The 57671-nt window shown below is 70.0% G+C and carries 46 protein-coding genes, 1 tRNA gene, 1 other RNA gene and 2 pseudogenes (1 of these 50 cut by a window edge); 39 read left to right on the forward strand and 11 right to left on the reverse strand.

What is annotated here, in order from left to right:
• From ACTIE9_RS02420 to rplL, 4 genes are all read left to right on the forward strand, one after another.
• The coding region (locus ACTIE9_RS02420; protein ID WP_439563982.1) for a sensor histidine kinase at window positions 1-353 on the forward strand (353 nt) is incomplete at its 5' end.
• A 9-nt stretch (window positions 354-362) separates the two neighbouring features.
• The gene (locus ACTIE9_RS02425) at window positions 363-1208 is read left to right on the forward strand and encodes an NAD-dependent epimerase/dehydratase family protein (RefSeq protein WP_439563983.1); all 846 of its coding nucleotides are present in this window, start codon (window positions 363-365) and stop codon (window positions 1206-1208) included.
• Between the two features lie 310 nt (window positions 1209-1518).
• On the forward strand, window positions 1519-2034 hold the full coding sequence (gene rplJ, locus ACTIE9_RS02430) for a 50S ribosomal protein L10 (protein WP_439563984.1): 516 nt from the start codon (window positions 1519-1521) through the stop codon (window positions 2032-2034).
• 47 nt (window positions 2035-2081) lie between these two features.
• The gene (gene rplL, locus ACTIE9_RS02435; protein WP_439563985.1) at window positions 2082-2468 is read left to right on the forward strand and encodes a 50S ribosomal protein L7/L12; all 387 of its coding nucleotides are present in this window, start codon (window positions 2082-2084) and stop codon (window positions 2466-2468) included.
• Window positions 2469-2543: 75 nt separating this feature from the next.
• On the opposite strand, the gene ACTIE9_RS02440 is transcribed toward rplL, so the two are convergent.
• On the reverse strand, window positions 2544-3566 hold the full coding sequence (locus ACTIE9_RS02440) for a LacI family DNA-binding transcriptional regulator (RefSeq protein WP_439563986.1): 1023 nt from the start codon (window positions 3564-3566) through the stop codon (window positions 2544-2546).
• Between the two features lie 398 nt (window positions 3567-3964).
• Between ACTIE9_RS02440 and ACTIE9_RS02445 the strand changes: the two genes are divergently transcribed.
• From ACTIE9_RS02445 to ACTIE9_RS02460, 4 genes are all read left to right on the forward strand, one after another.
• Window positions 3965-5317 (forward strand): ABC transporter substrate-binding protein, encoded by a 1353-nt coding sequence (locus ACTIE9_RS02445; RefSeq protein ID WP_439563987.1) that lies wholly within the window; start codon window positions 3965-3967, stop codon window positions 5315-5317.
• Window positions 5318-5427: 110 nt separating this feature from the next.
• Window positions 5428-6420 (forward strand): carbohydrate ABC transporter permease, encoded by a 993-nt coding sequence (locus tag ACTIE9_RS02450; protein WP_439563988.1) that lies wholly within the window; start codon window positions 5428-5430, stop codon window positions 6418-6420.
• Window positions 6417-7364, forward strand: a complete 948-nt coding sequence (locus tag ACTIE9_RS02455; protein WP_439563989.1) for a carbohydrate ABC transporter permease — start codon at window positions 6417-6419, stop codon at window positions 7362-7364. The genes ACTIE9_RS02450 and ACTIE9_RS02455 overlap by 4 nt, the downstream gene beginning before the upstream one ends.
• A 58-nt stretch (window positions 7365-7422) precedes the next feature.
• Entirely contained in the window at window positions 7423-9309 is a 1887-nt protein-coding gene (locus ACTIE9_RS02460) for an ABC transporter ATP-binding protein (RefSeq protein ID WP_439564099.1), read from the forward strand.
• Here ACTIE9_RS02460 and ACTIE9_RS02465 read toward each other — a convergent pair.
• Complete coding sequence (locus ACTIE9_RS02465) at window positions 9276-9959, reverse strand: DUF305 domain-containing protein (protein WP_439563990.1); 684 nt, start codon at window positions 9957-9959, stop codon at window positions 9276-9278. The genes ACTIE9_RS02460 and ACTIE9_RS02465 overlap by 34 nt on opposite strands.
• A 2-nt stretch (window positions 9960-9961) precedes the next feature.
• On the reverse strand, window positions 9962-10630 hold the full coding sequence (locus tag ACTIE9_RS02470; RefSeq protein ID WP_439563991.1) for a DUF3105 domain-containing protein: 669 nt from the start codon (window positions 10628-10630) through the stop codon (window positions 9962-9964).
• 188 nt (window positions 10631-10818) lie between these two features.
• Between ACTIE9_RS02470 and ACTIE9_RS02475 the strand changes: the two genes are divergently transcribed.
• From ACTIE9_RS02475 to ACTIE9_RS02490, 4 genes are all read left to right on the forward strand, one after another.
• Window positions 10819-12987: an adenylate/guanylate cyclase domain-containing protein gene (locus ACTIE9_RS02475; protein ID WP_439563992.1), complete on the forward strand. Its 2169-nt coding sequence runs from the start codon at window positions 10819-10821 to the stop codon at window positions 12985-12987.
• Window positions 12984-14420: a mechanosensitive ion channel domain-containing protein gene (locus tag ACTIE9_RS02480; RefSeq protein ID WP_439563993.1), complete on the forward strand. Its 1437-nt coding sequence runs from the start codon at window positions 12984-12986 to the stop codon at window positions 14418-14420. The genes ACTIE9_RS02475 and ACTIE9_RS02480 overlap by 4 nt, the downstream gene beginning before the upstream one ends.
• A 61-nt stretch (window positions 14421-14481) precedes the next feature.
• The gene (locus tag ACTIE9_RS02485) at window positions 14482-15876 is read left to right on the forward strand and encodes a cystathionine beta-synthase (RefSeq protein ID WP_439563994.1); all 1395 of its coding nucleotides are present in this window, start codon (window positions 14482-14484) and stop codon (window positions 15874-15876) included.
• Entirely contained in the window at window positions 15873-17048 is a 1176-nt protein-coding gene (locus ACTIE9_RS02490) for a cystathionine gamma-synthase (RefSeq protein ID WP_439563995.1), read from the forward strand. Before ACTIE9_RS02485 ends, ACTIE9_RS02490 begins: the two co-directional genes overlap by 4 nt.
• A gap of 45 nt (window positions 17049-17093) precedes the next feature.
• Here the strand turns inward: ACTIE9_RS02490 and ACTIE9_RS02495 are convergent, their stop codons facing one another.
• Window positions 17094-18206 carry a baeRF11 domain-containing protein gene (locus tag ACTIE9_RS02495; RefSeq protein WP_439563996.1) on the reverse strand — a complete coding sequence of 371 codons (1113 nt, stop codon included), beginning with the start codon at window positions 18204-18206 and terminating at the stop codon, window positions 17094-17096.
• A gap of 147 nt (window positions 18207-18353) precedes the next feature.
• Here ACTIE9_RS02495 and ACTIE9_RS02500 point away from each other — a divergent pair, with 147 nt between their 5' ends.
• The 10 genes and pseudogenes from ACTIE9_RS02500 to ACTIE9_RS02545 all read left to right on the forward strand — a co-directional run bounded on the left by ACTIE9_RS02500 (window position 18354) and on the right by ACTIE9_RS02545 (window position 31118).
• A complete protein-coding gene (locus tag ACTIE9_RS02500) occupies window positions 18354-19388 on the forward strand; it encodes a LacI family DNA-binding transcriptional regulator (protein WP_439563997.1) in 1035 nt (344 codons plus the stop codon).
• Between the two features lie 199 nt (window positions 19389-19587).
• Window positions 19588-20295, forward strand: a complete 708-nt coding sequence (locus tag ACTIE9_RS02505) for an L-ribulose-5-phosphate 4-epimerase (RefSeq protein ID WP_439563998.1) — start codon at window positions 19588-19590, stop codon at window positions 20293-20295.
• On the forward strand, window positions 20292-21920 hold the full coding sequence (locus tag ACTIE9_RS02510; RefSeq protein ID WP_439563999.1) for a xylulokinase: 1629 nt from the start codon (window positions 20292-20294) through the stop codon (window positions 21918-21920). Before ACTIE9_RS02505 ends, ACTIE9_RS02510 begins: the two co-directional genes overlap by 4 nt.
• Window positions 21917-23437, forward strand: coding sequence for an L-arabinose isomerase (araA, locus tag ACTIE9_RS02515; protein WP_439564000.1), 1521 nt, complete (start codon window positions 21917-21919; stop codon window positions 23435-23437). The genes ACTIE9_RS02510 and araA overlap by 4 nt, the downstream gene beginning before the upstream one ends.
• Before the next feature lie 136 nt (window positions 23438-23573).
• Complete coding sequence (locus ACTIE9_RS02520; RefSeq protein WP_439564001.1) at window positions 23574-24194, forward strand: substrate-binding domain-containing protein; 621 nt, start codon at window positions 23574-23576, stop codon at window positions 24192-24194.
• A gap of 62 nt (window positions 24195-24256) precedes the next feature.
• Window positions 24257-25787, forward strand: a pseudogene (gene mmsA, locus ACTIE9_RS02525) (multiple monosaccharide ABC transporter ATP-binding protein).
• A gap of 69 nt (window positions 25788-25856) precedes the next feature.
• Window positions 25857-26852, forward strand: a pseudogene (locus ACTIE9_RS02530) (ABC transporter permease subunit); the annotation flags it as partial.
• A gap of 51 nt (window positions 26853-26903) precedes the next feature.
• Window positions 26904-28133 (forward strand): multidrug effflux MFS transporter, encoded by a 1230-nt coding sequence (locus tag ACTIE9_RS02535; RefSeq protein WP_439564002.1) that lies wholly within the window; start codon window positions 26904-26906, stop codon window positions 28131-28133.
• 78 nt (window positions 28134-28211) lie between these two features.
• Window positions 28212-29489: a saccharopine dehydrogenase family protein gene (locus tag ACTIE9_RS02540; protein WP_439564100.1), complete on the forward strand. Its 1278-nt coding sequence runs from the start codon at window positions 28212-28214 to the stop codon at window positions 29487-29489.
• Between the two features lie 9 nt (window positions 29490-29498).
• On the forward strand, window positions 29499-31118 hold the full coding sequence (locus ACTIE9_RS02545) for a helicase HerA-like domain-containing protein (protein ID WP_439564102.1): 1620 nt from the start codon (window positions 29499-29501) through the stop codon (window positions 31116-31118).
• Window positions 31119-31137: 19 nt separating this feature from the next.
• Here ACTIE9_RS02545 and ACTIE9_RS02550 read toward each other — a convergent pair whose 3' ends face one another.
• A complete protein-coding gene (locus ACTIE9_RS02550) occupies window positions 31138-32952 on the reverse strand; it encodes an SLC13 family permease (RefSeq protein ID WP_439564003.1) in 1815 nt (604 codons plus the stop codon).
• A gap of 93 nt (window positions 32953-33045) precedes the next feature.
• Here ACTIE9_RS02550 and ACTIE9_RS02555 point away from each other — a divergent pair, with 93 nt between their 5' ends.
• Window positions 33046-33435, forward strand: a complete 390-nt coding sequence (locus ACTIE9_RS02555) for an SHOCT domain-containing protein (RefSeq protein WP_439564004.1) — start codon at window positions 33046-33048, stop codon at window positions 33433-33435.
• Window positions 33436-33444: 9 nt separating this feature from the next.
• Here ACTIE9_RS02555 and cls read toward each other — a convergent pair whose 3' ends face one another.
• Both cls and ACTIE9_RS02565 read right to left on the reverse strand, forming a co-directional pair.
• Window positions 33445-34905 carry a cardiolipin synthase gene (gene cls, locus ACTIE9_RS02560; RefSeq protein WP_439564005.1) on the reverse strand — a complete coding sequence of 487 codons (1461 nt, stop codon included), beginning with the start codon at window positions 34903-34905 and terminating at the stop codon, window positions 33445-33447.
• Window positions 34906-34911: 6 nt separating this feature from the next.
• On the reverse strand, window positions 34912-36021 hold the full coding sequence (locus tag ACTIE9_RS02565; protein WP_439564006.1) for an AI-2E family transporter: 1110 nt from the start codon (window positions 36019-36021) through the stop codon (window positions 34912-34914).
• A 152-nt stretch (window positions 36022-36173) separates the two neighbouring features.
• Here ACTIE9_RS02565 and ACTIE9_RS02570 point away from each other — a divergent pair, with 152 nt between their 5' ends.
• Entirely contained in the window at window positions 36174-37640 is a 1467-nt protein-coding gene (locus ACTIE9_RS02570) for a leucyl aminopeptidase (protein WP_439564007.1), read from the forward strand.
• 68 nt (window positions 37641-37708) lie between these two features.
• On the opposite strand, the gene ACTIE9_RS02575 is transcribed toward ACTIE9_RS02570, so the two are convergent.
• Window positions 37709-39337 carry an MFS transporter gene (locus ACTIE9_RS02575; RefSeq protein WP_439564008.1) on the reverse strand — a complete coding sequence of 543 codons (1629 nt, stop codon included), beginning with the start codon at window positions 39335-39337 and terminating at the stop codon, window positions 37709-37711.
• Between the two features lie 132 nt (window positions 39338-39469).
• Here ACTIE9_RS02575 and ACTIE9_RS02580 point away from each other — a divergent pair, with 132 nt between their 5' ends.
• The gene (locus ACTIE9_RS02580; RefSeq protein ID WP_439564009.1) at window positions 39470-41008 is read left to right on the forward strand and encodes a trypsin-like serine peptidase; all 1539 of its coding nucleotides are present in this window, start codon (window positions 39470-39472) and stop codon (window positions 41006-41008) included.
• 19 nt (window positions 41009-41027) lie between these two features.
• Here the strand turns inward: ACTIE9_RS02580 and ACTIE9_RS02585 are convergent.
• Window positions 41028-41115: transfer RNA gene (locus tag ACTIE9_RS02585), tRNA-Ser, on the reverse strand.
• Between the two features lie 54 nt (window positions 41116-41169).
• Here ACTIE9_RS02585 and ffs point away from each other — a divergent pair.
• The 9 genes from ffs (at window position 41170) to ACTIE9_RS02630 (ending at window position 51551) form a co-directional block, all read left to right on the forward strand.
• An RNA gene (gene ffs / locus ACTIE9_RS02590) (signal recognition particle sRNA small type) lies at window positions 41170-41266 on the forward strand.
• A gap of 80 nt (window positions 41267-41346) precedes the next feature.
• Window positions 41347-43500, forward strand: coding sequence for a phosphate acetyltransferase (gene pta / locus ACTIE9_RS02595; protein WP_439564010.1), 2154 nt, complete (start codon window positions 41347-41349; stop codon window positions 43498-43500).
• A 2-nt stretch (window positions 43501-43502) separates the two neighbouring features.
• Window positions 43503-44624, forward strand: a complete 1122-nt coding sequence (locus ACTIE9_RS02600) for an acetate/propionate family kinase (protein ID WP_439564011.1) — start codon at window positions 43503-43505, stop codon at window positions 44622-44624.
• 160 nt (window positions 44625-44784) lie between these two features.
• Complete coding sequence (locus ACTIE9_RS02605) at window positions 44785-46926, forward strand: DNA polymerase III subunit gamma and tau (RefSeq protein WP_439564012.1); 2142 nt, start codon at window positions 44785-44787, stop codon at window positions 46924-46926.
• 28 nt (window positions 46927-46954) lie between these two features.
• Window positions 46955-47554 carry a recombination mediator RecR gene (gene recR, locus ACTIE9_RS02610; protein ID WP_409647372.1) on the forward strand — a complete coding sequence of 200 codons (600 nt, stop codon included), beginning with the start codon at window positions 46955-46957 and terminating at the stop codon, window positions 47552-47554.
• A 149-nt stretch (window positions 47555-47703) separates the two neighbouring features.
• Window positions 47704-48969 (forward strand): aspartate kinase, encoded by a 1266-nt coding sequence (locus ACTIE9_RS02615; RefSeq protein WP_439564013.1) that lies wholly within the window; start codon window positions 47704-47706, stop codon window positions 48967-48969.
• 2 nt (window positions 48970-48971) lie between these two features.
• Entirely contained in the window at window positions 48972-50036 is a 1065-nt protein-coding gene (locus ACTIE9_RS02620; RefSeq protein ID WP_439564014.1) for an aspartate-semialdehyde dehydrogenase, read from the forward strand.
• An 8-nt stretch (window positions 50037-50044) separates the two neighbouring features.
• On the forward strand, window positions 50045-50806 hold the full coding sequence (locus ACTIE9_RS02625; RefSeq protein ID WP_439564015.1) for an SGNH/GDSL hydrolase family protein: 762 nt from the start codon (window positions 50045-50047) through the stop codon (window positions 50804-50806).
• Between the two features lie 70 nt (window positions 50807-50876).
• A complete protein-coding gene (locus tag ACTIE9_RS02630; RefSeq protein WP_439564016.1) occupies window positions 50877-51551 on the forward strand; it encodes an SGNH/GDSL hydrolase family protein in 675 nt (224 codons plus the stop codon).
• Between the two features lie 13 nt (window positions 51552-51564).
• On the opposite strand, the gene ACTIE9_RS02635 is transcribed toward ACTIE9_RS02630, so the two are convergent.
• Window positions 51565-52401, reverse strand: a complete 837-nt coding sequence (locus tag ACTIE9_RS02635) for a fumarylacetoacetate hydrolase family protein (protein ID WP_439564017.1) — start codon at window positions 52399-52401, stop codon at window positions 51565-51567.
• 103 nt (window positions 52402-52504) lie between these two features.
• On the opposite strand from ACTIE9_RS02635, the gene ACTIE9_RS02640 reads away from it, so the two are divergent.
• Genes ACTIE9_RS02640 through ACTIE9_RS02655 form a run of 4 tightly spaced genes read left to right on the forward strand, consistent with a single transcriptional unit; the run spans window position 52505 to window position 56193 of the window.
• Complete coding sequence (locus tag ACTIE9_RS02640) at window positions 52505-53200, forward strand: FadR/GntR family transcriptional regulator (protein WP_439564018.1); 696 nt, start codon at window positions 52505-52507, stop codon at window positions 53198-53200.
• Entirely contained in the window at window positions 53197-54384 is a 1188-nt protein-coding gene (locus tag ACTIE9_RS02645; protein ID WP_439564019.1) for a CaiB/BaiF CoA transferase family protein, read from the forward strand. The genes ACTIE9_RS02640 and ACTIE9_RS02645 overlap by 4 nt, the downstream gene beginning before the upstream one ends.
• On the forward strand, window positions 54371-55372 hold the full coding sequence (locus ACTIE9_RS02650; RefSeq protein ID WP_439564020.1) for an amidohydrolase family protein: 1002 nt from the start codon (window positions 54371-54373) through the stop codon (window positions 55370-55372). Before ACTIE9_RS02645 ends, ACTIE9_RS02650 begins: the two co-directional genes overlap by 14 nt.
• On the forward strand, window positions 55369-56193 hold the full coding sequence (locus ACTIE9_RS02655; RefSeq protein WP_439564021.1) for a polysaccharide deacetylase family protein: 825 nt from the start codon (window positions 55369-55371) through the stop codon (window positions 56191-56193). The genes ACTIE9_RS02650 and ACTIE9_RS02655 overlap by 4 nt, the downstream gene beginning before the upstream one ends.
• Window positions 56194-56218: 25 nt before the next feature.
• Here ACTIE9_RS02655 and ACTIE9_RS02660 read toward each other — a convergent pair whose 3' ends face one another.
• The gene (locus ACTIE9_RS02660) at window positions 56219-57013 is read right to left on the reverse strand and encodes an IclR family transcriptional regulator (protein WP_439564022.1); all 795 of its coding nucleotides are present in this window, start codon (window positions 57011-57013) and stop codon (window positions 56219-56221) included.
• Window positions 57014-57174: 161 nt separating this feature from the next.
• Here ACTIE9_RS02660 and ACTIE9_RS02665 point away from each other — a divergent pair, with 161 nt between their 5' ends.
• Window positions 57175-57671, forward strand: the start of a protein-coding gene (locus ACTIE9_RS02665) for a thiamine pyrophosphate-binding protein (RefSeq protein WP_439564023.1). The gene runs 1195 nt beyond the window's last position; 497 of the gene's 1692 nt are visible here — the first part of the coding sequence; it begins with the start codon at window positions 57175-57177; its stop codon lies off the right edge, out of view.

The raw sequence follows: 57671 nt of genomic DNA on the forward strand, positions 1-57671 counted from the left end.
AGCACCGCCTGCACCAGGTCGTCGCCAACCTGCTCGCCAACGCCCGCGTGCACACCCCCGAGGGCACGCGGGTCACCGCCGCGCTCGGCACCCTCGAGGGCCGGGCGATCGTCACGGTGACCGACACCGGGCCGGGGATCCCCGCCGAGGTGCAGCCCGTGCTCTTCGAGCGGTTCGCCCGCGCTGACACCTCGCGCTCGCGCGCGACAGGGTCGACGGGGCTCGGCCTCGCGATCGTCGCGGCCGTCGTGCAGGCGCACGGCGGCGAGGTCGCGGCGTCGTCGCGGCCCGGCGAGACCGTGTTCCGGGTGAGCCTGCCGCTCGCGCCGACGGGAGCCGCGGCCAGCGCCTAGGCTCGCAGCATGCGCATCGCCGTCACCGGATCATCGGGCAAGCTCGGGCAGGCCGTCGTCTCGCACCTGGTCGAGACCGGGCACTCCGTGACCGGGCTCGACGCCGTCGGCGCCCCCGGAGAGGGGTTCGTGCGGGTCGACCTCAGCGACACCGGGCAGGTGCTCGACGCCCTCGCCGGAGTCGAGGAGCGCCACGACGGACTGGACGCCGTCGTGCACCTCGCCGCGAGCCCGGCGCCGGGCATCCGCCCCGATACGGTGCTGCTGCAAGACAACCTGTCGATGACGATCGCGGTGTTCCAGGCCGCCCGCCGCGCGGGCATCGCGCGCATCGTGCACGCCTCGAGCGAGACGCTGCTCGGCCTTCCGCTCGACGAGGCGCCGCCCGCGGCCCCGATCGATGAGAGCCAGCCGACGCGCCCCAACTTCATGTACGCGATCGGCAAGCACCTCGAAGAGGAGCTCGGACGCACGCTCTGCCGCCTCGACCCCGATCTCTCGATCACGGGCCTGCGGTTCAGCAACGTCATGGCGCCCGACGACTACGCCGAATTCGAGTCGTGGCAGGACGACCCCGCCGTGCGCCGCTGGAACCTCTGGGGCTACATCGACCGCCGTGACGGCGCGCACGCGGTCGAGCGCGCGCTCGCCACCCGCGGGCCGGGCTACGCGACGTACATCATCGCCGCGGCCGACACCGTCATGCGCCGCGACTCGGCCGACCTCATGGCCGCCGAATTCCCGGATGTCCCGCTCACGCGCCCCCTCGACGGGCGGGAGACCCTGCTCTCGATCGATGCCGCACGTCGCGACCTGGGCTACGACCCGCGTCACTCCTGGCTCGACGGTCGATAGCGCGGGCCGTCGCTTTTGCGGCGGGTGCTCCGGTCACGTATGCTGGCCTCTTGCCATAGACCGCCGGTTATCGCCGTGCTCGTGCGCAGACCCCGTCTGCTCGCTGGTCACGACGATCGAAGGCTCGCACGCTCCTCACGGAGCGGACGACGGCCCGCGCAGGTGTACCGAACTGAAACCGTGCATGCCTCTCTCGTGAGGGTGCGCGCCGAGGCTCGTGCGCATGCGCACGGGCCTTTCGTCATGTGTGCCGGGGCTCAGCCCCACCCGGTGGTCGTGGTGAGACCAACGACAAACATTGAGGAGCACCATGGCGAACAAGGAAGCAACGGTCGCCGAGCTGAAGGAACTGTTCTCCAGCTCGACCGCCGTTCTGCTCACCGAGTACCGCGGTCTCACGGTGGCGCAGCTGAAGACGCTGCGCAGCAACATCCGTGCTGACGCGTCGTACGCCGTGGTGAAGAACACGCTGACCAAGATCGCGGCCAACGAGGCAGGCATCGACTCGCTCGATGACATGCTCGCCGGCCCGTCCGCTCTCGCCTTCGTGCACGGTGACCCCGTGACCGTGGCGAAGGCGCTGCGTGACTTCGCCAAGGCGAACCCCAACCTCGTGGTGAAGGGCGGCTACTTCGACGGTCGCCCGCTCGACGCCTCCGAGGTCATGAAGCTCGCCGAGCTCGAGAGCCGTGAGGTGGTGCTGGCCAAGCTGGCCGGTGCCGTCAAGGCCTCGCTGTTCGGTGCCGCGTACATGTTCAACGCGCCGCTGGCGCAGGCCGCTCGCGCCGTTGACGCGCTGCGGCAGAAGCAGGAGTCCGGCAACTGATTCTCAGTTGACCGGTTCACGACATCACCCCACTAGAAGGAGAAATCATGGCCAAGCTCACGACTGACCAGCTCATCGAGGCGTTCAAGGAGCTCTCGCTCATCGAGCTCAGCGAGTTCGTCAAGAAGTTCGAAGAGGTCTTCGAGGTCACCGCCGCTGCGCCCGTCGCCGTGGCCGCCGCGCCCGCCGCCGGTGCCGCCGCTGCCGAGGAGGTCGAGGAGAAGTCGTCGTTCGACGTCGTTCTCGAGGCCGCTGGCGACAAGAAGATCCAGGTCATCAAGGAGGTCCGCGCGCTCACGAGCCTCGGCCTCGGCGAGGCGAAGGCCGTCGTCGACGGCGCCCCCGGCGTCGTCCTCGAGGGCGTCAACAAGGAGACCGCCGACAAGGCCAAGGCCCAGCTCGAAGAGGCCGGCGCCACCGTCACCCTCAAGTAGTCACCCGCTGAACCCCGAGAGCCCCGCCCGACGCGAGTCGGTGCGGGGCTCTCGTGCGTTCGGGCTGACCGCCGGTCAGGCGCTCTGGTCGCGCCGCGCCGCGGTGCTCGTCCGCACCGTCAGCGCTGTGGGCAGCAGCAGGTGCTCATCGGGAGGTGCCGCATCGGCGTGCTCGAGCTGGCTCAGCAGCAGTTCGACGGCGCGCGCCCCCTGCGCGCCGGGCTGCTGCGCGAGCGTGGTGAGGCCGAACATCTCGGCGAGCGGATGGCCGTCGATGCCGATGATCGACAGTTCGCCCGGGATGCTGATGCCGAGCTGCCGCGCCGCGACCATGATGCCGATGGCGATCTCGTCGCAGCCTGCGAAGACCGCTGTGGGCCGCGTGCGCGGGTCGCCGAGCACGGCGAGGCCGACGGTGTAGCCGCCCTCGATCGAGAAGTCCGCTTCGCGGAAGTCGTCGTCGACGGTCGCTCCGGCGTCACGCAGCGCCTGTGCGAAGCCCGTGTACCGCTGCGAGTGCACGCGGAAGTCCATCTGCTCGTTCTGGTCGCCACCGACGTGCATGATGCGGCGGTGCCCGAGGCTGAGCAGATGCTCGGTCGCCAGGCGCGCGGTCTCGACGTCGTCGATCGAGAGCGAGGGGATGCCGTCGATGCGCCCGCCGATGCCCACGAGGGGCTTGCCGAGGGCCTGCAGCATCTGCACTTCGTGCGGGCTCAGGTCGATGGCGACGGAGATCACGGCGTCGACCCTCTTGCGCACGAGGAAGTAGTCGAACACGCGCCGCCGCAGGTCGCGGTCGGTGCTGAGCCGGTAGAGGGTCAGGTCGTAGCCGGCGCGGATCAACGCGGCCTCGATGCCCTCGAGCACTTCGGCGAAGTACCAGCGGTTGATGTAGGGGATGACCACGCCGACGTTGCGCGTGCGCCCCGTCACGAGGCTCGCGGCCGTGGAGGAGACCACGTAGCCGAGCTCGGCAGCGGCATCCTCGACCCGGCGCCGCGTGTCGTCCGAGACGTACCCCCGACCGCTGAGCGCGCGCGAGGCCGTCGATTTCGAGACGCCAGCGATGCGGGCGACATCGGCGAGGATGCTCATGGCCCCGTGCCCTCCGTTGGACGTTGGCGGTCGATGCTCGAGCAATTGATGCTCAGGCGGTGGATGCTCGGCCCGCGCCGATCGTCAGACCGCGGTGCGCCGTGGCGTCAGTGTAACCCGAATCACCCGCGTGTGGAACCGATGCCATGTGAGAGCGGTTCCGCACTGGTGCCGAGCGATGCTCCGCACCTGAGGGGCGCCGGGGAGTTCGACAACGGATCGGTAACGTCGTGGTCACACCGGGTTGCGGCCGAGCGAGCCGTGACGTACGGTGACACCTGGAACCGGTTCCCGACGGAGTGTCCTACGGCCCTCCTGACGCCGAATTCCACCTCTTGCACCACCACAACCACGCGCGTCGATCGGCGCGCTGACCGACCTCAATGAGGAGGAAACACATGAGTTCCACTCTCCGACGCAGGCTCATTGCGCCTGCTGCGGCCATCGGAGCCCTGAGCCTCGTGCTCGCGGGTTGCGCGGCGGCCGAGACCGATCCCGGCGCCGGCGGCGACACCGACTGCGCGGCCTACGAGGCCTACGGCACCTTCGAGGGCGAGAGCGTCGAGCTCTACGCGACCATCATCGACACCGAGGCTGACGCCCTGGTCGAGAGCATGGCCGACTTCGAGGCCTGCACGGGCATCACCGTCGAGTACAACGGCACGCAGGAGGCGGAGACGCAGATCAACGTGCGCGCCGCTGCCGGTGACGCCCCCGACCTGATGATCATCCCGCAGCCCGGTCTGCTGCAGCGCCTCATCGCCGACGGCTACGTCGTGCCCGCGCCCGACGCGGTCGAGGCGAACGTGGACGAGTTCTGGAGCGAGTCCTGGAAGGGCTACGGCACCGTCGATGGCGAGTTCTACGCCGCGCCGCTGCTCGCGAGCGTCAAGGGCTACATCTGGTACTCGCCGACCGACTTCGAGGAGAACGGCTACGAGATCCCGACGACCTACCAGGGTCTGCTCGACCTCTCGCAGCAGATGACCGAGCGCAACGACGGCCCGTACCGTCCGTGGTGCGTGGGCTTCGGCTCGGGCGACGCGACCGGCTGGGTCGGCACCGACTGGGTGGAGGACCTCGTCCTCCGCAACTCGGGCCCCGAGGCGTACGACGCCTGGGTCGCCGGTGAGCTGAAGTTCGACTCGCCCGAGATCACCGAGGCGTTCGACCTCGTCGGTGAGGTCCTCCTCAACGACCAGCTCGTCAACGGCGGCTTCGGCGGCGTGCAGTCGATCGTGACCACCACCTTCCAGGATGGCGGCCTCTCGATCCTCGACGGCACCTGCTCGCTGCACCACCAGGCGTCGTTCTACGAGGCGCAGTGGGGCGAGGGCGTGACGGTTGCTCCTGACGGCGACGTCTGGGCCTTCATCACCCCGCCGATCGCCGAGGGCGACCCCAACGCCGTCACCGGTGGTGGCGAGTTCGTGGCCGCGTTCAACGACAACGAGGCGACCGCTGCTCTCCAGGCGTACCTCTCGAGCGACACCTTTGCCAACGAGCGCGTCTCGCGCGGCGGTGTCATCTCGGCGAACAAGGGTCTCGACCCGTCGCTCGCCGGTTCTGACCTCGCCCGCCAGTCGGTCGAGATCCTGCAGGGCGACGACACGATCTTCCGTTTCGACGCCTCCGACCTCATGCCCGCCGCTGTCGGTACCAGCTCGTTCTGGACCGGCATGGTCGACTGGGTCAACGGCACGCCGACGTCTGATGTCCTCAAGGCCATCGACGCGACGTTCCCGCAGTAACCAGCACTACCTGAATCACTGACGACCGGCCCACCAGACAGACATTGTCTGGTGGGCCGGTCTGTCGGGTAACGTGACTGAAAAGCAAACCAATGGAGGTTTGATGCCGCATGAGTGATTTCTGGACTGATCTCATCGGGAAGTTCGGCTTGATGTTCCTCGGCCTCGCGGTCTTCGCGGCTGTCGTCGGACTCGTGCTCTTCCTCGCCGACCGCGCCCCGAAGCGCGGTCGCGACTACTGGCAGCTCGCGGCATTCGTCGGCCCCGCGATCATCCTGCTCGCGGTCGGCCTGGTCTACCCGGCGATCCGCACGACGGTGCTCGCCTTCTTCAGCCGCCAGACGGCGAACGGCTCCGAGTTCGTCGGCATCGACAACTTCGTCTGGATGTTCACGCAGCCCGAGATCGTGGTCGTCATCGTCAACACCCTCATCTGGGTGGCCCTCGTGCCGACGCTGTCGACGATCTTCGGGCTCGCCTACGCCGTCTTCATCGACAAGTCGCACGGCGAGAAGGTGCTCAAGTCGCTCGTCTTCATGCCCATGGCGATCTCTTTCGTCGGTGCCGGCATCATCTGGCGCTTCATGTACGAGTACCGCGAGGTGGGCTTCAGCGAGCAGATCGGTCTGCTCAACCAGATCCTCGTGTGGATCGGCCAGGACCCGCAGCCCTTCCTCGTCAACTCTCCGTGGAACACCCTCTTCCTCATCAACGTGATGGTCTGGATCCAGACCGGATTCGCCATGGTGCTGCTCTCGGCGGCCATCAAGGGCGTTCCCGTCGAGATCATCGAGGCCGCCCGTCTCGACGGCGCCAACGCGTGGCAGTCGTTCTGGAACGTCACCGTCCCGGGCATCCGCGGAACGCTCGTGGTCGTGATCACCACGATCTCGATCGCGACCCTGAAGGTCTTCGACATCGTGCGCGCCATGACCGGCGGCAACTTCGACACCTCGGTCGTGGCCAACGAGATGTACACGCAGGCGTTCAACCGCGGCGAGACCGGGTACGGTTCGGCACTCGCCGTCGTGCTCTTCTTCATGGTGCTGCCGATCGTCGTCTACAACGTGCGCGTGATGCGCAAGCAGAAGGAGATCCGATGACCACCGACGTCACCGCCGCTGCTGACGCTCCGGAGCAGCCGACCACCCGCGCGATCGCCACGGCCGCGGGCGGTGGCAAGGCCCGCCGCGTGAAGGAGCGCCTCACCTCGCCCTGGGCGACCTTCGCGGCGATCCTGATCGCCACGCTGTGGACGATCCCCACCTTCGGTCTGCTCGTCTCGTCGTTCCGCACGCCGGAGGAGATCCGCTCGAACGGCTGGTGGAACATCTTCGTCAGCCCGAGCTTCACGCTCGAGAACTACGCCGACGTGCTCACGGTGCAGGGCGCGTCGTCGGCGAACCTCGGCTCGTACTTCGTGAACTCGCTCGTCATCGCGATCCCGGCCGCGCTGTTCCCGATCATCATCGCGACGATGGCCGCGTACGCGTTCGCCTGGATCAAGTTCCGCGGCTCGGGTGCGATCTTCGTGCTGATCTTCGCGCTGCAGATCGTGCCGCTGCAGATGGCGCTCATCCCGCTGCTGCAGATCTTCAGCGAGGTGCTCGGCATCAGCGGCACCTTCCCCGCCGTCTGGATCGCGCACACGATCTTCGGTCTGCCCCTGTGCATCTTCCTGCTGCACAACTTCATCAGCGAGATCCCCGGCGAGGTGATCGAGGCGGCGCGGGTCGACGGCGCGAACCACACGCAGATCTTCTTCCGGATCGTCATCCCGCTGTCGCTGCCGGCCCTGGCCTCGATCGGCATCTTCCAGTTCCTCTGGGTCTGGAACGACCTGCTCGTCGCCCTCGTGTTCTCGGGCGGCACGGCCGATGTCGCACCGCTGACGCAGCGCCTGGCCGAGCTCGTGGGCAACTTCGGGCGCAACCAGGAGCGACTGCCGGCCGCGGCGTTCATCTCGCTCGTCGTGCCGCTCATCGTGTTCTTCAGCCTGCAGCGCTACTTCGTGCGCGGCCTGCTCGCGGGCTCGACGAAGGGCTGATCAGCACCGACCTCACACCGGGATCCCCGGTGGTCGCGCCTAGGCTCGCGCTATGAGCATGGGTGGTGGCCGCCGGGGATCACGGGTGTCGAGCGGCGATGTCGTCGCGCAGCGGGCGGCCAACGCCGAGGCGCCGCGCATCCCGGATCTGCTGCCCCGCATCGCCGAGCTCTTCCGGCCGCACCGCACCCCGCTCACCATCACGATCGCTCTCGTGCTGGTCTCGGCGGCGCTCAGCGTGGTGCCTCCGCTGCTGACGCAGCAGGCCTTCGACCGCGGCCTCTTCCCCCCCGAGGGCACCCCGAACGTGCCGGTGCTGCTGCAGCTCGTGAGCGCGATGCTCGTGCTCTGGCTGGTCTCGGCGGGCATCGGCATCGGGCAGACCTATCTCACGGCCACCGTCGGCAACAGCGTCATGGCCGAGCTGCGCGTGAAGCTCTTCGCGCACCTGCAGGCGATGGAGCTCGGCTTCTTCACCCGCACCAAGACGGGCGTCATCCAATCGCGCCTGCAGAACGATGTCGGCGGCGTCGCGGGCGTGCTGAGCAACACCGTCTCGAGTGTCATCGGCAACACCGTCACGGTGATCGCCGCGTTCGTCGCGATGCTCATCCTCAGCTGGCAGCTCACGATCGTCGCCGTCGTTCTACTGCCGTTGCTGGTCGTCGCCCAGCGCCGGGTGGGGCAGGTGCGTGCGCGCATCGCGACGAAGACGCAGGAGTCGCTGAGCGACATGACGGCGATCACGCAAGAGGCGCTGAGCGTCTCGGGGATCCTACTCGCCAAGAGCTTCTTCCGGCAGCAGAGCGAGGTCGAGCGCTATCGGGCCGAGAACGACACCCAGCGCGGCCTCCAGGTGCAGCTCTCGATGAGCGGCCAGTGGTTCTTCGCGACCGTGAATGTGTTCCTGTCCGTCATCCCCGCCGTCATCTACCTCGTTGCCGCCTGGCTCATCGAGCAGGATGTCGCGGTCACCGCGGGCACGATCGTCGCCTTCACGACGGTGCAGGCCCGCCTGACCTACCCGCTCATGGGCCTCATGCGCGTGGCGCTCGACCTGCAGACGAGCGGGGCCCTCTTCGCGCGCATCTTCGAGTACCTCGACCTCCGGCCGCGCATCACCGAAGCGGCCGACGCCCGCGATCCCGATGCCGAGCACCTCGGGCGCATCCGTTTCGACGACGTCGTCTTCCGCTACCCCGATGCGCCCTTCGACAGTGCGCCGACGCTCGATCACGTGACGTTCGATGTCGAACCCGGGCAGTTCGTCGCCTTCGTCGGGCCCTCAGGCGCCGGCAAGACGACGATCTCGTACCTCGTGCCGCGGCTGCACGATGTCACGAGCGGAACGGTCGAGGTGGGTGGCGTCGACGTGCGGCTGCTCCGGCAGCAGAGCCTCATCGAGAGCATCGGCATCGTGAGTCAAGAGACCTACCTGTTTCACGCGACGATCGCCGAGAATCTGCGGTACGCCAAGCCCGAGGCAACGGATGCCGAGCTCGAGGCGGCGTGCCGTGCGGCGAGCATCCATGACACGATCGAGAGCTTCCCCGACCGGTACGACACGGTCGTGGGCGAGCGCGGCTACCGGCTCTCGGGCGGCGAGAAGCAACGCATCGCGATCGCGCGCGTGCTGCTGAAAGACCCGCCCGTGCTCATCCTCGACGAGGCGACGAGCGCGCTCGACTCCGTCTCGGAGCGCGTCGTGCAGGCGGCGCTCGACGCCGCCAGTCGAGGCCGCACGACCATCGCCATCGCGCACCGGCTCTCGACCGTGAGCGCCGCCGACGTCATCCACGTCGTCGACCGCGGCCGCATCGTCGAGAGCGGCCGGCATGCAGATCTCGTCGCGCGCGGCGGGGTCTACGCCCGCCTCGTCGAGCAGCAGTCGGCCGAGTACGGCCGTGCCGGTCAGGAGCGGGCGGCCAGCAGTTCTGACATGTAGTCGATCTCCTTCGACTGCAGCATCACCATGCCCTCGGCGAGCCCGGTGACCTGAGGCTGGGCGCTGCGGGCGATGACCGCCTCCGCCATCTCGACCCCGCCCTGATGATGCGCGATCATGAGCTCGAGGAAGATGCGTTCGGCCTCAACGCCGGTGGCACCCTGCAGCGCCTGCATCTGCTCGAAGGTCGCGACCCCCGGCATCGGCTCGCCGGGGGTGTGTCCGCCGTGACCCTCGTGGCCGGCCGAGCCGTCGATGACGGGGCGCGAGAGCCAGTCCATCTCGGGCGCGACCGAGGTCTGCGGCAGCCCCCAGAGAGCGAGCCACGCGAACATCTGGCCCTGCTGCTGGGTCTGCGCCGTAGCGATGTCGAGGGCGAGCAGACGGATCTCGGGGTCGTCGGTGCGGTCGCGCACGAGCAGGGCCATCTCGACCGCCTGGCCGTGGTGCACCTGCATGTCGCGCGCGAAACCCGCCTCGGCGCTGCCCTCGCCCGGCATGGGCGCGACGGCCGAGGCGGTGACGCGGCCGATGAGCACGCCGATGACGACCGCGACGAGCACGAGCAGGGCGCCGACCACGAGCAGCCGCGCGCGGCTGAGCCCGGTGGGGGCTTCGACCGCGGCGGAGGTGGCCGGTGCCGTGTTCATGGTCAGGAGATCTTGCCGGGGCCGTCGAGGGCCTGGCTGCAGAGCGCACCCGGCTCCGGAGCATCCGGCGACTGCCGGTACTTGATGATGAATTCGCTCAGCCGCGGGTCATCGACGCCGTCGAGGGCGACCTGCACTCCCCAGGCGCTCGCCACGACAGGGGCGTCGAGACCCGGGAACGGCGAGAGGATCATGTACGAGCGCGGCATCGCGCTGCGCAGGGCATCCAGGTCGGCCCCGGCCACCTGCTCGGGGTCGTAGGTGACCCAGACCGCGCCGTGCTCGAGCGAGTGCACCGCGTACTCGGCGGGCACCTCTTCCTCGTAGATGCCGCAGTTGAGCCACGACGGGTTGTGCGGGCCGCCGGCGGGAGGCGTCATCGCGTACTCGACCGCGGACTGCACGTGCAACGACTCGACGTCGGCGAATGTCTCGAGGCCGTCGATCTCGATGGTGTCGGGGTCGACGGGGGGAGTGGCCGAGGTCACGACGACGCCCACGAGGATCGCGACGACGGCGACACCGCCGACGACGGCCCCGAGGATGCCGAAGCGCTGGTTGCGCTTCTCCTTCGCCTGCTTCGCCTTGAGTGCGGCGACCTTCTCGGCGCGGCGCTTCTCGCGCTGCTGCTTGATCGTCAGGTCGTCGGAGGAGAGGGTGTCGTCGGCCACGTGCGGGCTCCTGTCGGGTGCTGCGGGCAGGGAGTCGGGCGGAGCGCCCCACGGCCATCATTCCAGATGACGCACAGGAGAGGCTGTGAGCGGTGCTCGCGGACCCCTCCCGAAATCGGCATCCGATCGCTACTGTGAACCCACCAGGGGCGATCGCCCGCCTCCGGACACCGACTGCCGAGGAAGCCATGTCGCACGCAGACGACGAGCGGGTACGCCCGACCGGCTCTCGAAGCGCGCCGGCCCATCGCCGGCGGTCGGGGCTCAGCATCCAGTCGACGGTGCTCGTCATGCTTCTCGCGGTCAGCGTCACTTCGAACGTGCTCGTGGGCGTGATCGGCTACGTCAACGCGACCGACTCGCTGCGCGATGCCGCCTTCCAACGACTCATCGAGGTGCGCGATTCGCGCACGCGCGAGGTCGAGCGCCTGTTCTCGACCATCGAGCGCACGGTCGTCGTGCACTCGCGGGGGCAGAGCGTCGTCGACGCGACGAGCGCCTTCAGTGATGCCATGGCGCTGCTCGAGGAGGTCGAGCTCGACGAGGCGCAGACGGAGTCGTTGAATCGCTACTACGACGAGGTGTTCGGCCCCGCACTGGGCGCCGCGACCGGGTCGCCCGCCGACGCCGACAGCTTCGTGCCGACCGACCCCGCCGCACGCTACCTGCAGGTGCACTACACGGCCCCGCACAGCGATTTCGCGTCGGCGATCGCGGTCGACGATGCCGGCGACGGCAGCGAGTGGTCGGCGGTGCACGCCCAGTACCACGACTACTTCCGCTCGATGACCGAGCTGCTCGACTATGAAGACGTGCTGCTGATCGATGCCCGCGGCGTCGTCGTCTACAGCGCTTACAAGGGCGTCGATCTCGGCACCGACGTGCTCGCCGGGCCGTACCGCCTCTCGAACCTCGCCGCCGCGTACGCCGAGGCGGTCGCCGGCAACGTGCTGGGCGAGGTGACCATCACCGACTTCGGGGCGTACCCGCCCTCGCTCACCGTTCCCGCCGGCTGGGCCGTGACCCCGATCGGCCGCGACGGCGCGATCATCGGGGCGATGGCGGTCGAGCTGCCGATCGAGCGCGTGAGCGCCGTCATGACCGCGGGCGGCGACTGGAGCCAGGGCGGCCTCGGCAGCACGGGTGAGGCGTACCTCGTCGGCATCGACAGCCTCATGCGCTCGCCATCTCGGCAGCTGATCGAGAACCCGGAGGGCTTCACGACCGCTGCGCTCGCCGCGGGCACCCCGTCGGAGGTGGTCGAGCTCGCGGTGGCGCGCAGCACCACGCTCGGCCTGCAGCCCGTGCGCACGGCCGCGGCCGACGCGGCCCTGGAGGGCCGCTCCGGCACGATCATCGCCGACAACTACCTGGGCCGCGAGACCCTCGCCGCGTACGGCCCCGTCGATGTCGCCGGCGTCGACTGGGTCGTCGTCGCCGAGATCGACAGCGCCGAGGCCTTCGCGCCCGTCACCGAGTTCACCCGCAACCTCGTCGTGTCGTCGGCCGTGCTCGCGCTCGTCGTCTCGGTGCTCTCCCTGCTGCTCGCGCGCATCTTCGTCAGCCCGTTGCGACGACTCGCCCACGCGGCCCAGCGCATCGCCGCGGGCGAGACGGGCGTGACCGTCGATGCGGGCTCGAACGACGAGCTGCGCCAGGTGTCGGCCGCTTTCAACGACATGAGCCGCAGCCTGCAGGTCAAGGCCGAGCTGCTCGACGAGCAGCGGGCCGAGAGCGAGCGCCTGCTGCGGGCCCTCATGCCCGAGCCGGTCATCCAGCGCTACCGCGATGGCGACCAGACGATCGCCGAGGACCACGCCGATATCTCCGTCATGTACGCCGACATCGTCGGCTTCGAGGCCTTCAGCCGCGACCGCGGCTCGGAAGCGACCCTCGAGACGCTCAACGAGCTCGTGCGCCAGTTCGACGAGGCGGGAGCACCGTTCGGCGTCGAGCACGTGCGCACGACGACGAAAGGCTACCTCGCGAGCTGCGGGCTCACGGTGCCCCGCATCGACAACGCGCGCCGGATGGTCGACTACGCCGTCGAGCTCACCCGCATCGTCGACCGCTTCAGCGCCCAGTGGGGGGTCGCGCTCTCGCTCCGCGCCGGTCTCGATCTCGGCGAGGCGAGCAGCGGGCTCGTCGGCCGGGCGCACATGGTCTACGACCTGTGGGGCGACGCCGTCAATCTCGCCTTCCGCCTACAGGCCGAGCGCACCGAGTCGGGCATCTTCCTGACCGACCGCGTCGCGGCCGGCCTGCCGGCCACGGTGCACCTGCTCGACGCGGGCGTGGTCGCGACGGCGCAGGGCGAGCAGCGGGTCTGGCGCGTCGACACGGATCGCTCGACGTGACCGAGGTCTGGCTCGAGAGCTGGTTCTGGCCGTCGATCGCGGTGATCGTCGGCCTCCCGATCGTGCTCCTCGTGCTCGGCGAGCTGCAGGAGTCGCTCGCCCAGAGGGGAAGCCCCGCGACGCGTGTCGTGCGACTGCTGCGCAACTACGTCGCCCCGGTCGCCGCGCTGCTCGTGCTCGTCGCGCAGGCTGAGGGCGCTCAGGTCGATGCCTCCTGGAGCCGCATCGTCGCGACCGTGCTCGGGTTCCTCGTCATCATCGTGCTCATCAACGGGCTGAACGTCGCGCTCTTCACGACCGCGCGCAAGGGCAGCTGGCGCGAGCGCCTCCCCTCGATCTTCGTCGACGTCGGGCGCTTCCTGCTCATCACCGTCTCGATCGCGATCCTGTTCTCGTGGGTCTGGGGTGCCGACATCGGCGGCCTGTTCACGGCCCTCGGCATCGGATCGATCGTCATCGGTCTCGCCCTGCAGAATGCGGTCGGATCGGTGCTCTCGGGGCTGCTGCTGCTCTTCGAGCAGCCCTTCGAGCTCGGCGACCACCTCCAGATGGGTGATGTGCGCGGCCGGGTGATCGAAGTCAACTGGCGATCCGTGCACATCCGCACCATCGGCGGCGTCGTCATCGTGCCGAACTCCGAGCTCGCCGGCGCCTCGTTCGCCAACCTCTCCCGCAAGGAGGGGCCGTACTCGGCGTGCGCGATGGTGCAGTTCGCCACAGAGGATCCGCCCGAGTCGGTCATCCGCGTCATGACGCAGGTCGCCGCCGACCTCCCGATGATCGTCGAGGGCGCGCAGCCCAGTGCCGACGCCTTCGCCGCCGGGCAGTACGAGATCACCATCCCCGTGGCGTCGCCGAGCGAGGAGTACGGCGCACTCTCCGAGTTCCGCCGCCGGCTCTGGTACGCGGCACGGCGCGCCGGGCTCAAGCTCGACCGCGACTACTACGTCGACTACGACACGGTCGAGCGCCGTCGCGCGATGCTCGTGCGGTTCTGCGCGGCCCTCTACTGCGCCCCCGACGAGCTGCAGCAGTACGTCGACCGCGTGCGCATCGAACGCTATGTCGCGGGAGAGAAGCTGCAGCACATCGGGGAGGTTCCCGACGGCATCCGGCTCATCGATGCGGGGGTCGCCCACATGGTCGTCGAGGCGGCGGGTGGTGCGCGGGTGCCCGTCACCGAGTTGACGCGCGACGAGATCGTCGGGCTGACATCGCTCACTCGGCAGGGCATCAACGCCGCGGTGCACGCGGTCACCGAGATGACGGTGCTCGCGGTGCCCGTCGACGTGCTCGATCGCCTCGTCGCGAGCCGCCCCGAGCTCGCCCGCGACTTCGGGCGCGAGATCGACAACCGCCGCCGCCTCGTGCGCGAGGCGTTCATCAAGGCGGGCCTCGAGGTGCCGCCGGGTCAGCGCACGATCGCATACTGACGGCGGGCATCCCCGCGGACCCGCCCCGCACGGTGTGCGCGGCCGCTGATAGATTCGGCGCATGAAGTACGCCGACACGATCGTCGATCTCATCGGCGGCACCCCTCTCGTGCGCCTGAACCGCGTGACGGAGGGCATTTCCGCGACGGTGCTCGCCAAGGTCGAGTACCTCAACCCCGGCGGCTCGTCGAAAGACCGCATCGCCACGCGCATCATCGACGCGGCCGAGCGCGAGGGCCTGCTGAAGCCCGGCGGCACGATCGTCGAGCCGACCAGCGGCAACACCGGCGTCGGGCTCGCCCTCGTCGCCCAGCAGCGCGGCTACCGCTGCGTCTTCGTGCTGCCCGACAAGGTGGGGGAGGACAAGCGCAACGTGCTCACCGCCTACGGCGCCGAGATCGTCGTGACGCCGACCGCCGTCGCACCGGAGGACCCGGAGTCGTACTACAGCGTCTCCGATCGCCTGGCGCGCGAGATCCCGGGCGCGTTCAAGCCCAACCAGTACGCGAACCCGAACGGCCCCCGCAGCCACTACGAGTCGACCGGCCCCGAGATCTGGAGCGACACCGACGGGCGCCTCACGCACTTCGTCGCGGGTGTCGGCACGGGCGGCACGATCACCGGCACGGGCCGCTACCTGCGCGAGGTCAGCGCCGACCGCGCCACCGGCCGGGTGCAGATCGTCGGCGTCGACCCCGTCGGCAGCGTCTACTCGGGCGGCACGGGTCGTCCCTACCTCGTCGAGGGGGTCGGAGAAGACTTCTGGCCCGCGGCCTACGACCCCGCCGTCGTCGACCGCATCGTCGCGTCGAGCGACCAGCAGTCGTTCGACATGACGCTGCGCCTCGCGCGCGAGGAGGGCCTGCTCGTCGGCGGCTCGTGCGGCATGGCCGTCGTCGGCGCCCTCGAGGTCGCGCGCGACCTCGGCCCCGACGACCTCGTCGTCGTGCTGCTGCCCGACGGCGGCCGCGGCTACCTCGGCAAGATCTTCAACGAGGAATGGATGCGCCGCCACGGCTTCACGCGCGCGGCCGGCTCGCCCACCGTGGCCGACCTGCTCGGCACTCCGCCACGCCCCCTCGCCCACCTGCGCCGCGAGCACACCGTGGCGGATGCCGTTGCGATGCTCGAGGCCCACCCGGGTGCTCTGCCGGTCGTCGCGGCCGAGCCGCCCGTCGTGCTGGGCGAAGTGATCGGCTCGGTCGACGCCCGCACCCTGCTGCGCGCCCTCGCCACGGGTGCGGTGACCCCGGCCGATCCGATCACCGCGGCGATGGGGCCGAGCCTGCCCGTCGTCGGCGCGCACGAGAGCCTCGAGGCCGCGGGGGAGCGCTTCGGCGATCGCCGGGCGGGGGGCCAGCATCCCGAGACCCTGCTCGTGCTCGACGGCGGCAACCCGATCGGGCTGCTGAACCGCACCGACCTGATCACCGCTCTCGCGGGAGGCCACGCATGACCGACCACGACCCGCACCTCCTGCACGGCTTCGCGACGCGCGCCATTCACGCGGGGCAGGAGTTCGACCCGACGACGGGCGCCGTCACCCCGCCCGTCTACCTCACCTCGACCTTCGTGCAGCGGTCGATCGGCGACCTGCGCGGCGGCTACGAGTACGCGCGCGGCGGCAACCCGACGCGCGATGCCCTGCAGGTTCAGCTCGCCTCGCTCGAGGCGGGCACGCGCGCGTTCAGCTTCGCGTCGGGCCTTGCCGCGGAAGACGCCCTGCTGCGCGCCGTGCTCAGCCCCGGCGACCACGTGCTCATGGGCAACGATGTCTACGGCGGCACGCACCGCCTCGTGCGGCGCATCTTCGGGCGCTGGCAGGTCGGTCTCACGACCGTCGAGCTGAGCGACCTCGAGGCCACGCGGCAGGCGCTCGAGACGCTGACGCCGCGCGTGCTGTGGCTCGAGACGCCGAGCAATCCGCTCATGAAGATCACCGACATCACGGCGCTCGCCGAGATCGCCCACGCGGTCGGCGCTCTCGTGGTCGTCGACAACACCTTCGCGACGCCCTACCTTCAACAGCCACTCGTTCTCGGTGCCGACGTCGTCGTGCACTCGACGACGAAGTACCTCGGCGGCCATTCCGACGTGCTCGGCGGCGCCGTCGTGACGAACGATCTCGAGCTGGCCGAGCAGGTGCAGTTCCATCAGTTCGCGGCGGGAGCCGTGTCCGGCCCGATGGATGCGTGGCTCACGACCCGCGGCATCAAGACGCTCGCCGTGCGCATGGACCGCCACTCGGCCAACGCGCAGGCCATCGCCGAGGCCGTCGTCGGCCACGCGGCCGTCGCGCGGGTGTACTACCCGGGTCTGCCCGAGCATCCCGGGCACGCTCTCGCCGCACGCCAGATGCGGGGCTTCGGCGGGATGCTCTCGCTCGAGCTCGCCGGAGGCGCCGCGGCCGCGCGCGCCTTCGCCGAGGGCCTGCGCGTCTTCAGCCTCGCGGAGTCGCTCGGCGGCGTCGAGTCGCTCGTCAACTACCCGAGCGAGATGACGCACGCCTCGGTGCGCGGCACCGAGCTCGAGGTGAGCGACGCGATCATCCGGCTCTCGGTCGGCATCGAAGACGTCGACGACCTGGTCGCCGATGTGCGGCAGTCGCTCGCCGCGCTGCGCGGCTAGGGTCGGTCCGCTCGCGCCACCGGCCGCGGCCGGGAGGGTCGGGGTTCAGACCGCGAAGCGCATGACGCCCGCGGCCGCCGAGCCGTCGGGCATCTCGTCGGCGCGCACCGCGACGACCCTCGCACCCGTCAGCAGCGCGCGTCGGGCGATCTCGTCGACGACGCCGTAGTCGATGGCATCGTCGCTCGCGGAGAGGGTGATCGCCCCCGACTGCTCGTCGACGAAGCCGGAGATCGTGCGGTCCATGTCGACCATGAGCAGACTGAGGGCACCGTAGGTGGCGGCCCGAGCCAGGTCGCTCAGATCGGACGCGCCGCGGCCCGTGCCGATCGCCTCGCGAAGCCGGTCGCCCAGCGCGGCGATCTCGTCGGCGTAGAGCCGATCGAGGATCGGTCGGGCCTCGGCCGCCAGCTCGTTCGCGCTCATGGTCTCGGCGTTGCCCCGGATCATCTCGGCGGCGAGGCCGGGGTACCGCATCGTCGTGGGCAGGATGCTCGCGAGCGGCTCGGCCGCGGCGATGATGAGCGGCACTTGCAGGCCGTTCAGCGTCGGACGGATGGCGTCATCGATCTGCCGTGCGTAGTGCCCGAGCAGCACCTTGTCGCCCTCGGCGCCGATGAGGCGTGCCGAGCCATTGTTGCCCCGTGTCGCGAAGACACGGGAGGAGTCGGCGGGGAGATCGGCGAGGGCGACCTCGTCGGCCGAGCCCTCGATGGTCACTTCGATGAGGCGCACCGCGTTCTGCGACGCCGCGAGCACGAACGCCGCCTGCGGGAAGCTCAGGGCACGCAGCAGGGGCTTGAGGTGGAAGCGGTCGGAGACCTGCGCATTCGCCTCCACCCGGTTGGGGATGCGGTAGGTCTGCAGCCGGTCGGGGGTGGCGAAGATGACGAGGCTGGTCGACTGGTACGTCCAGAAGAACGGGTCGTCCATGAGGTCAGTGACGGCGTCGCGGATGCCCGCGATGTCGGCCGCGTCGGCTCCGACCGCGTCGAGCTGGTCCACCACGGTGCCGAGGAGAGTGCCGAGCTCGAGCCGCGCCTGCTCGGCGTCGGCGGCGAGCGTGCCGCTCGGGAGCGAGATCGAGACGCAGTGCAGCGATCGTGCGATCGCCAGGGCCCGCAGCTCGGCGTCGGTGGGGATGTCGGTGTGCAGCATTGGGCACCTACTCATCTCGGGGAGTCGCGCAGGAACGATCAGAGGATGGCTCAGTCTAGCCACGGCTCCCCCGGCGGTCTACGGCTGGTCCTGTGCATAATGGAGGCGCGGATGTGAACGTACACATCGCGACTCGAACGGACGACGATGACGACGGAGACCGACCGCCCGGCTGAGCCGGAGCGGGTACGCGCGCCGAACATCCGCGATGTCGCTCGCGTCGCCGGGGTGTCATACCAGACGGTCTCGCGCGTGCTCAACGACAGCCCGAGCATCCGGCCCGAGACGCTGCAGCGCGTGCGCGCCGCGATCGACGCGCTCGGCTACCGCCCCAACCAGGCGGCGCGCGCCCTCGTGACGAGCCGCTCGCGCACGATCGGCGTGCTCACGGCGGAGACGGTGCACTACGGTCCGCAGACGAGCATCCAGGCCATCGAGACCGCCGCGCGCGAGGCCGGCTACCGGCTCTCGATCACGAACATCAGCTCGACCGAGTACGCCTCGATCAAGAGCGGGCTCGACTACCTCATGAGCCAGTCGATCGAGGCGCTCATCGTGCTCGCCCCGCAGGTTCGCGTGTTCGAGGCGATCAACGACCTCCAGGTGGGCGTGCCCTTCGTGACCCTCGAGGCGACGGGCCTCAACACCTCGCACTCGCTCTGGGTCGACCAGGTCATGGGGGCGCGCATGGCCACGAAGCATCTCATCGACCTCGGCCACACCGAGATCATGCACATCTCGGGCCCGCAGGACTGGATCGAGGCGGAGGCGCGGATGCAGGGGTTCCTGCGCGAGCTCGGTGACGCCGACTTGCGCACACGCGCGCCGATCCTCGGCGACTGGACCGCCTCGTTCGGCTACTACGCGGGGCTCGAGCTACTGCGCTACCGCGACTTCACGGCGGTGTTCGTGGGCAATGACCAGATGGCGCTGGGCTTCATGCACGCGTGTCGCGAGTCGGGAATCAGCGTGCCCGACGACATCTCGATCGTGGGGTTCGACGACATCCCCGAATCGGCGCACTTCGCGCCGCCGCTGACGACGGTGCGGCAGAACTTCGCCGAGATCGGCCGACGAGCCGTGGCGCTGTTGCTCGGCGAGCTGCGGGGTGAGACCGAGATGGACCACGACCCCGTCAAGCCCGAGCTCATCGTTCGGCAGTCGACGGCCCGTCGGTTCTGACCCGCGCGCTCTGTTCGCGCCGACTGGGCGCCGTCGTTATCGACTTGTGACCGTTTCGCCTGCTCGCCCGGTTGACAGATGTGACCGTTTCGCCGTTAGATTGCGAGCACGCGATGTGAACGGTCACAAACGTTCGCCTCTCACCCCTTGAACCACCCCGGCGCCGGGTCCACCGTCGCCGCCGCGACGATGGAGTCCCGTGAGCACGCTGAGCCCCGAGGTGCAGGTCGCCATCGCGCGCGTGCGCGACGAGGTCGCCGCTCTGCACGCCGAGCTCGTGCGCTACGGCCTCGTGGTCTGGACGGGCGGCAACGTCTCCGGCCGCGTGCCGGGCGCCGACCTCTTCGTCATCAAGCCCAGCGGCGTCGGCTACGACGACCTCGACCCCTCGAGCATGATCCTCTGCACGCTCGACGGCGAGGTCGTGCCCGACACGCCCGGCAGCGACCGCAGCCCCTCGAGCGACACGGCCGCGCACGCCTACGTGTACCGCACCATGCCCGAGGTCGGCGGCGTCGTGCATACGCACTCGACCTACGCGACCGCGTGGGCCGCCCGCGCCGAGGCGATCCCCTGCGTGATCACGGCGATGGCTGACGAGTTCGGCGGCGAGATCCCCGTCGGCCCCTTCGCGATCATCGGCGACGACTCGATCGGGCGCGGCATCGTCGAGACCCTGCAGGGTCACCGCTCGCGCGCCGTGCTCATGCGCAACCACGGCCCGTTCACGATCGGGCGCGACGCCCGTGACGCGGTCAAGGCCGCCGTCATGCTCGAGGACGTCGCGCGCACGGTGCACATCGCGCGCCAGGGCGGCGCGCTCGTGCCGATCGCCCCCGAGGCCATCGACGCCCTCTTCGAGCGCTACCAGAACGTCTACGGCCAGTCGACCGGAGAGTCGCGATGAGCGCCGCCGTCATCACCGAGGGGCGCGCCGTGCTCGGTATCGAGCTCGGCTCCACCCGCATCAAGGCCTGCCTTGTCGGGGATGACCCTGCCGAGGTGCTCGCGACCGGGTCGCACGAGTGGCAGAACCAGCTCGTCGACGGCGTCTGGACGTACGCGCTCGACGCCGTGCACGAGGGCCTGCAGCAGGCCTACTCCGCGGTCGTCGCCGATGTGCGGTCACGGCACGGCGTCGACCTCACGACCCTCGCGGCCATCGGCGTCTCGGCGATGATGCACGGCTACCTCACCTTCGACGAGAACGACGAGCTGCTCGTGCCCTTCCGCACGTGGCGCAACACGAGCACGGGTCAGGCCGCCATCGAGCTCACCGAACTGTTCGGTGTCACCATCCCGTTGCGCTGGTCGATCGCCCACCTGCACCAGGCGGTGCTGAGCGGCGAGCCGCACGTCGCGCGCGTGCGCTTCACGACGACGCTCGCGGGCTACGTGCACTGGCGGCTGACGGGGGAGCGCGTGCTCGGCATCGGCGACGCCTCGGGGATGTTCCCCATTGGTGCAGCCCCGATCGACGCCTCCGGGGCGGACTACGACGCCACGATGCTCGCCCAGTACGACGCGGCCACTGCCGACTCGGCCCTCGCGGGGCCGGTACGCGGGATGCTGCCCTCGATTTTCCCCGCCGGGGCCACCGCTGGCACGCTCACCGCCGAGGGTGCAGCGCTGCTCGACCCGACCGGCGCCCTGCAGCCCGGTGCCGTGTTCTGCCCGCCCGAGGGCGACGCCGGAACCGGTATGGTCGCGACGAACGCGGTGGCCCCCGGCACGGGCAACGTGAGTGCCGGCACGAGCATCTTCGCGATGGTCGTGCTCGATCGTCCCCTCGAGCGCATGCACCCCGAGCTCGACATCGTAGCGACCCCGGCCGGGCATCCCGTTGCGATGGTGCATTGCAACAACGGCACGAGCGAGCTCGCAGCGTGGGTCGGCGTCTTCCGCCGCTTCGCCGAGCTGGCCGGCGCCCCGGTCGACGCCGACGAGGCCTACCGCCTGCTGCTCGCCGAAGCCCTCGACGGCGCGGCCGATGCGGGCGGCGTGCTCGCCTACAACCAGATCGCCGGCGAGCCCATCGCGCACCTCACCGAGGGGCGTCCGCTCGTCGTGCGCACGCCGGAGAGCGATCTGACGCTCGCCAACACGATGCGCGCGCACGTCTACGGCGTCTTCGCGACGCTGAGCCTCGGCATGCGCGCCCTGCGCGAGGAGCCGGGTGTCACGATCGACCGCATGCAGGCCCACGGCGGCCTCTTCCGCACCGCAGGCGTCGCGCAGCGCTTCCTCGCCGCGGCTCTCGATGCCCCGGTGGGCGTCGCCGAGAGCGCCGCCGAAGGCGGCGCGTGGGGCATCGCCGTGCTCGCATCCTTCACCGCCTCGGGCGGGGGCGATCTCGCCGCGTTCCTCGAGCGCGACGTCTTCGGGGGCGCCGACCTGAACGTCGTCACGCCCCACCCCGCCGACGTCGCCGGCTTCGCCTCGTACCTCGGCGCCTACGCGTCGGGCCTCGAAATCCAGCGCCGCGCCGTCGATGTCCTCGCCACCACCGCACCCCAAGGAGCCTCCTCGTGACCCGCAGCATCGTGCCCGACCTCTCGACCTACGAGGTCTGGTTCCTCACCGGCAGCCAGAACCTCTACGGTGACGAGACGCTACGCCAGGTCGCCGAGCAGTCGCAGCAGGTCGTCGCGGGCCTGCAGGCCGCGGCGAGCATCCCCGTCACGATCGTGTGGAAGCCGACGCTCGTTGACAGCGCCTCCATCAAGCGGGTCATGCAGGAGGCGAACGCCGCCGAGAACGTGATCGGCGTGATCGCGTGGATGCACACCTTCAGCCCGGCGAAGATGTGGATCGCCGGCCTCGACGCGCTGCAGAAGCCCCTGCTGCACCTGCACACGCAGGCCAACGTCGAGCTGCCGTTCGCCTCGATCGACTTCGACTTCATGAACCTCAACCAGGCCGCGCACGGCGACCGCGAGTTCGGCTACATCGTCTCCCGACTCGGCGTGGCCCGTACGACCGTCGTGGGTCACGTCTCGAACCCCGCCGTGACCGACCGCGTCGCCGTCTGGGCCCGAGCGGCCGCCGGCTGGCACGCCACGCACGACCTGAAGCTCGCGCGCTTCGGCGACAACATGCGCTACGTCGCCGTCACTGAGGGCGACAAGACCGAGGCCGAACTGCGCTTCGGCGTGCAGGTCAACACCTGGGGTGTCACCGAGCTCGCCGCCGCCGTGCACGCGGTCGGCGACGCCGAGATCGACACGCTCCTGGCCGAGTACCTCGACCTCTACGACGTCGCCGCCGAGCTGCACCCCGGTGCCGGGCGGCACGACTCGCTGCGCTACGGCGCCGCGATCGAGCTCGGGTTGCGCGGGTTCCTCGAAGGGGGCGGGTTCTCCGCCTTCACCACTTCCTTCGAGGATCTCGCAGACCTGAAGCAGCTGCCCGGCCTCGCCGTGCAGCGCCTCATGGCCGACGGATACGGATTCGGCGCCGAAGGCGACTGGAAGACCGCAGTGCTCGTGCGCGCGGCCGCCGTCATGGGAGCGGGGCTGCCCGGTGGCGCATCGCTCATGGAGGATTACACGTACCACCTCGAGCCCGGCAACGAGCTCATCCTCGGCGCCCACATGCTCGAAGTGAGCCCCTCGCTGACGACGGCCACGCCACGACTCGAGGTGCATCCGCTCGGCATCGGCGGCAAGGACGACCCCGTTCGGTTGGTGTTCACCGCCGACGCCGGCCCGGCGGTCGTCGTGGCGCTCAGCGACCTGCGCGACCGGTTCCGTCTTGTGGCGAACGTCGTCGAGAACGTCGCCCTGCCCGCGCCGATGCCCCACCTGCCCGTCGGCCACGCGGTGTGGAAGCCCGCGCCCGACTTCGCTACTTCCGCCGCAGCCTGGCTGACGGCGGGGGCCGCCCATCACACGGTCATGACCACGCAAGTGGGTGTCGACGTCTTCCGGGACTTCGCGACCATGGCCGCCGTCGAGCTACTCGTCATCGACGAGAGCACCACGCTCGAGGGGTTCGCGCGCGACGTGCGCGCGAACGCCGCCTACTACCGGTTGGCGCAATCGCTGTGACCGCGTCGACCCCCTAGACGTCCCGGGACCCGCCCCGGGAACGGTTCTCGACTCGCAGTCGAGGCGAGAGCCACAGCACCACCACATCCCCTATGAAAGGACACACACAGGGAAGAAGAGTCTTCTTCTCTCGGCGGTGGCCATCGACGCGATGACCTTCGGTCTCGCGGCCTGCTCGACCCCGGCTGCTGACGGCGGCGAAGCCGGAGGCCTCATCGGCGTCGCCATGCCCACACGCTCGTCGGAGCGCTGGATCGCGGACGGCGACGCACTCGTGGCCGAGCTCGAGGCGGCCGGCTACGCGGTCGACCTGCAGTTCGCCGAGGACGACATTCCCACCCAGGTCTCGCAGGTCGAGAACATGATCACCAAGGGCGCTGAGGCCCTGATCATCGCCGCGATCGACGGCACCACCCTCACCGAGGTGCTGCAGACCGCTGCCGACAGCGACATCCCCGTCTTCGCCTGCGACCGACTGATCCGCGACTCGGAGAACGTCAACCATCACGCGACGTTCGACAACTCCCTCGTGGTCCAGCAGCACGCGTGGACGGTGCTGACCGAGATCGAGCAGGCCGCCACGCTGCGCAGGGACGGCGAAGTCGCCCAGAGTTGCATGGAGGACCTCCTCACGGCGAACTACTCGGACGGCTCGAAGGTCACCGCCGTCCTGTCGCCCTACGACGGTCTGAGCCGTGGAATCATCTCGGCCCTGGTCGACACCGGCTACTGGACCGCTGAGGAGCTCGGCCTCTAACGAGAACAGGTGTTCCCGCACCGCCGGCTCTTTCCCCCAACGACGTAAGGAAGAGGCAGCACGTGACCCAGAACATCCTCGAGATGCGGTCGATCACGAAGGCCTCCCCCGGTGTCAAGGCGCTCTCCGACGTCACCTTCGAGGTGGCGCGCGGCGAGGTGTACGCCATCAGCGGTGAGAACGGCGCCGGCAAGTCAACGCTCATGAAGGCGCTCTCGGGGGTCTACCCGCACGGCACCTAGGAGGGCGACATCGTCTTCGAGAACGAGACGGTCGAGTTCCGCGACATCCGCGACAGAGAGGCCAAGGGCATCGTGATCATCCACCAGGAGCTCGCGCTGAGCCCCTAACCTCTCGATCGCCGAGAACATCTTCCTCAACAACGAGGTGAAGGGTCCGCTGGGCCTGATCGACTGGAACAAGACCAACCAGGAGGCCAAGAAGCTGCTCGCGCGCGTCGGCCTCGATGAAGACCCGGTCACGCGCATCATCGACATCGGCGTCGGCAAGCAGCAGCTCGTCGAGACCGCCAAGGCGCTCTCCGAAGAGGTGAAGCTGCTCATCCTCGACGAGCCGCCCGCCGCGCTCAACGACAGCGATAGCGACCACCTGCTCGACCTGATCCTGCACCTCACAGGGCAGGGCATCGGGTCGATCATCATCAGCCACAAGCTCAACGAGATCAAGAAGATCGCCGACTCGGTCACGGTCATCCGCGACGGCAAGACGATCGAGACCATCCAGCACAAGGACGTGTCGGAAGACCGGATCATCAAGGGCATGGTCGGCCGCGATCTCGAGCACCGGTACCCCGACCACACCCCGCACATCGGTGAGGAGGTGCTGCGGGTCGAGAACTGGACCGCACACCACCCGCAAGACCCGTCTCGCGTCATGGTCGACAATGTCGACCTCTCGGTGCACGCGGGCGAGATCGTCGGCGTCGCGGGCCTCATGGGAGCCGGGCGCACCGAGTTCGCCATGAGCCTGTTCGGCCAGAGCTACGGCAGCCGCATCAGCGGCAAGGTCTACAAGCGGGGCGTCGAGATCAAGACGCGCTCGGTCGATAAGGCGATCCGCAACGGCATCGCGTACGCCACCGAAGACCGCAAGATGTACGGCCTCAACCTCATCGAGGACATCAAGCGCAACATCTCGATGGCGTCGCTGCGCAAGCTCGTGCGCATGGGACTCGTGAACGACAACGAGGGGTACAAGGTCGCGAACGAGTACCGCCAGAGCATGAACATCAAGAGCCCGACGGTGCTGCAGCGCACCGGCCAGCTCTCGGGCGGCAACCAGCAGAAGGTCGTGCTCTCGAAGTGGATCTACAGCGACCCTGACGTGCTGATCCTCGATGAGCCGACGCGCGGCATCGACGTCGGAGTGAAGTACGACATCTCCACGATCATCAACCGCCTCGCGATCGAGGGGAAGGCGATCATCGCTATCTCCTCCGAGCTGCCCGAACTGCTGGGAATCTGCGATCGCATCTACGCCCTCTCCGAGGGCCGGATCACGGGCCAGATGCCCGTGACCGACGCCACCCCCGAAGCCCTCCTCACGCTCATGACCTTGGAGAAGCAGCGCTAATGTCTGACACCGCAGTCAACGACCTCGACCAAGAAGAAGCCAGGCTTCCAGCTTCCGCCCACCTTCGCCCACATCGACTTGTCGGTCGGCTCGATCGCCGCGTTCATCGGTGCGATCTCGGGCGTTTTCATCCAGCAGCTGGGCTTCCCGTGGTGGCTCGCCATCATCGGCGCCCTCGTCATCGGGGCGGTGGTGGGAGCCTGGCAGGGCTTCTGGATCGCCTATGTGGGCATACCCGCGTTCATCGTGACCCTGGCGGGCATGCTCATCTTCCGCGCGCTCGCGCTCATCACGCTCGGCAACTCGAACATCGGATCGTTTCCCGAGGAGTACCGTGCGCTCGGCAACGGCTTCATCTCGTTCGCGGGGCCCGATGCGGCGATCGACTTCTTCACCCTCGCCGTGGGCGCTGTCGCGATCGTCGCGCTCGTCGTGCAGCAGGTGCGCACGCGCAATGGTCGCAAGAAGTACGGCCAGGCCGTCGACCCGACGGTGTGGTTCATCGCGAAGATGGCCTTCGTCGCGATCGGGGTCGGTGCGTTCACCTACGCGCTCGCGTCGTTCAAGGGCATCCCGGTGACGCTCATCGTGCTCGCGGTGCTGGTCATGGTGTACGGCGTGGTCGCCAACCGCACGGTGTTCGGCCGCCACATCTACGCGATCGGCGGTAACCGCCACGCGGCCGAGCTGTCGGGCGGCAAGACGCGCTCGGTCGACTCTTGGCTGTTCGTCAACATGGGAATCCTCGCCGCTCTCGCCGGCCTCGTGTTCACCGCGCGGCTCAACCTCGCCGGCCCGAAGGCGGGTGACGGCCTCGAGCTCGAGGCCATCTCCGCGGCCTTCATCGGCGGCGCGGCGGTGCAAGGCGGCATCGGTACCATCTCGGGCGCCATCATCGGCGGTCTCATCATCGGTGTGCTCAACAACGGCATGTCGATCATGGGCATCGGCATCGAGTGGCAGCAGGCGGTCAAGGGCCTCGTGCTGCTGCTCGCGGTCGCGTTCCCCGGATGCGATCTCGAGCTCGAATCGATTCGACCCTCGCCCGCCGTCGTCCTAGACTGATCCGGGCCGTTCGGCCCCCTCACCCCTGTTCGAGCCTCGGGAGGCTGCTGCGTGTCGACGGTCGTGCATCCCGGAGACTCGCTCACCCGCCGTCAGCGCGCCGTCTACGTGATCGTGCTCGGCGCCCTGACCGCTCTCGGGCCGTTCACGATCGATCTCTACCTCCCGGCCTTCCCGCAGGTCGAGGCCGACCTCGGGGTCCCGACCGCGGCCATCCAGCTCACCCTCACGGCCACCACGATCGGCTTCGCGTTCGGCCAGCTGCTCGTCGGCCCCTGGAGCGACGCGGTCGGCCGGCGCCTGCCGCTCATCCTCGCCACGAGCCTGCACGTGCTCGCGAGCCTCGGCGTCGCGCTCGCCCCCGACATCACCTGGCTCATGGCGTTCCGCGTGCTGCAGGGTTTCGGCGCGGCGGCGGGCGGAGTCGTCGCCATGGCGACGGTGCGCGACCTCTTCGGCGGCTACCCGCTCGTGCGTATGCTCTCGCGCCTCTCGCTCGTCAACGGGCTCGCGCCGATCCTCGCCCCCGTGATCGGCTCGCAACTGCTGCTGATCATGCCCTGGCGCGGGCTCTTCGTCGTGCTCGCCGCCTACGGGGTGATCATTGTCATCGCCGCGAGCCTGCTCATCGTCGAGACCCTGCCGCCCGCGCGGCGCGTCGACAAGGGCCACGCGACCATCCGCGACCGGTACCGCGTGCTGTTCGCCGACCGCATCTTCATCGGCGTCGCCATCATCGGCGGTATGTCGTTCTCGGGCCTCTTCGGCTACCTGTCGGCCTCGCCGTTCCTCTTCCAGGAGGTCTACGGCCTCGACCCGCAGGGGTACGGACTGCTGTTCGCGATGAACTCGATCGGCGTGGTCGCGGGCGTGCAGATCAGCTCGCGGCTCGCGAAGCGCATCCCGCCGCAGTGGATCCTCAGCGTCTCGACCCTCGTGCTGCTCGGCAGCTCGGTGGCGATCATCGTGCTGGACCTCGCCGGTGCGGGCTTCTGGGGCACGGTCGTGCCGCTGTGGTTCTTCATCACCGCGTGCGGCTTCGGGTTCCCCATGGTGCAGGCGCTCGCGCTCGCGAACCACGGCAAGGAGGCCGGCACCGCCGCCTCGCTGCTCGGGGCGATGAACTTCGGGCTCGCCGGGCTGCTCTCGCCGATCGTGGGCCTGTTCGGCATCGCGAACGCCGTGCCCATGGGTGCGGTGATGGCCGCGACCTCGGTCGTGTCGATCGCGAGCCTGTGGCTCATCGTGCGGCCCCGCACGGTTCCGCCGCTCGCGCGCTGACCTCGCGCGAGCGGGAGGAGGGCATCCCGGGGCGATCGACTCTGGCGCGATTGTTGTCCATGTGTATAACATGGGGATATGAGGATCCTCCTGGTCGGCGCCGGAGGCGTCGGAGACGCCATCGCCAAGATCGCCGCACGCCGCTCGTTCTTCGACACGATCATCGTGAGCGACTACGACAAGAGCCGTGCTGAGCGCACGATCGCGTGGATCGAGGCGAAGCACGGCCCGCAGGGCGAGCGCTTCGTCGCCGCGCAGATCGACGCCTCGCAGGCCGAGAGCGTCACCGCGGTCGCGCGCGAGCACGGGGCGACCCACGTCATGAACGCCGTCGAGCCCAAGTTCGTGCCCACGATCTTCGCGGGGGCGCTCGCGGCCGGAGCCGACTACCTCGACATGGCCATGAGCCTCTCGCACCCGCACCCCGACCAGCCCTACGCCCTCACGGGCGTCAAGCTGGGCGACGAGCAGTTCGCCGTCGCGGGCGACTGGGAGGCGGCCGGACGGCTCGCCCTCGTCGGGATGGGCGTCGAGCCCGGGCTGAGCGACGTCTTCGCGCGCTACGCTGCCGACCACCTCTTCAGCGCGATCGACGAGCTCGGCACGCGCGACGGCGCCAACCTCGTCGTGCGCGACGACGAGGGCAACGAGATCTTCGCCCCGTCGTTCTCGATCTGGACCACGATCGAGGAGTGCCTCAACCCTCCCGTCATCTGGGAGAAGGAGAAGGGCTGGTTCACGACGCCGCCGTTCAGCGAGCCCGAGATCTTCGACTTCCCCGAGGGCATCGGCCCCGTCGAGTGCGTCAACGTCGAGCACGAAGAAGTGCTGCTCATGCCGCGCTGGGTCGACGCCAAGCGCGTCACGTTCAAGTACGGGCTGGGTGACGAGTTCATCGGCATCCTCAAGACGCTGCACCAGCTCGGCCTCGACAAGACGGAGCCGCTGCGGGTGCGCTCGGCCGACGGCCCCGTCATGGTGAGCCCGCGCGATGTCGTCGCCGCCGGTCTGCCCGATCCCGCCACGCTGGGCCCCCGGATGACCGGCAAGACCTGCGCCGGGCTCTGGGTGACCGGCACGGGTCGCGACGGCGCGCCCCGCGACGTCTACCTCTATCACGTGGCCGACAACGAGTGGACGATGGCCGAGTACGAGAGCCAGTGCGTCGTGTGGCAGACCGCGCTCAACCCCGTCATCGCGCTCGAGCTGCTCGCCTCGGGTGCCTGGAGCGGTGCGGGCGTGCTCGGCCCTGAGGCCTTCGACGCGCAGCCCTTCCTCGACCTCATGGCGCGCCCCGAGAGCGAAGGCGGCTACGGCCAGGCCTGGGGCCTCCAGGAGCGCACGCCCGTCGCCTAGGCTGACGCCATGACGGATGCCGCGCCCTCGCCGAGACCACTGAGCCCCGACGAGGTCGCGACTATCCGGGCCGGCTACGAGGTCGAGGGCGCTGTGCTCGAGCTCGGTGCTCTCGTCAACGGCGAGGCGCTGCCCGACGTTCGCGTGCGCATCCCCATCGCCATGACGAACCGGCACGGGCTCGTCGCCGGCGCGACGGGCACGGGCAAGACCAAGACCCTGCAGGTGCTCGCCGAGCAGTTGAGCGCCGCGGGTGTGCCCGTCTTCGCGCCCGACATCAAGGGCGACCTCAGCGGCATCGCCGTCGCGGGCGAGAGCAACGACGCGCTGCTCGAGCGCACGGCGGCGATCGGTCAGCAGTGGGCCGGCGCGGCGCACCCCACCGAGTTCTTCAGCCTGGGCGGTGTCGGCCCGGGGATTCCCGTGCGGGCCACGGTCTCGAGCTTCGGCCCGCTGCTGCTCAGCAAGGTGCTCGGGCTCAATGCCACGCAAGAGTCGAGCCTGCACCTCGTGTTCCTCTACGCCGACCAGAACGGCCTGCCGCTCGTGGGGCTCGATGATCTGCGGGCCGTCATCCAATTCTTGACGAGCGATGAGGGCAAAGCCGAGCTCGCCGAGCTCGGCGGCCTCAGCAAAGCGACTGCGGGCGTGATCCTGCGCGAGCTCATCACCTTCGCCGGCGCGGGTGCCGACGTGTTCTTCGGCGAACCCGAGTTCGATACCGCCGACTTCCTGCGCGTGACCGATGACGGTCGCGGCATCGTGAGCCTGCTCGAGGTTCCGGGGGTCGCCGACAAGCCCGCGCTGTTCTCGACCTTCCTCATGTGGTTGCTCGCCGACCTGTTCAACGACCTGCCCGAGGTCGGCGATCTCGAGAAGCCGAAGCTCGTGTTCTTCTTCGACGAGGCGCACCTGCTGTTCCGCGACGCGAGCAAAGACTTCCTCGCCGCCATCACGCAGACGGTGCGGCTCATCCGCTCGAAGGGCGTCGGCATCTTCTTCGTGACGCAGTCGCCCAAAGACGTGCCGGGCGACGTGCTCGCGCAGCTCGGTTCGCGCGTGCAGCACCAGCTGCGCGCCTTCACTCCCGACGACGCCAAGGCGCTCAGGGCTGCCGTCTCGACCTACCCGAACAGCGGGTACGAGCTCGAGGAGGTGCTCACGACGCTCGGCATCGGCGAGGCGATCGTCACCGTCATGAACGAGCGGGGTGCGCCCTCGCCGGTCGCCTGGACGCGGCTGCGTGCGCCCCAGGGGTCGATGGATCCCGCGCCTGCCGACACCGTCGCCGCGGCGATCGCGGCCTCGCCGCTGCAGCCCCGCTACGGGCAGGCCGTCGATCGCGAATCGGCCTACGAGCTGCTCACCGGGCGCATGACCGCGGCGGCCGAGCCCGAGGCGGCGCGCGACGCGGTGGCGAGCACGGATGCGGCGCGCGAGCAGTACGAGAAGGCTCTGCGCGACCTGCAGAAGGGCGAGCGCACACGGACGCGCACACCCACTCGGCGTACGACGGCACCCGCACCCGGCGTGGGCGATGTGCTCGGTGACGTCCTCGGGTCGCGCACCGGCCAGACGATCATCCGCGAGGTCGTGCGCGGCATCTTTGGCACGCTGGGCCGACGCTGAGCCGCGGCCGCGAGAGGGATCAGAACGGGAAGAGCACCGGCACCAGCAGCACGGCCACGGCGAAGAACACGAGCCCGACCGGCAGCCCGAACTTCCAGTAGTCGCCGAACTGCAGCCCCGCCGGCGCCATCACCATGAGGTTCGCCGGCGTGGCCACGGGGGTCAGCACGGCGGCGGCGGCCGTGACCGCGACCGCCATGAGGAACGGCAGGGGAGAAACCCCCATCTCATAGGCGACCGAGATGGCGATCGGCGCGATGATGAGCGCCGTCGCCGTGTTGCTGATGAGCTGGCCGAAGATGAGGGTCACGAGACCGAGCGCCGCCAGCACGACTGCTGGGCCGAACGATCCGACGACGTCCACGATGCCTGTCGCGAGCAGATCGGCCGCCCCGGTCTGGGTGATCGCCGTCGAGACCGGGATCATGCCGCCGACGAGCAGGATGGTCGTCCACTGGATCGAGCGGTGCGCCTTCTCGATCGACACGACGCGCGTGAGCACCATGATCGAGGCGGCGACGAGTCCGGCCACGGCGGGCGGCACGATGCCCGTCGCCAGGGCGATGACCATGAGCACGAGCACACCGAGGGCGAGGTAGGCGCGGCGCCCGAGGGGCGCCGCCTGGCGGCGGATCTGGTCGGGGGCATCCACCACCATGACGGAGGAGTCGCGCAGGTTCGCGTCGAGGGCATCCCACCGGCCCTGCACGAGCAGGATGTCGCCCGCTTCGAGGCTGATGCCGGTCTGGTCGCCGATGTCTTCGCCGCCCCGTTGGATCGCGACGATGATGAGGTCGCCGCTCTCGGTGACCATGCCGGGGAAGACCGCGTCGCCGATCGCCCGCGACCGCGGTGGGATGACGATCTCGGCGACTCCGTAGTCCGCATCCATCGCCGCCCAGGTGCTCGACACCGTGCTCGTGCCGATACCCTCGAGCTTCACGTCGTCGCTGACCGACCGGATGCTCGTGGGCGTGCCCTGCAGGATCAGCACGTCGCCCTCGCGGATGGGCGTCGCGTCGTCGCGCGAGCCGGGCACGCCGGGCGACTGGATCGCGATGAGGGAGACCGGCGACTCGCTCTCGAAGACGATCTGCTCGGCCGTGCGGCCGATGAGCGGCGACCCGGAGAGCACCCGCACGCGGCCGAACGGCTGGGCGCCCCCGAACTGGGCGAGCAGCGTGCGGGCATGGTCGCCCAGGTCGGTCGCGAGGGTCGACGGTGTGCGGGCCGGGATGAGCCGGTTGCCCAGCAGGATGGCGATGAGCACGGTGCCGACCACGATCGGCAGACCGACGAGGCTGAACTCGAAGAAGCCGAAGCCGCGGCCCGTCTCCTCCTCGGCGAGCTCGGACATGATGACGTTCACGGGCGAGCCCGTGAGGGTGAGCAGCGAGCCGGCGTGCGCCCCGAAGGCGAGGGGCAGCAGCAGGCGACCGGCCGGCATCGTCATCTTCGTCGCGATGACGACGACGACGGGCAGCAGCGCGGCGACAGCCCCGTTGACGCTGATGAGCGCGGCGAGCACGGCGACGACGGCCATGATGATGACCGTCATCGTGCGGCTGCTGCTGCCACCGCGCTTGACGAGCTGCTGGCCCGTCCACGCGGTCAGCCCCGAGCCGTCGAGGCCTTCGGCGACGACGAACAGCGCCGCGATGAGCACGACGGCCGGATCGCCGAAGCCCGCGAAGGTCTGACCCAGGTCGAGGATGCCGAAGGCGTAGAGCGCGAGCGAGGCGCCCACGGCGATGAGGCCGACGGGGATGCGGTTCGTCACGAACGCGAGCACCACGACGGCGAGGATCAGCATCGTGATGGTGATATCGCTCACGTGTTGACACTAACCGAGCGGGAGGTTTCTTCGTAGAGTGAATCGAGCGGAGCACGCCCGGCCGCCCTTTGCCTCGTCGAAAGGACCACCACCATGGACGGCCTGTTCAGCAACATCTGGGACCTCGTCTTGCTCTTCTTCATCTCCTTCGCCTTCATCGCCTACTTCATTACGCTCTTCAGCGTCGTCGTCGACCTGTTCCGCGACGAGACGCTCGGCGGCGGCTGGAAGGCCGTCTGGTTGCTGTTCATCTGGTTCGTGCCGTTCCTCACGCTCTTCGTGTATCTGATCGCGCGCGGCGGCGGCATGGCGAAGCGCAGCCAGGCCTCGGCGCAGAAGTCTCGGGATGCCGCGACGGAGTACATCCGCCAGGCGGCAGGCACGAGCCCCGCCGATGAGATCGCGAAAGCCAAGGCCCTGCTCGCCGATGGCACCATCACGCAGGCGGAGTTCGACGCGATCAAGACGAAGGCGCTCTCCTAGCTGGTCGCGCTACTGCAGTGACGACGTGAGGCGAGCGAGGCTGTCGCGCACCTTCTCGCCCCACGGTCGTCGCACCCACTCGTCGAGACGCACCTCGGTGCTCTGCTCGCGGTACGAGGCCTCGATCGCGCGCATGCGCTGCACGAACTCGGCACCGTGCACCATGACCGAGACCTCCATGTTGAGGCTGAACGAGCGGATGTCCATGTTGCTCGACCCCACGATCGCGACGTCGTCGTCGATCGTGAAGTGCTTCGAGTGCAGCACGGTCGGCGCCCGGTAGAGGTAGATGCGCACGCCCGCGCGCAGCAGGTCTTCGTAGTACGACCGCTGCGCGTGATAGACGAAGAACTGGTCGCCGATCTCGCTCACGTAGAGCTCGACGAGCAGGCCGCGCGAGGCCGCTGTGATGATCGCGAGCTGGATCGCCTCGTCGGGCACGAAGTAGGGGCTCGTGATGCTCACCTGCCTCTCGGCCTTGTGGATCAGCGTCGTGTAGAGCTTCAGGTTGTTGTCGTTCTCGAAGCTCGGGCCGCTCGGCAGCACCTGCGCGTCGAGCAGCGCGGGGTCGTCGCCGAGCACGACGGGGCTCGTGTCGAGCGGCAGCAGCTCGTCGGTCTCGCTGTACCAGTCGGTCACGAACACGGCGTCGAGCTCGCGCACGACGGGCCCCTCGAGCCGCACCATCACCTCATGCCAGTGCAGGCCGCGTCGGATCGCCTTCTTCTTGCCGTAGTTCGACGCGATCATGTTCTGCGACCCCGTGTGGCCCACGCGGCCGTCGACGACGACGAGCTTGCGGTGGTTGCGCAGGTCGGGGCGCTGCCACTGGCCCCGCAGCGGGCGGAGGGGGAGCATCCCGTGCCATTCAGCGCCCATGGCGGCCAAGCGGGCGAGTGTGGGTTTCCGCGCCGACGACAGGATGCTCATGAGGTGGTCGCTCAGCACGCGCACCGTGACCCCGCGCGCGGTCGCCCGCTCGAGCGCGGCGAAGAACGGCTCGGTCGTCGCATCGAGCGCGAGGATGAAGAACTCGACGTGCACGTACGACTGCGCCGTATCGATGTCGGCGACGATCGACGCGATCGAGCCCTCGTAGTCGTCGGTCAGCTGCGCGCGCGTGCCGCCCACCATGGGCAGGGCTCCGAGTGTCTCGTTGAGGCGCACCGACGAGCCGAGCCACTCGGGCCACTCGTCGCGGTGGCTCACCCGGTCGAGGCCCTCGGTGCGGGCGAGGATGAGCTCGCTGACCTCGCGCTGCTTCTCGCGGCGGCGCTTCGGCAGGCGGCTGAACCCGACGAGGAAGAACGCGATCGCGCCGACGTAGGGGATGAAGATGATCGTCAGCATCCAGGCGATCGCGGTCGACGGCCGGCGCCGGGCGGAGATAAGGATGACCGCGATCGAGCCGAGCACGACGTGGGCGATGACGAGAAGAGCGGGCACGAGCGCCCCGGAGTCGCTGGGCATGCCGTGCTACTTGAGTCGCTGCCGGGGCACGACGACCTTCTTCAGCACCAGCAGGATGCTCGCGACGACCGGCGAGGCGACGAGCGCACCGAGCAGGCCGAGCAGGGTGCCGCCGATGACGGCGCCGATGAGCACGAGCGAGGCCGGGATGCTGATGGCCTTGCCGATGATGCGCGGCGTGAAGAGGTAGGCCTCGACCTGCATGTAGATGACCATGACGATGGCGACGACGATCGCGGCGGTGGGCGAGGTGAAAAGCGAGACGACGACCATGATCGTCGTGCTGATGAGCGGGCCGATGACGGGGATGAGCGTGATGAAGAGGGCGATGAACGCGAGGATTCCCGCGTAGCGCACCCCCATGATCGTGAGCAGGATGAAGGAGAAGGTCGCGTTCATGGCCGCGATCACGACCTGGCCGCTGAGGTACTTGCCGATCGAGTCGAAGATCTCCTCCGCGATCTCGGAGAACGCCGCACGCTTCGACCCCGGAACGAGGTCGTAGAGCGCCTGCTTCATCGTGTCGAGCGAGGCGACGAAGTAGATCGTGATGACGACGACGAGCAGCGCGCCGAAGGTGCCGTTGATGATGTCGGCACCGATGCGCAGGGCGCCGCCGCCGAGGGTGAGCCATAGGTTCGGGTCGGCCGAGCTCACCCGCACCCACTCGAGCAGGATGACGGGGTACCCGTTGAACTGGCCGTCGAGATCGAGGAACCAGCCCTGGTTCTCGATGTCGGAGAGGTTCTCGGGCAGCGTGCGCGCGAGCTCGGTCGCCTGCTCGATGACGATCGGGATGATGAGCACGAGCAGCACCGCGACGACGGCGAGGAACGCTGCGAGCACGACGCCGATCGAGGCCCCCTTCGAGAGGCCGCGCCGCTGGAGGCGCGTCACGACGGGGTAGAGCCCGAGGCTGATGAACGTCGCGAGGAAGATGAGGGTGATCGTGTAGGCGAGCTGCGAGACCGCGGCACCGAGCAGCAGCGCGAGCAGCACGCCGATCGTGCCGATGAACCCGATCGCGAACGGTCCCGAGCGCAGCCAGCCGATGCGCGCGGTGCGCACGGCATCCGGGTCGGAGTCAGGGGAGGGCGCGGCGGCCTCGGGCGACATGGTGTTCCTCTCCGACTGCTGCCGATCGGCCGACATAATCACCGACACCATATCGCCCGCACACCAAAGGGAATAGCCTGGGCGCGACGATTCGTCATCCGGGAATCGCCCCCAAACGCACGAGAAACGGACCCCGCATGAGCAGCCTGACGGTGACCACCTCACCCGCAGCCCCCGCCTCCCTCGACGTCGACGTCGTCGTCGTCGCCGCCCGCATCGGCACCGACGGCCCCGAGCTCGTCGCCCACCCCTCGCTCGCCGGTCTGCTGGCACCGTTCGCGGCCATCGGGCTCACCGGCAAGGCCGACGAGCTACTGCGCCTGCCGGCCCTCGAGGGCTCGCGCGCGACCGTCGCCGTCGTCGGTCTCGGTGCGACGCTGTCGGCCGACACGGCTCGACGTGCCGCGGGCTCTGCGGTGCGGCAGCTCGCCGGTGCCGGCTCCGTCGCCCTCGCGTTCGGCCTCGACGACGAGGCCCACGTGCACGCGATGATCGAGGGCGCCGCGCTCGCGGCCTACGCCTTCACCGACTACCGCGCCACGACCGCGGCGAAGGTCAAGGCCCCGGTCTCGGCAGTGACCGTCTGCACGACCGGAGCGATCTCAGCTGAGGCGATCGAGCGCATCCGCATCGTCAGCGAGCACATCGCGCTCGTGCGCGACCTGACCAACCGCTCCGGAGGCGACCTCTGCCCCCAGTCGTTCGCCGACGCCGCCATCGCGGCCGCGAAGGGCGCCCCCGTCACGGTCGAGGTGTGGGACGAGAAGAAGCTCGCCGCCGAGGGCTGCGGAGGCATCATCGGCATCGGCCAGGGCTCGTCGCGCCCGCCGCGGCTCGTCAAGGTCTCGTACGCCCCGGCGGGCGCCGAGAAGCATGTCGCCCTCGTCGGCAAGGGCATCACCTATGACACCGGCGGGTACTCGCTCAAGCCCGCCGAGGCGATGAACGGCATGCAGAACGACATGGGCGGCGCAGCCGTCTCGCTCGGTCTCGTGCTGACCGCGGCCCGGCTCGGCCTGCCCGTGCGGCTGACGGCCTTCCTCTGCATGTCGGAGAACCTCGTCTCGTCGACGGCGATCCGCGTCAACGACATCCTCACCATCCGCGGCGGCACGACCGTCGAGGTCATGAACACCGACGCGGAGGGCCGGCTCGTCATGGCCGACGGCCTCGTGCTCGCGAGCGAGGAGAACCCCGACGCGATCATCGACGTCGCGACCCTCACGGGCGCGGCCATCGTCTCGCTCGGCCGCCGCACGGTCGGCGTCATGGGCGACACCGAGCTCGTGCGCGAGATCGTCGCCGCCGGCGAGCAGACCGGCGAGCCGCACTGGCACATGCCCCTGCCGGAAGAGCTGCGCGTGCAGCTCGAATCGCGCTTCGCCGACATGGCCAACCTCAAGGTGGGTAACCGCGACGGCGGCATGCTCGTCGCCGGCATCTTCTTGAAGGAGTTCGTCGGGAAGCGTGCCGACGGCACGCAGATCCCGTGGGCGCACCTCGACATCGCTGGCGCGGCCGTGAACGAGGGGCCGGCCTACGGCTACCTCGCCGAAGGCGCCACGGGCGTCTCGGTACGCACGCTGCTCACGGCGATCGAGCAGCGCTTCACCGCCTAGCGGCGCACCGCGCACGAACGGGCCCCGGCGGAGAGCATCCGCCGGGGCCCGTTCGTGTCGTGCGCTCGCTAGTCCTTCTTCTCGTCCGACTCGGGATACCCCACGTAGAGGTCCTCCTTCTGGAAGCCGGGCATGCGGCGCGCGGGAACGATCGCGAGCGCCGCGAGCCCGCCGAGCACGAGCATCGTCGTGCGCAGGGCGTCGAGGCGCGCCTGTGTGAACTCCTCGACCGCGACAGCGATCTGCTCGTCGGTGGCGTCGGTGTTGGCCGTCAGCACCTGCTCGAGCTGCGCGTTGGTGAAGAAGTTCACGTTGTCGAAGTTGATCTGCTCGATGATCTCGGGCGTGAAGGCCTCCGACTCGTTCGCGGCGGAGTAGGCGCTCGAGGTGAGCAGCCCCACGGCAAAGGCCGAGGCCACCGCGATGCCCGCGCTGCCCGAGAGGTTGTGGGTCAGGCCGCGGATCGCCCCGACGTCGCCCGCGTTCTCCTTCGGCGCCGAGGTCAGCAGCGCGTTGAAGACGAGCGCGACCACGCAGCCCTGCGCGAGGCCGAGCACGACGAGGCCGATGACGACCGACAGTTGCCCCCAGTCGTTCGCGATCGTGAACGACAGCCACACTAGTGCGAGGGTCACGACGGTCATGCTCACGCTCGCGATCGTGCGCGGCGCGAACCGACCGTAGAGCCGCGCGACGAGGGTGTTGGCGATGAAGATCGAGATCGTGTACGGAATCACCGCGAGTGAGACCTCGATGCCCACGAAGCCCTGCACGACCTGCATGTAGAGCGGCATGAGGAATGAGACCGCCGTGCCGACGAAGAGCATGAGCCCCATGACGGTGACGGTCGCGCGCTCGCTGCGCTCGCCGACGATGTCGAGGTTGACGAGCGGCACCCGACGCTCTTCCATGCGCTTGCGGGTGCGGGCCAGGAAGAGCTGCGCGAAGATGACCGCCGCGACGAAGAACAGCGGCACGACCGAGAAGTCACCGAGCGAGATCGGCGCGTTAGAGGTCGCCGTCAGCAGACCCCAGTCGTTCATGACGCTCATGCCGAAGCTGATGAGGATGATCGCGATCGCCGCGAGCGCGCCGCCCGTCCAGTCGACGATGAGGTTCTTCTGCGGCGGCACCGGCTTGAGCAGGAAGCTCGCGGCGAAGTTGAGCAGACCGATCGAGGCGACGAGCACGAACGACCAGCGCCAGCCAATCGTCGAGGCGAACTGACCCGCGATCAGGAGCGAGACGACCTGGGCGAGCGGGATGCTCGCGGCAAAGTATCCGATCGCCGAGGCCTGCTGCTTGCCCTGGAAGCTCGCCGCGATGATGATCGTCAGCGCCGGCAGCGTGATCGCGTTCGATGCGCCCGTGATCGACTGGGCGATGAACAGCACCGAGCCGTCTTGCGCCGTCGCGATGAGGATCGCGGCGAGCGCCGGGATGATGACGCCGATGCGGAAGGCGAGCAGCGGGCCGATCTTCGCCGTGATCTTCGCCCCGAGCAGCAGGAAGGCGGAGACCGCGAAGGTGCTCGCGGTGTTGGCGAGACCGACGGTGGTGGGCGAGATGCCGAGGTCTTCGGTGATGCCGGTGATCGAGACGTTCCAGGCGTTGAACGCCAACTGCACCTGCGCCAGCATGACGACGAACAGCGGCATCCATGAGCTGCGCGTCTCGACGGCGGATCCTGCGGACATGGGGGTGGCCTCCGGTGGTCACGGCTCGCGGATGCAAGCGCTCTCAGCGCAATCATGCACCAGACATGCGCGAATGTGGATACCTCGCGCTTCGGTCTTGAGCAATCGTCTGGCTGCGCTTACGGTGAGCCCATGGTACGAGCACACAGTGTCGGCGGGAGGGCTTTGCTCGGCACCCTCGCCGTCGTCGCGCTTTTCCTGACCGGATGCACGGCCTCGAGTGATGACGCCACCCCTGACCTGCGCGTTCCCGTCGAGATCGTGCCCGCCGCACCGTTGCCGCTCGATCAGCTGGCCGCCTTCAGCGGGGTGGTGTCGCTGAACGCGGGGTCGAACTGCTCGGGAACCCTTATCGATACCGGCGTCGACGCAGGCCCCGCGTACGTGCTCACGAACGGACACTGCACGGGGGATGTTGGACGCCCGGCGCAGGTCACGACGATCGGCATCGACTGGGGCGGCACCGCCGAGTTTCTGCTCGCCGACGGCTATACCTCGGCGTTCTCGGTCGAGGTAGTCGAACTCAGCTACTCGACCATGCGGCACACCGATACCGCCATCGTGCGACTCGACGCGACGCTCGGTGAGCTGACGGAGCGCGGCATTCGTGCCGTGCCGCTGACCGACACCGAGCCGACTCCGGGCTCCGCTGTCGTGAACGTCGGCGTTCCCGTGCAGGATCTCGCTCCGGAGGAGTGGGTGTTGCGGCGAGGTGACTGCACGCTTGGCGAGCAGCGCACCCTCATCGAGTTTCAGTGGCTGTGGTTCGGCGCCTGGCAGAACGATTGCCCCGGCATCATTCAGGGTTCGAGCGGCTCGCCGCTCCTGTCGGTTGATGCCAACGGTGAGCCGACCGCGATCGTGGGGATGATCAACACCACCACGCTCGGCACGCTGGCCGACCGGGGCGGCGAGTGCTGGTTGAACCGGCCCTGCGAGGTGCTGCCCGGCGGCGTTGAGCGGCTCGTCGACACCAGTTATGCGGTGAGTGTCGCCGGCGTCGGGGCGTGTTTCGATGCCGCTGGAGAATTCTCACTGGCGGGCGACTGCCCGCTGCCGACCTCGAGCATCTGGAACGAGGGTGTCGGGGGATCGTTCCAGGGCGCGGGCGTTCCCGACTCGGTGGGTCGCGTAGCGGCCGTGAGCTTCGTCGGTGTCTCTGAGGGTCTGGGTCGCTGGGCGCTCGTGCCGCTGGGCGACGGCGCCGCCTGCCTCGACCCGGCGACCTACGCGAACGGCACAGCCGTCGAGATCGCGGCCGGCGGCGAGGTGTGGGAGCAGTTCGGCACCGAGTTCGAGGTGCCATTGCCCGACGAGGAGGGGCGCTATGTGCTGTGCGGTGTGGCGGGGGAGGACTACGCGGGTGCCGCATCCGTGCTGTTCACCGTCGACCGCACCCCGCCGGTGCTGTCGGCCGGCGCGGTCATCGAGCGTGACGGTGAGGATGGCGTGCTTGTCTGGCCGTTCATCGACCCGCCCGAGATCTCGACGGTGCGCTTCGTGTGGGGTGCGCCCGGCGAGGTCGACTGCGACGACGCGGATGCGTTCACCGACTTTTTCGTCATGCCGTTGTTTCTGACCGACGACCAACTGCCGATTCGCTACTGCGTCTACGGCATGGATGAGGCGGGGAACCGCACGCCGGTCGAGGTCGTCGAGATCGCGCGCTGAGCGAAGCCGAGGACGACCATGGCGGAGGATGGGGGATTCGAACCCCCGAGGGCTTGCACCCAACACGCTTTCCAAGCGTGCGCCATAGGCCACTAGGCGAATCCTCCAGGCGGCCGCAGCGCTCGCGCGCGACGACTTGGCCATGCTACCCGTAAACTAGGGGAGGCTCCTCGCGTGGCGCCATCCAGGCCAACTCCCCCAGGGCAGAAATGCAGCAAGGGTAACCGGGCTCTGGCGGGTGCGCGAGGGGTCCTTTTTTGTGCGCGGATGCCCGGCGCAGCATCCCCGGGACCATCGGCCCCTGGGCCCTCCAAGGCTGTCGCCCTAGGCTGGGCGCAATGTCGCGCAGCATCTACATCACCTCCGCCGAGGGCAACTCGGGCAAGTCGACGGTGGCCCTCGGGCTCGTCGACACGTTGAGCCACCGCGTGCAAAGGGTGGGGGTCTTCCGGCCCGTCGCGCGGTCGCGCGACGAGCGCGATTACGTGCTCGACGTGCTGCTCGCGCACGACGGCGTCGACCTCGAGTACGACGAGGCGATCGGCGTCGGCTACGACGAGGTGCACGCCGACCCCGAGGCGGCGCTCGCCGTGATCGTCGAGCGCTACCACGCCGTCGCGCAGCGCAGCGATGCCGTGGTCATCGTCGGTAGCGACTACACCGACGTGTCGAGCCCGACCGAGCTCTCGTTCAACGCGCGCATCGCGGCCAACCTGGGCGCCCCCGTGCTGCTCGTCATCGGCGGGCGCGAGAGCGGGGCATCCGGCGGGCGCGGGCTTGCCGAGTCGGGGGCGCGCTCCGCCGATGACATGCGCCGCGTCGCCGAGGTCGCGATCGCCGAGCTCGACCACGAGCACGCGCAGCTGCTGGGCATCATCGCCAACCGCGCCGACGCCGAGGCGCTCGACGCCATCTGCGCGGCCGTGCAGACGGTGGCTCCCGAGGCGCTCGTGGCGGCCATCCCCGAAGACCCGTACCTCATCGCGCCCACCGTCGCCGCCGTCATGGAGGCCTGCGGCGGCACCTTCGAGCGCGGCGACGAGGCGCTGCTGCAGCGCGAGGTGCTCGGCGCCGTCGTGGCCGGCATGTCGATGGAGAACGTGCTGCCGCGCCTCACCGAGGGCGCCGTCGTGCTGATTCCCGGCGACCGCAGCGAAGTGCTGCTGGCCGTGCTCATGGCGCATGCGAGCGAGACCTTCCCGAGCCTCGCGGCCATCGTGCTCTACGGCGGGTTCGAGACCCCGGATGCTGTGCAGAGCCTCGTCGAGGGCCTCGACCCGAGCCTGCCGATCATCCGGGCCGAGTCGGGCACCTACGACACCGTGCTCGCGATCATGGGGGCGCGCGGCCGGCTCGCGGCCGACAGCCAGCGCAAGTACGACACGGCGCTCGCGCTGTGGGAGCGCCACATCGACGCCGAGGCGCTCATGAACCGGCTCGACGTGACGCGCTCCGACGTCGTGACGCCCCTCATGTTCGAGTTCGATCTGCTCGAGCGGGCGCGCGGCGACCGCAAGCACATCGTGCTGCCCGAGGGCGACGACGACCGGGTGCTGCGCGCGGCCGGCACACTGCTGCAGCGCGGCGTGTGCCAGCTGACCATTCTCGGCGACGAGCAGACCGTGCGGGCCCGCGCCGCCGAGCTGGGGCTCGACCTCTCGCAGGCGAGCATCCTGTCGACGCACGATGAGACCCTGCGGCACCGCTTCGCCGAGGAGTACGCGCGCCTCCGGGCCCACAAGGGCGTCAGCTATGAGACCGCGCGCGACGTCGTCACCGACGTCAGCTACTTCGGCACGATGATGGTGCACCTCGGCCTCGCCGACGGCATGGTCTCGGGGGCCGCGCACACGACAGCCCACACCATCCGGCCGAGCTTCGAGATCATCAAGACCGACCCGGGCGTGAGCGTCGTGTCGAGCGTCTTCCTCATGTGCCTCGCCGACCGGGTGCTCGTCTACGGCGACTGCGCCGTGATCCCCGACCCGACGGCCGAGCAGCTCGCCGACATCGCGATCTCGTCGGCGGCGACCGCCTCGCAGTTCGCGATCGAGCCGCGCATCGCGATGCTCTCGTACTCGACGGGAGAGTCGGGCTCGGGCGACGACGTCGAGAAGGTGCGCGCGGCCACGCAGCTCGTGCGCGAGCGGGCGCCCGAGCTGCTCGTCGACGGGCCGATGCAGTACGACGCGGCCGCCGAGCCGAGCGTCGCCGCGTCGAAGATGCCGGGCTCGCCTGTCGCGGGGCGCGCGACCGTCTTCGTCTTCCCCGACCTCAACACCGGCAACAACACCTATAAAGCAGTGCAGCGCTCGGCGGGCGCCGTCGCAATCGGGCCCGTGCTGCAGGGGCTGCGCAAACCCGTCAACGACCTCAGCCGCGGGGCGCTCGTGAGCGACATCGTCAACACCGTCGCCATCACCGCGATCCAGGCGCAAAGAACTCCTCCCCCTCCGACCACACCCATCTCGACCATCGGCGGAGTGGCCTGACCGTGCGCGTCTTCGTCGTCAACTCGGGCTCGAGCTCGATCAAGTACCAGCTCGTCGACGTCGTCAGTGAGCAGGTCGTGCTGTCGGGGCTGCTCGAACGTCTCGGCCACGCCGGGGGCGATGCCGCCGATCACGAATCCGGGATGCGCGTCGTGCTCGACCGCCTCGGCCCCGAGGCGGCGTCGATCGCCGCCGTCGGCCATCGCGTGGTGCACGGCGGCGAGCTGTTCGCGGCACCCGTCGTCATCGACGACGAGGTCGTGGCGGGCATCCAGGCGGTCAGCGCGCTCGCGCCGCTGCACAACCCGGCGAATCTGGCGGGCATCCGCGCCGCGCGTCTCGCCCTGCCCGACGTACCGCACGTCGCCGTCTTCGACACCGCCTTCCACCAGTCGATGCCCGCCGCCGCGGCGACCTACGCGATCGACCGCGCCGTCGCGGCCGAGCACGGCGTGCGCCGCTTCGGCTTCCACGGCACGAGCCACCAGTTCGTCGCGGGGCGCGCCGCGACGCTGCTCGGCCGGCCGATCGAGACCCTCAAGCTCATCGTGCTGCACCTCGGCAACGGCTCGTCGGCGACGGCGATCGACGGCGGCCGTTCGATCGACACCTCGATGGGCCTCACCCCTCTCGCCGGTCTCGTCATGGGCACGCGCTCGGGCGACGTCGACCCCGGAGCCCTCCTGCACCTGCTGCGCACCGGCCTCACGATCGACGAGCTCGACGCGCTGCTCAACAGCCGCAGCGGCCTGCTCGGCCTCGCCGGTTCGGCCGATATGCGCGACGTCACGGCGGCCGCCGATGCTGGCGACGCGGATGCCGCGCTCGCCCTCGACGTCTGGGCGCACCGCATCCGGCACTACGTCGGGGCGTACCTCGCGCAGCTCGGTGGCCTCGATGCCGTCGTCTTCACGGCCGGCATCGGCGAGAACGCACCCGCCCTGCGAGCCCGCGCGCTCGACGGGCTCGCGCACCTGGGGCTCGCGATCGACGCCGACCGCAACGAATCGCCCTCCCGCGACGCGCGGGCCATCTCGCCCGAGGGTGCTCCCGTCGCCGTGCTCGTGGTGCCGACCAACGAAGAGCTCGCGATCGCGCAGGCCGCCGCCGCCCTCGTCGGCTGAGCCGCGCGGCTGCAGGTGCACGAATGAAGGACGGCGGGCATCCTGCGTCGGCGTGTCGCCGCGACTCGCCGTGACCCGCGCCGAGAAGTCCTTCATTCGTGCAGCGATGGGGGGCGGGATGCCCGGCTCGGGCATCCGAGGTGACGACTACGCTGGGCACGTGGTCACCGCCCTCTACCGCCGCTATCGGCCCGAGACGTTCGCCGAGCTCATCGGCCAGAGTCACGTGACCGATCCGCTGCGGGCGGCGCTGCGCGGCGACCGGGTCAACCACGCCTACCTGTTCAGCGGCCCCCGTGGCTGCGGCAAGACCACGAGCGCGCGCATCCTCGCCCGCTGCCTCAACTGCGTCGAGGGGCCGACCGACACCCCGTGCGGCGTGTGCCCGAGCTGCATCGAGCTCAGCCGCGATGGCGGGGGCTCGCTCGACGTCGTCGAGATCGACGCCGCGAGCCACAACGGCGTCGACGACGCCCGCGACCTGCGCGAGCGCGCGGTGTTCGCCCCCGCGCGCGACCGCTACAAGATCTTCATCCTCGATGAGGCGCACATGGTGACGCCGCAGGGCTTCAACGCTCTGCTCAAGATCGTCGAAGAGCCGCCCGAGCACGTGAAGTTCATCTTCGCCACGACCGAGCCCGAGAAGGTCATCGGCACGATCCGCTCGCGCACGCACCACTACCCCTTCCGCCTCGTACCGCCCGCCCAGCTGCTCGAGTACGTGCAGCAGCTCTGCGAGAGCGAGAAGGTCACGATCGAGCCCGGCGTGCTGCCGCTCGTCGTGCGCGCCGGCGGCGGCTCGGTGCGCGACACCCTCTCGCTGCTCGACCAGCTCATGGCCGGCAGCGACGACGCCACCGTCACCTACGAGCGCGCCGTGGCACTGCTCGGCTACACGCACGGCGCGCTGCTCGACGAGGTCGTTGTCGCGATCGCGGCGCGCGATGCCGGGGCCGCCTTCCACGCGGTCGACCGCGTCATCCAGACCGGTCAAGACCCGCGCCGGTTCGTCGACGACCTGCTCGAGCGCCTGCGCGACCTCATCGTCGTGCAGGCGACCGCTGACAGCGCCGCCTCGGTGCTCCACGGCATCCCCGCCGACGACCTGCAGAGCATGCGCGACCAGGCGGCCATGTTCGCGCCCGCCGAACTCTCGCGCGCCGCCGACGTCGTCAACCGCGCGCTCACCGAGATGACCGGGGCGACCTCGCCCCGCCTGCACCTCGAGCTCATGACGGCGCGCGTGCTCGTCGCGCTCGGCGCCGACGTGCCCGCTGCGGCTCCCGTCGCACGGGCCGCCGCGCCCGTGGCGGCGGCAGCACCGGTGCCCGCCGCACTGGTGCCCGCCGCCCCGGGTGCACCGGCCGCGCCAGGTGCACCGGCCCCGGCTGCGCCGGCAGCACCGACCTCCGCTCCCGCCCCGGCCGCGGTTCCCGCCGACGCCGCGCCGCCGGAGGCTGCTCCCCCCACTCCGCTGACGCTCGCCGCCGTGCGAGAGGCGTGGCCAGCAGTGCTCGACGCCGTGCAGACGGCCAAGCGCAGTTCGTGGACGGTCGTCTTCGGCACCACTCCCGTCGCGCTCGACGACGACGTGCTCACGATCGCCTTCCCGACCGAAGCCGACGCCGCCGCGTTCAAGCAGCGCGCCGCTCCCACCGACAGCGTGAGCGAGCACGTGCGCGGCGCCATCCAGTCGGTGCTCGGGGCGCGCGTCAAGTTCCGCGTGCGCGTCGAATCGACTCCGGAAGCGCGGCCTGCCGCCCCCGCCGCCCCGACGGCTGTCGATGCCCCGGCGGATGCGCCCGCCGACCCTGACCCGGCCCCGACCGCACCGCCGCCCGCGTCATCACCTGAGACGCCAGCCGCTCCGTCATCGGCATCGCGAGGCGGCTCGGGCAGTGCGCCCGCTGCGGCCGCCGTGACCGACTGGGTCGTGACGGCGATCCCGGGCGCGGTCGCGGCGCCGGCGAGCATCCCCTCGCCCGCGTCGGCCGACAGCGCCTCGTCGCCCTCGCCCGGCAGCCCTGCGTCGCCCGCGTCGCCCGCCGAGCCCGAGGCCCCCGTGCCGGCACCGAGAGCCGCCGCGCCGCATCCAGCCGAGTTGACCGGGCGCCAGCGCTACGGCGAGGCGGTCGTGCGCGAGGTGCTCGGGGCGACGTTCCTCGTCGAGGAGGCGATCGTGCCGCTCGTGAGCGCCGACCCCGTCGACCTGTTCGCCGAACCCGCCGCCGCGGCGGTTCCGCACGACCCCGACCGACCGTCGAGCGCCGACGCCCCCGACCCGCTGCGCGACGAGTACTAGGCATCAGAGCCGAGAGAGCAGAGCTGACGTGTACGACGGCATCATCCAAGACCTGATCGACGAGTTCGGCCGCCTGCCCGGCATCGGGCCGAAGTCGGCACAGCGCATCGCCTTCCACATTTTGCAGACCGAGTCGTTCGATGTCGCGCGCCTCGCGCAGCTGCTCATCGACGTGCGTGAGAAGGTGCGCTTCTGCGAGATCTGCGGCAACGTCGCCGAAGAGGCTCAGTGCTCGATCTGCCGCGACGTGCGCCGCAGCCCGACCACGATCTGCGTGGTGGAGGAGGCGAAAGACGTCGTGGCCATCGAGCGCACGCGCGAGTTCCGCGGGCTCTACCACGTGCTCGGCGGCGCGATCAGCCCCATCGACGGCATCGGCCCCGATGACCTGCGCATCGCCCAGCTGCTCGCGCGCCTGCGCGACGGCACCGTGACCGAGGTCATCATCGCGACCGACCCCAACCTCGAGGGGGAGGCGACGGCCACTTACCTCTCCCGCCTGCTCGTGCAGCCGGGCCTCACGGTGTCGCGCCTCGCGAGCGGACTGCCGGTCGGCGGCGACCTGGAGTATGCCGATGAGGTCACCCTCGGCCGCGCCTTCGAGGGGCGCCGCACCGTCGAGCGCTGATCTCATGCCGTCGCGGGCATCCGGCGGCGGTAGAATCGACGCTCAGGCTCGCCACCGCCGCCGCGCCACCGGTACGAGCACGTCTGCGCTCGGCACCGTCGTCGACATTCGCCCCCGCCCCGCTGCGCCATCACACCAGGAGTACCGCCGTGAGCCTCATCGTGCAGAAGTTCGGTGGGTCATCGGTGGCCGATGCCGAGAGCATCAAGCGCGTGGCGAAGCGCATCGTCGAGACCCGCAAAGCGGGCAACCAGGTCGTCGTCGCCGTCAGCGCCATGGGTGACACGACCGACGACCTCATCGATCTCGCCCACCAGGTCGCGACGCTGCCCGACCCGCGCGAGATGGACATGCTGCTCACGACGGGCGAGCGCATCTCGATGGCGCTGCTCGCGATGGCCATCAAGAGCATGGGCCACGACGCGCGCTCGTTCACCGGCAGCCAGGCCGGCATGATCACGGATGCTCAGCACGGCGCCGCCCGCATCGTCGACGTCACCCCGGTGCGCGTGCAGGAGGCGCTCGATGAGGGAGCCATCGCGATCGTGGCGGGCTTCCAGGGCTTCAACCGCGACAGCCGCGACATCACGACGCTCGGACGCGGCGGCAGCGACACGACCGCCGTCGCGCTGGCCGCGGCGCTCGGCGCCGACGTGTGCGAGATCTACACCGACGTCGACGGCGTGTTCACGGCCGACCCGCGCGTGGTCAAGAACGCGCGCAAGCTCGACCGCGTCACGACGGAGGAGATGCTCGAGCTCGCCGCGGCGGGCGCGAAGGTGCTGCACATCCGTGCCGTCGAGTTCGCCCGTCGGCACGGCGTCACCCTGCACGTGCGGTCGTCGTTCTCGCCCAACGAGGGCACCTGGGTCGTCACCCCGAAAGAGGGAGAAGCAATGGAAGAGCCGATCATCACCGGAGTGGCCGGCGATCTGAGCGAGGCGAAGATCACCGTGGTCGGTGTGCCCGACACCCCCGGCATGGCGGCCGACATCTTCACGATCGTCGCCGAAACGGGCGCCAACATCGACATGATCGTGCAGAACGTGTCGACCGCGGCGACGAGCCGCACCGACATCAGTTTCACGCTGCCCAAGAGCGACGGCGAGAAGGTGCTCGCCGCGCTGCGCGCGACGCAGGCGACGCTCGGCTTCGAGTCGCTCGCCTACGACGACCAGATCGGCAAGCTCTCGGTCATCGGCGGCGGCATGCGCACGAGCGCGGGCGTCTCGGCCCAGCTCTTCACCGCGCTGAAAGACGCGCGCATCAACATGGAGATGATCAGCACCTCCGAGATCCGCATCTCGGTGGTCATGCGCGCCGACATCCTCAACCACGCCCTGCAGATCGTGCACACGGCCTTCGGGCTCGACGGCGAGGCAGAGGCGGTCGTCTACGCAGGAACGGGGCGGTAGTCATGGGTTCGACGGTCAACATCGGCGTCGTCGGCGCCACCGGTCAGGTCGGCGCGGTCGTGCGCCAGCTGCTGCTCGAGCGCGACTACCCCGTGGGTGAGCTGCGGTTCTTCGCCAGCTCGCGCAGCGCGGGAACGGTCATCCCGTGGGGAGACCGCGAGATCGTCGTGGAGGATGCCGAGACGGCCGACCCGAGCGGGCTCGACGTCGCCATCTTCAGCGCGGGAGCGACCCTGAGCAAGGCGCAGGCGCCCCGGTTCGCCGCGGCGGGCGTGACGGTCGTCGACAACTCGAGCGGCTGGCGCATGGACCCGGAGGTTCCGCTCGTCGTGAGCGACGTGAACCCGCACGCGATCGACCAGGCCGTCACGGGCATCATCGCCAACCCCAACTGCACGACCATGGCGGCCATGCCCGTGCTGAAGGTGCTCGACGCCGAGGCGGGCCTTCAGCGGCTCATCGTCAGCACCTACCAGGCTGTGTCGGGCGCCGGGCTGGCGGGCGGCGAAGAGCTGCTCGAGCAGGCCAACGCCGTCATCGTGCAAGACGCGATGGGTCTCGTGCACGACGGTTCGGCGGTCGAGTTCCCGCCGCCGGTGAAGTTCCCGAAGAACATCGCCTTCAACGTGATTCCCCAGGCGGGCAGCTTCGTCGACGACGGTCTCGGCGAGACCGATGAAGAGAAGAAGCTGCGCAACGAGTCGCGCAAGATCCTCGAGCTGCCCGAGCTGCTCGTGAGCGGAATCTGCGTGCGCGTGCCGGTGTTCACGGGCCACTCGCTCGCGATCAACGCCGAGTTCGCGCGCGCGATCAGCCCCGAGCGGGCGCGCGAGTTGCTGGCCGACGCGCCGGGGGTTCAGCTGATGGATGTTCCCACCCCGCTCGACGCCGCCGGGGCCGACCCGAGCCTGGTCGGGCGCATCCGCGCCGACGAGGGTGTTCCCGGTGGCCGCGGGCTGGCGATGTTCATCAGCAACGACAACCTGCGCAAGGGCGCCGCCCTCAACGCCGTGCAGATCGCGGAGCTGCTGGCCGCACGGTTGCTGGCCGACGCCACCACGGCCTGAGTCGCGCCGTGCCCATCAGCTCGTACGCCGCGATCGGCGACAGCTACAGCGAGGGCATGGGTGATGAGCGGCCCGATGGCACGCCGCGCGGGTGGGCCGACCTCGTCGCGGCAGGGCTCGCGCATGCCGCCGGCGGCACGATCGGCTATGCCAACCTCGCCATCCGCGGTCGGCTGCTCGAGCCGATCCTGACCGAGCAGCTGCCCGCCGCGCTCGCCCTCGCCCCCGAGCTGCTGAGCATCAACGGCGGCGGCAACGACATCCTGCGACCGTCGGTCTCGATCGAGGCCGTCGCCGACCGGCTGGTCGCCGCCGCCGAGCAGGCGCGGGCGACGGGTGCGCGCGTCATGATCGTGAGCGGGGCCGATCCGACCCGGCACATCCCGATGGGCGCGGTCTTCTCGCGGCGCGGTGACGCGCTCGCCGTCGCCGTGCGCCATCGCCTCGCTGGAGGCGAGGTGCTCTTCGTCGACAACTGGAGCGACCCGCGGCTGCCGGAGCTGCGCTACTGGTCGGTCGACCGGCTGCACCTCAACAGCCGGGGCCACGCCCTCGCCGCGGCGAACGTGCTGGCTGCGCTCGGGGTGGCCGTGGCGGCCGGCCCCGACGCGCCCGACGCGGGCGACGACCTCGAGCGCCCCCGCACGGCGGAGTACTGGCGGCGCTACGTGCTGCCGTGGATCGGGCGACGCCTCACCGGGCGATCGTCGGGCGACCACCGGCAGGCGAAGCGGCCCGCGCTCGAGCCCTTCGGGCCCGAGCTGGCCTGAGTCGGCGCACGGCTCGACGATGCGGGAGCATCCCGGCGAACGGTCAGGCCGACCGCGTCGAATAGGGGGCATGCTCGCCCGACGCTCCGCCCTCGCCGCCCTGCTCGCCGCCGCACTGACCGCCCTCGTCGGATGCTCGCCCACCGCCAGCACCGGCACGAGCCCGGGCGTGCCGCCGGGCGACGGGCCGATCGTGGCCTTCTACGGCGACTCGTACACGCTCGGCACTGGAGCGAGCGACGCGAGCCTGCGCTGGTCGACGCAGATCGCGCTCGACCGCGGGTGGCGCGAAGTGAATCCGAGCGTCAACGGCCTCGGCTTCGTCAACAACCGCCCGAGCTTCGCCGACGACGACCTGCCCGCCCAGATCATCGCGCTGCAGCCCGACATCGTGTTCGTGACGATGGGGCTCAACGACAACTTCTCGTACGACGTCGCCGCCGAGCAGATCGAGCAGCAGATCGACGCCGACCTGCAGCGGCTGACGAGCGCTCTGCCCGATGCGCGGTTCGTCGTCGTCGAACCGTTCTGGTACACGCCCGAACGCCCCGCGTCGCTGGAGATCATCATCGGATGGGTGCGCTCGGCCGCCGAGCGGTATGGTGCCGACTACATTCCCGGCGCGTCCGACTGGATCGCCGGGAAGGAGGGTCTCATGGCCGAGGACGGCCTGCACCCCAACGACGAGGGCTACGCGCTCATGACCCGGCTCATGGACGACGCGCTCACCGCGCTCGGGCTCTGACTGCCGTCGGCGGTCAGGGTGCGACGATCGGCGTCGTGACGCTGCCGATGCGCTCGACCTCGATCGTCACGGTGTCTCCCGGGCCGAGCAGCACCGGGGGAGTGCGCACGTAGCCGACGCCCTCGGGGGTGCCCGTGACGATGATGTCGCCGGGGTGGAGGGTCATCGTTCGGCTCACGAGAGCGAGAACCTCGCCGAGCTCGAAGATCATGTCGCGCGTGTTGCCGTCTTGCATCGTCTCGCCGTTGACGATGGTGCGCACGCGCAGGCCGTCGCGCAGGTCGCCGACCTCGTCAGCCGTCACGAGATCGCCCATCGGGCCGGAGTTGTCGGAGTTCTTGCCGAGCGTCCACTGCGCGGTGAGCTTCTGGGCACGGCGGGCCGACAGGTCGTTGAAGGCCGCGTACCCGAAGACCGCGGAGCGGGCGGTGTCGGCGTCGGCGGCGGCGATCGGGGCGCCGACCACGGCGGCGATCTCGCCCTCCCAGTCGAGACCGGCTTCGTCGACGGGCACCGGGGCGGGGGTGCCGTCGGGCACGAGCGAGGCCGTCCAACGGCCGAAGATCACCGGGTGCGTCGGGGGGTCGAAGCGGCCTTCGGCGGCGTGGGCGACGTAGTTGAGCCCGAGGCAGAGCACGCGCGCGGAATCCGGCACCGGATGCGCCAGCGCGACGCTGCCGGCCGCGATGCGCGCGGCGTCGGTCGAGGCGAGCGCCGCCTCGGCCCGCGCGGCGCCCGCGGCCGGGTCGGCCCAGAACGCGGCGACGGGCCCGAGGGGGATGAGGTGCTCGCCCTCGCGCGCGGCGAGGTGGCGGTCGCCCTCGGGGGTGATGTAGCCGATGATGCGCACGCGAGACCTCCCGATCGGAGCGCCGCTCCGGCGCTCGGCAAAACATTACAACGTTTAGCAGGTTTGTCTAGCGATCGAGCGCGCGGGCTGTTAGCGTGCGGACATGGTCATCGAGGCTCCCGCGACGCGCGCGCAATCGCTCGCCGCGACGATCGAGCGCACGATCGTCGAGCAGAAGCTGCAGGCGGGCGACCCGATCGGCACCATCGAGAGCTGGCGGGCGAGCTCGGGCTTCGCGCGCGCCTCCGTGAGCGAAGCGCTGCGGCTGCTCGTCGATCGCGGTGTCGTCGAGATCCGCCCGGGGCGCGGCGGCGGCGTGTTCGTCGCGCGCACCGGACCGGTCGTGCGCCTGCGCCACACGCTCATCAGCGTGCACGGCGAAGCCACGACGCTCGCCGATGCGATCGCCATCCGCGAGTCGCTCGAACCGCTGCTGGTCGCCGACGCGGCACGATCGCGCACGGCCGCCCAGGTGCGACGGCTCCGCGCGCAACTGGCGCGCCTCGACCGCGCCCTCGGCGAGCACGACGCCTTCGTTCGCGCGGTGTGGGCGCTGCACGAGGAGATCGCCGCCATCACGCCCAACGAGATGCTGCGGGCCATCTACCTCACGATGATGCAGGTCATCGGCGAGCACGCCGACCGCGCCGTGAGCGATGCCGAGCGCCCCGACCAGGCCGAGGCCTACCGCGCGCACCGGCTCGCGGTGCACCGCGAGCTGGTCTACGCGATCGACGCGGGCGACCTCGAGCGGGCATCCCGCGCCGTGATCGCGCACGCCGAGGAGGCCGGGGCGTGACGGGCCCGCTCGCTGACCTGCTCGTCGTCGATCTGAGCCGGGCGCTCGCCGGCCCGCACGCCGCGATGATGCTCGGCGACCTCGGCGCGCGCGTCATCAAGGTCGAGACGCCGGGCACGGGCGACGACACGCGCGGCTGGGGGCCGCCCTTCGTCGGGCCGGCCGATGCGCGCGAGAGCACCTACTTCCTCTCGGCCAACCGCAACAAGCAGTCGATCGAGCTCGACCTGAAAGACCCCGACGACCTCGAGACCCTGCGCGCGATGCTGCGGCGGGCCGACGTGCTCATCGAGAACTTCCGACCCGGGGTGCTCGACCGCCTCGGGCTCGACCCGGCCGCGCTGCAGGTGCTGAACCCGTGGCTCGTCGTGCTCGCGATCTCGGGCTTCGGCCACGACGGGCCCGAGGGCGGGCGCGCCGGTTACGACCAGATCGCGCAGGGCGAAGCCGGCCTCATGTCGCTCACCGGCTCGGGCCCCGACGATGTGCAGCGGGTGGGCGTGCCGATCGGCGACCTGCTCGCGGGAATGTACGGCGCCTACGGCGTGCTCGCCGCGCTGCACGAGCGCGCCACGACCGGCCGGGGCCAGGTCGTGCGCACCAGCCTGCTCGCGGCGATCGTCGGTGTGCATGCCTTCCAGGGCACGCGCTACACCGTCGCGGGCGAGGTCGGGCGAGCGCAGGGCAACCACCACCCCTCGGTCGCGCCCTACGGCCTGTTCGCCACGGCCGACGGGGCTATCCAGCTCGCCGTGGGCAGCGAGACCCTCTGGAGGGCGTTCTGCCCCGTCATCGGTCTCGACCCGGATACTCCCGACTTCGCGACCAACAGCGCACGGGTCGCGCATCGGGCAGAGCTCATCGCGACGATCGAGCGGGCCTTCGCCGACCGTGCGAGCGCCGCCCTGCTCGTGCAGCTCGCCGCCGCCGGGATCCCCGCCGGCGTCGTGCGCTCGATCGACGAGGTGTACGCCTGGCCGCAGACGCGGTCGCAGGGTCTCGTCGTCGAGGTCGAGCACCCCACCCTCGGAACGATCGAGCTCCCGGGCCCGCCCCTGCGCTTCTTCGACTTCGCGGGCGGCGAGCAGACGCGGCGCGAGCACGCAGCACCGCCCACCCTCGGCCAGCACGGCGCGGCCGTGCGGGCCTGGCTCGACGAGGAGGCCCCCGATGCGCGCGCATGATGTGCACGCCCACTACTACCCGCCCGAGTACGTCGCCGTCGTGCGCGAGGTTGCGGCCGAGGAGGGTCGCGCCGGCGAGGTCGCGCGCGCCTTCCTGCAGCACCGCATCATCACCGCCGTGCCGACCTTCCTCGGCGCGGTCGACGAGCGGCTGCGCCTCATGGACGCGGCCGGCATCGAACGCCAGCTGCTGAGCTTCGCCTCGCTGAACATCTGGCACCCCGACGCGGCCACGCGGTCGCGCCTGGTCGCGGCCTTCAACGATGGATGCGCGGCCCTCGTCGACCTCCACCCCGACCGCTTCGGCCTGCTCGCCTCGCTTCCCCTGCCGCACGTCGAGGAGGCGGTGGCGGAGGCCCGCCGAGCGCGGGGGCTTCCGGGGTTCGCCGGGTACAGCATCCCGACCCACATCGACACCGTGCCGATCGATGCCGCGCAGTGGCAGCCCGTGTACGCGGCTATGGCGGAGCGGCCCGCCCTCGTGATCACGCACCCCGACGGCTTCTGCGCTCCGGGCGCGCTCGCCGACCACGGCATGGAGTGGGCGATCGGAGCACCCTTCGACGACACGATCGCCGCGGTGCGGCTGCTCGCCTCGGGCCTGCTCGATCAGCACCCGGCACTCACCTGGGTCATCCCCCACCTCGGCGGCACGCTGCCCTTCCTGCTGCACCGGCTGCTCTGGCGCTGGAAGCTCGAATCCGAGCTGCTCGGCACCGAGGATCACGCCTCGAGCTCGCTCGAGCGTCTGCTGTTCGAGACCGCCAATTGCTCGCCGCACACCCTGCGGCTCGCGCTCGACGTGCTGCCCGCGGGGCGCATCGTGTTCGGCACCGACTTCCCGTTCGTCGACCCGACCGATCTCGCGCGGCCGGTGCGGCTCGTGCGCGATGCGCTCGCGCCCGCCGAGGCCGACGCGATCCTGTTCAGCCGACTCGACGACCTTCTTCCCCCCACCTCACCCTCGATCGCGACGGAGCCCTCATGACCTCGACCCTGCAGCGCTGGCCCGAGGGTCGCACGGGCGCGCTCGCGATCTCGATCATGTTCGAGCAGTGGGATCCGGGTGTCGCCCCGGGCCTCGGCCCCATGGGCAACCCGCTCCCGGCGGGGGCACTCGACCACCAGGCGGTCTCGTGGGCCGACTACGGCTGGCGCACGGGCGTGTGGTCGGCCCTCGCGCTGCTCGAGAAGGAGCAGCTGGCGGCGACCTTCTACGTGAGCGGCATCCTGACCGAGACGGCTCCGGATGCGGTGCGCGCGATCGCGGAGGCCGGTCACGAGATCGCGGGGCACTCCTGGGCGCAGAACCGCGTTCCGGCCCTCATCGGGCCCGAGGAGGAGCGCGCCGAGATCGCCCGCTGCTCCGCGGCGATCACGACCGTGAGCGGGCAGCGCCCGCGCGGCTGGATCAGCCCGCGCTGCACGCCGAGTGCGAGCACGAGCGCGTTGCTCGCCGCCGAAGGCTACGAGTGGCACGGCGACGTGTTCGACGCCGATCTGCCCTACTGGCGCGAGACGCCCGAGGGCCGCATCGTCGCGTTGCCCTTCGGCATGGAGATCAACGATCTGCCGATGACGGTGCGCTACGGCCAGCCGACGCGCGAGCTCGTGTCGAGCTTCGCGTTCGAAGCCTCGACGCTCGCGGCCGGCCGCCGGCTCGGCTACATCGATGTCACGCTGCACGCGCACGTGGGCTGCCGACCCGCCGGTCTGCAGGCCCTGACCGAGATCATCGCCGAGGCGCGACGACTCGACTTCTGGATCGCCACGCGCGGCGACCTGGCTGACCACTTCGCGGGCGACTGAGCGAGTCGACCCGCCCGCGCGACCTCTACGAGGTGGCGGGCTCGCCGAGGTTGCCGAGCCGCTCGCTCATGCGTCGGGCCGCGTCGCGGACGGCCGCGCCGACCTCGTCGATCGAGAGCTTCTGCAGTCGGTCCATGGGGCTGCTGAGCGTGAGGGCCCCGGCGCAGCGTCCGGCGGCGTCGAAGAACGGTGCGGCGACACCGCCGCCGTTGGGCACCCAGCGCCCGGGGCTGTACGAGTACCCGAGCCGCAGGTCTTCGTCGATCTGGGCCCGCACGGCGTCAGGGTCGGTGAGGCTCGAGTCGGTGTGGGCGACGATCGGCTGCGCGAGGATGCGGTCGCGCTCGGCGGGGGTGAGCCCGGAGAGGATCGCCATGCCGGATGCCCCGCTCACGAGCGGGAACGCCTTTCCCATCTCGATCACGTAGCGGATCGTGTTGTCGCAGTCGACTTTGGCGCGGTAGACGAGGGTGTCGTCGACGCGGGCGACGGCGTAGCACGTCTCGTTGAAGCGGGCGACGAGCGACTTGAGCAGGGGTTCTGCGGCCTTCGCGAGCGAGTCGCGCTCGCGCAGGGCGGCGACGATGGAGAACAGCCGCGGCCCGGCGGCGTACACACCGCGCTCGCGCTCCTGCTCGACGTAGCCGAGCTCTTCGAAGTGGGTGAGGATGCGGCTCACGGCGCTGCGGTCGATCCCGGTGCGCCGGGCCGCTTCGCGCACGCCGATGCCGTCGACGTGCGTCGCGACGAGCTCAAGCAGCGTGATGGCGCGCGAGAGCATGCCCGACTTCTGCCCGGCGGCGGCTGAGGAGGACTCCATAGTCGTCATGCTACTGAAACTCGCGCGTCGCTCGGCTTGACACGGTCGGAGTCGACGGGGAAGATAACAAGACAACGTCTTGATAAACAAGACACAGGCCAGCTGGGTCTCAGGGTCGTCACGGCCACGGGTTCCGAGGTCGTGACGACAAAGGAGTCATCATGACGAACATGACAGGCGCGGAATACCTCTCCCGCGCGCTCGACGCGTACGGCGTTGAGGCCGTCTTCCTCGTTCCCACGGCGCTCAGCGCGACGCTCGTCGCCATGGAGAACGAGACGGCGATCAAGCGCATCGTCACGCATGGCGAGAAGGCCGCCGCCTACATGGCCGACGGCTACGCCCGCGCGACCGGCAAGCCCGGAATCTGCATGGCGCAGAACATCGGCGCCGCCAACCTCGCCGCCGGCCTCCGCGACGCCTACCTCGGCAACTCGCCGGTCATCGCCCTCACGGGCGGCCCCTACGAGTGGAGCCGCGGCCGCAACTACTACCAGGAGATCGAGGACTTCCCGCTCTTCAAGCCGGTCACGAAGTCGAGCCGACAGGTGTTCGACGTCACGCGGCTGCCCGACCAGCTCGACCAGGCCTTCCGCGACGCCACCACGGGCAAGCCCGGGCCGACGCACCTCGAGCTCGCCGGGCACACGGGCGACAT

It is taken from the genome of Microcella sp., assembly GCF_051860105.1.
In the GTDB taxonomy this organism is placed as follows: domain Bacteria; phylum Actinomycetota; class Actinomycetes; order Actinomycetales; family Microbacteriaceae; genus Microcella.

Excerpts from the sequence above, each read along its gene's own strand:
- ACTIE9_RS02640 (WP_439564018.1), top strand. The coding sequence starts at position 52,505 with ATGGTCATCGAGGCTCCCGCGACGCGCGCGCAATCGCTCGCCGCGACG.
- ACTIE9_RS02660 (WP_439564022.1), bottom strand. The coding sequence starts at position 57,013 with ATGGAGTCCTCCTCAGCCGCCGCCGGGCAGAAGTCGGGCATGCTCTCG.
- ACTIE9_RS02565 (WP_439564006.1), bottom strand. The coding sequence starts at position 36,021 with ATGTCGCCCGAGGCCGCCGCGCCCTCCCCTGACTCCGACCCGGATGCC.
- ACTIE9_RS02440 (WP_439563986.1), bottom strand. The coding sequence starts at position 3,566 with ATGAGCATCCTCGCCGATGTCGCCCGCATCGCTGGCGTCTCGAAATCG.
- ACTIE9_RS02445 (WP_439563987.1), top strand. The coding sequence starts at position 3,965 with ATGAGTTCCACTCTCCGACGCAGGCTCATTGCGCCTGCTGCGGCCATC.
- ACTIE9_RS02555 (WP_439564004.1), top strand. The coding sequence starts at position 33,046 with ATGGACGGCCTGTTCAGCAACATCTGGGACCTCGTCTTGCTCTTCTTC.
- ACTIE9_RS02455 (WP_439563989.1), top strand. The coding sequence starts at position 6,417 with ATGACCACCGACGTCACCGCCGCTGCTGACGCTCCGGAGCAGCCGACC.
- ACTIE9_RS02490 (WP_439563995.1), top strand. The coding sequence starts at position 15,873 with ATGACCGACCACGACCCGCACCTCCTGCACGGCTTCGCGACGCGCGCC.
- ACTIE9_RS02425 (WP_439563983.1), top strand. The coding sequence starts at position 363 with ATGCGCATCGCCGTCACCGGATCATCGGGCAAGCTCGGGCAGGCCGTC.
- ACTIE9_RS02575 (WP_439564008.1), bottom strand. The coding sequence starts at position 39,337 with ATGTCCGCAGGATCCGCCGTCGAGACGCGCAGCTCATGGATGCCGCTG.
- cls (WP_439564005.1), bottom strand. The coding sequence starts at position 34,905 with ATGCCCAGCGACTCCGGGGCGCTCGTGCCCGCTCTTCTCGTCATCGCC.
- ACTIE9_RS02475 (WP_439563992.1), top strand. The coding sequence starts at position 10,819 with ATGTCGCACGCAGACGACGAGCGGGTACGCCCGACCGGCTCTCGAAGC.
- ACTIE9_RS02540 (WP_439564100.1), top strand. The coding sequence starts at position 28,212 with ATGAGGATCCTCCTGGTCGGCGCCGGAGGCGTCGGAGACGCCATCGCC.
- ACTIE9_RS02620 (WP_439564014.1), top strand. The coding sequence starts at position 48,972 with ATGGGTTCGACGGTCAACATCGGCGTCGTCGGCGCCACCGGTCAGGTC.
- ACTIE9_RS02650 (WP_439564020.1), top strand. The coding sequence starts at position 54,371 with ATGCGCGCGCATGATGTGCACGCCCACTACTACCCGCCCGAGTACGTC.
- rplL (WP_439563985.1), top strand. The coding sequence starts at position 2,082 with ATGGCCAAGCTCACGACTGACCAGCTCATCGAGGCGTTCAAGGAGCTC.
- ACTIE9_RS02500 (WP_439563997.1), top strand. The coding sequence starts at position 18,354 with ATGACGACGGAGACCGACCGCCCGGCTGAGCCGGAGCGGGTACGCGCG.
- ACTIE9_RS02450 (WP_439563988.1), top strand. The coding sequence starts at position 5,428 with ATGAGTGATTTCTGGACTGATCTCATCGGGAAGTTCGGCTTGATGTTC.
- ACTIE9_RS02580 (WP_439564009.1), top strand. The coding sequence starts at position 39,470 with ATGGTACGAGCACACAGTGTCGGCGGGAGGGCTTTGCTCGGCACCCTC.
- ACTIE9_RS02630 (WP_439564016.1), top strand. The coding sequence starts at position 50,877 with ATGCTCGCCCGACGCTCCGCCCTCGCCGCCCTGCTCGCCGCCGCACTG.
- ACTIE9_RS02460 (WP_439564099.1), top strand. The coding sequence starts at position 7,423 with ATGGGTGGTGGCCGCCGGGGATCACGGGTGTCGAGCGGCGATGTCGTC.
- pta (WP_439564010.1), top strand. The coding sequence starts at position 41,347 with ATGTCGCGCAGCATCTACATCACCTCCGCCGAGGGCAACTCGGGCAAG.
- ACTIE9_RS02465 (WP_439563990.1), bottom strand. The coding sequence starts at position 9,959 with ATGAACACGGCACCGGCCACCTCCGCCGCGGTCGAAGCCCCCACCGGG.
- ACTIE9_RS02545 (WP_439564102.1), top strand. The coding sequence starts at position 29,499 with ATGACGGATGCCGCGCCCTCGCCGAGACCACTGAGCCCCGACGAGGTC.
- ACTIE9_RS02655 (WP_439564021.1), top strand. The coding sequence starts at position 55,369 with ATGACCTCGACCCTGCAGCGCTGGCCCGAGGGTCGCACGGGCGCGCTC.
- ACTIE9_RS02510 (WP_439563999.1), top strand. The coding sequence starts at position 20,292 with ATGAGCGCCGCCGTCATCACCGAGGGGCGCGCCGTGCTCGGTATCGAG.
- rplJ (WP_439563984.1), top strand. The coding sequence starts at position 1,519 with ATGGCGAACAAGGAAGCAACGGTCGCCGAGCTGAAGGAACTGTTCTCC.
- ACTIE9_RS02485 (WP_439563994.1), top strand. The coding sequence starts at position 14,482 with ATGAAGTACGCCGACACGATCGTCGATCTCATCGGCGGCACCCCTCTC.
- ACTIE9_RS02495 (WP_439563996.1), bottom strand. The coding sequence starts at position 18,206 with ATGCTGCACACCGACATCCCCACCGACGCCGAGCTGCGGGCCCTGGCG.